Annotated in this window: 56 protein-coding genes and 1 pseudogene (2 of these 57 cut by a window edge); 27 read left to right on the top strand and 30 right to left on the bottom strand. The window is 68.5% G+C overall.

Annotated features, from left to right (window positions below; genetic code table 11):
* From AVT10_RS00580 to glmM, 7 genes are all read right to left on the bottom strand, one after another.
* Positions 1-2,311, bottom strand: the 5' portion of a protein-coding gene (locus AVT10_RS00580) for a hypothetical protein (RefSeq protein ID WP_066686927.1). The gene continues 29 nt to the left of window position 1, outside the view; the window shows 2,311 of its 2,340 coding nt (coding positions 1-2,311); the start codon lies at positions 2,309-2,311; its stop codon lies beyond the left edge, outside the window.
* Positions 2,312-2,380: 69 nt separating this feature from the next.
* On the bottom strand, positions 2,381-3,481 hold the full coding sequence (gene folP, locus AVT10_RS00575; RefSeq protein WP_232307817.1) for a dihydropteroate synthase: 1,101 nt from the start codon (positions 3,479-3,481) through the stop codon (positions 2,381-2,383).
* On the bottom strand, positions 3,457-4,584 hold the full coding sequence (locus AVT10_RS00570) for a site-specific DNA-methyltransferase (RefSeq protein ID WP_066686917.1): 1,128 nt from the start codon (positions 4,582-4,584) through the stop codon (positions 3,457-3,459). Before AVT10_RS00570 ends, folP begins: the two co-directional genes overlap by 25 nt.
* A 185-nt stretch (positions 4,585-4,769) precedes the next feature.
* On the bottom strand, positions 4,770-5,366 hold the full coding sequence (locus AVT10_RS00565) for a ribonuclease HII (protein ID WP_066686916.1): 597 nt from the start codon (positions 5,364-5,366) through the stop codon (positions 4,770-4,772).
* A complete protein-coding gene (gene thiD / locus AVT10_RS00560; protein ID WP_066686915.1) occupies positions 5,359-6,513 on the bottom strand; it encodes a bifunctional hydroxymethylpyrimidine kinase/phosphomethylpyrimidine kinase in 1,155 nt (384 codons plus the stop codon). The genes AVT10_RS00565 and thiD overlap by 8 nt, the downstream gene beginning before the upstream one ends.
* Before the next feature lie 170 nt (positions 6,514-6,683).
* On the bottom strand, positions 6,684-6,860 hold the full coding sequence (locus AVT10_RS17655) for a DUF1272 domain-containing protein (protein WP_084401176.1): 177 nt from the start codon (positions 6,858-6,860) through the stop codon (positions 6,684-6,686).
* A complete protein-coding gene (gene glmM / locus AVT10_RS00555) occupies positions 6,860-8,200 on the bottom strand; it encodes a phosphoglucosamine mutase (RefSeq protein WP_066686914.1) in 1,341 nt (446 codons plus the stop codon). The genes AVT10_RS17655 and glmM overlap by 1 nt, the downstream gene beginning before the upstream one ends.
* A gap of 71 nt (positions 8,201-8,271) precedes the next feature.
* Between glmM and AVT10_RS00550 the strand changes: the two genes are divergently transcribed.
* The gene (locus tag AVT10_RS00550) at positions 8,272-9,537 is read left to right on the top strand and encodes a dicarboxylate/amino acid:cation symporter (protein ID WP_066686913.1); all 1,266 of its coding nucleotides are present in this window, start codon (positions 8,272-8,274) and stop codon (positions 9,535-9,537) included.
* Between the two features lie 113 nt (positions 9,538-9,650).
* Here the strand turns inward: AVT10_RS00550 and gorA are convergent, their stop codons facing one another.
* Both gorA and pgi read right to left on the bottom strand, forming a co-directional pair.
* The gene (gorA, locus tag AVT10_RS00545) at positions 9,651-11,000 is read right to left on the bottom strand and encodes a glutathione-disulfide reductase (protein ID WP_066686911.1); all 1,350 of its coding nucleotides are present in this window, start codon (positions 10,998-11,000) and stop codon (positions 9,651-9,653) included.
* Positions 10,997-12,508, bottom strand: coding sequence for a glucose-6-phosphate isomerase (gene pgi / locus AVT10_RS00540; protein ID WP_420038482.1), 1,512 nt, complete (start codon positions 12,506-12,508; stop codon positions 10,997-10,999). The genes gorA and pgi overlap by 4 nt, the downstream gene beginning before the upstream one ends.
* Positions 12,509-12,623: 115 nt before the next feature.
* On the opposite strand from pgi, the gene AVT10_RS00535 reads away from it, so the two are divergent.
* The 4 genes from AVT10_RS00535 (at position 12,624) to AVT10_RS00520 (ending at position 15,453) form a co-directional block, all read left to right on the top strand.
* Positions 12,624-12,911: a GIY-YIG nuclease family protein gene (locus AVT10_RS00535; protein WP_066686898.1), complete on the top strand. Its 288-nt coding sequence runs from the start codon at positions 12,624-12,626 to the stop codon at positions 12,909-12,911.
* 163 nt (positions 12,912-13,074) lie between these two features.
* Positions 13,075-13,914: a signal peptidase I gene (lepB, locus tag AVT10_RS00530; protein ID WP_126012558.1), complete on the top strand. Its 840-nt coding sequence runs from the start codon at positions 13,075-13,077 to the stop codon at positions 13,912-13,914.
* On the top strand, positions 13,851-14,579 hold the full coding sequence (rnc, locus tag AVT10_RS00525) for a ribonuclease III (RefSeq protein ID WP_198158466.1): 729 nt from the start codon (positions 13,851-13,853) through the stop codon (positions 14,577-14,579). The genes lepB and rnc overlap by 64 nt, the downstream gene beginning before the upstream one ends.
* A 319-nt stretch (positions 14,580-14,898) precedes the next feature.
* Positions 14,899-15,453: a DUF922 domain-containing protein gene (locus AVT10_RS00520; RefSeq protein ID WP_066686885.1), complete on the top strand. Its 555-nt coding sequence runs from the start codon at positions 14,899-14,901 to the stop codon at positions 15,451-15,453.
* A 187-nt stretch (positions 15,454-15,640) separates the two neighbouring features.
* Here the strand turns inward: AVT10_RS00520 and AVT10_RS00515 are convergent, their stop codons facing one another.
* Both AVT10_RS00515 and AVT10_RS00510 read right to left on the bottom strand, forming a co-directional pair.
* On the bottom strand, positions 15,641-16,087 hold the full coding sequence (locus AVT10_RS00515; RefSeq protein ID WP_126012564.1) for a hypothetical protein: 447 nt from the start codon (positions 16,085-16,087) through the stop codon (positions 15,641-15,643).
* A gap of 71 nt (positions 16,088-16,158) precedes the next feature.
* Positions 16,159-16,842 (bottom strand): phosphatase PAP2 family protein, encoded by a 684-nt coding sequence (locus tag AVT10_RS00510; RefSeq protein WP_066686881.1) that lies wholly within the window; start codon positions 16,840-16,842, stop codon positions 16,159-16,161.
* 63 nt (positions 16,843-16,905) lie between these two features.
* Here AVT10_RS00510 and AVT10_RS00505 point away from each other — a divergent pair, with 63 nt between their 5' ends.
* On the top strand, positions 16,906-17,439 hold the full coding sequence (locus AVT10_RS00505; RefSeq protein WP_066686878.1) for a DUF3617 domain-containing protein: 534 nt from the start codon (positions 16,906-16,908) through the stop codon (positions 17,437-17,439).
* A 117-nt stretch (positions 17,440-17,556) separates the two neighbouring features.
* On the opposite strand, the gene AVT10_RS00500 is transcribed toward AVT10_RS00505, so the two are convergent.
* Genes AVT10_RS00500 through AVT10_RS00485 form a run of 4 tightly spaced genes read right to left on the bottom strand, consistent with a single transcriptional unit; the run spans position 17,557 to position 23,505 of the window.
* A complete protein-coding gene (locus AVT10_RS00500) occupies positions 17,557-19,485 on the bottom strand; it encodes a hypothetical protein (protein WP_066686875.1) in 1,929 nt (642 codons plus the stop codon).
* Complete coding sequence (locus tag AVT10_RS00495) at positions 19,482-20,483, bottom strand: TniB family NTP-binding protein (RefSeq protein ID WP_066686872.1); 1,002 nt, start codon at positions 20,481-20,483, stop codon at positions 19,482-19,484. The genes AVT10_RS00500 and AVT10_RS00495 overlap by 4 nt, the downstream gene beginning before the upstream one ends.
* The gene (locus AVT10_RS00490) at positions 20,480-22,708 is read right to left on the bottom strand and encodes a hypothetical protein (protein WP_066686869.1); all 2,229 of its coding nucleotides are present in this window, start codon (positions 22,706-22,708) and stop codon (positions 20,480-20,482) included. The genes AVT10_RS00495 and AVT10_RS00490 overlap by 4 nt, the downstream gene beginning before the upstream one ends.
* The gene (locus AVT10_RS00485; RefSeq protein ID WP_066686868.1) at positions 22,708-23,505 is read right to left on the bottom strand and encodes a hypothetical protein; all 798 of its coding nucleotides are present in this window, start codon (positions 23,503-23,505) and stop codon (positions 22,708-22,710) included. The genes AVT10_RS00490 and AVT10_RS00485 overlap by 1 nt, the downstream gene beginning before the upstream one ends.
* Positions 23,506-23,854: 349 nt before the next feature.
* On the opposite strand from AVT10_RS00485, the gene AVT10_RS00480 reads away from it, so the two are divergent.
* Complete coding sequence (locus AVT10_RS00480) at positions 23,855-24,952, top strand: hypothetical protein (protein WP_066686865.1); 1,098 nt, start codon at positions 23,855-23,857, stop codon at positions 24,950-24,952.
* On the opposite strand, the gene AVT10_RS00475 is transcribed toward AVT10_RS00480, so the two are convergent.
* Positions 24,949-25,893, bottom strand: coding sequence for a hypothetical protein (locus AVT10_RS00475; RefSeq protein ID WP_066686863.1), 945 nt, complete (start codon positions 25,891-25,893; stop codon positions 24,949-24,951). The two genes, AVT10_RS00480 and AVT10_RS00475, sit on opposite strands and share 4 nt — an antisense overlap.
* 318 nt (positions 25,894-26,211) lie before the next feature.
* Here AVT10_RS00475 and AVT10_RS00470 point away from each other — a divergent pair, with 318 nt between their 5' ends.
* The 6 genes from AVT10_RS00470 to dmeF all read left to right on the top strand — a co-directional run bounded on the left by AVT10_RS00470 (position 26,212) and on the right by dmeF (position 32,024).
* Positions 26,212-28,077 (top strand): copper resistance system multicopper oxidase, encoded by a 1,866-nt coding sequence (locus tag AVT10_RS00470; protein WP_066686861.1) that lies wholly within the window; start codon positions 26,212-26,214, stop codon positions 28,075-28,077.
* Positions 28,074-29,282 (top strand): copper resistance protein B, encoded by a 1,209-nt coding sequence (locus AVT10_RS17650; RefSeq protein WP_084401169.1) that lies wholly within the window; start codon positions 28,074-28,076, stop codon positions 29,280-29,282. The genes AVT10_RS00470 and AVT10_RS17650 overlap by 4 nt, the downstream gene beginning before the upstream one ends.
* A gap of 37 nt (positions 29,283-29,319) precedes the next feature.
* Entirely contained in the window at positions 29,320-29,763 is a 444-nt protein-coding gene (locus tag AVT10_RS00460) for a DUF305 domain-containing protein (protein WP_066686856.1), read from the top strand.
* 41 nt (positions 29,764-29,804) lie between these two features.
* A complete protein-coding gene (locus AVT10_RS00455) occupies positions 29,805-30,506 on the top strand; it encodes a PepSY domain-containing protein (RefSeq protein WP_126012676.1) in 702 nt (233 codons plus the stop codon).
* A 48-nt stretch (positions 30,507-30,554) separates the two neighbouring features.
* Positions 30,555-30,932, top strand: a complete 378-nt coding sequence (locus tag AVT10_RS00450) for a DUF305 domain-containing protein (RefSeq protein WP_232307816.1) — start codon at positions 30,555-30,557, stop codon at positions 30,930-30,932.
* A 120-nt stretch (positions 30,933-31,052) separates the two neighbouring features.
* The gene (dmeF, locus tag AVT10_RS00445) at positions 31,053-32,024 is read left to right on the top strand and encodes a CDF family Co(II)/Ni(II) efflux transporter DmeF (protein ID WP_066686850.1); all 972 of its coding nucleotides are present in this window, start codon (positions 31,053-31,055) and stop codon (positions 32,022-32,024) included.
* Between the two features lie 33 nt (positions 32,025-32,057).
* Here dmeF and AVT10_RS00440 read toward each other — a convergent pair whose 3' ends face one another.
* The 5 genes from AVT10_RS00440 to AVT10_RS00415 all read right to left on the bottom strand — a co-directional run bounded on the left by AVT10_RS00440 (position 32,058) and on the right by AVT10_RS00415 (position 35,272).
* On the bottom strand, positions 32,058-32,273 hold the full coding sequence (locus AVT10_RS00440) for a hypothetical protein (protein WP_066686847.1): 216 nt from the start codon (positions 32,271-32,273) through the stop codon (positions 32,058-32,060).
* 459 nt (positions 32,274-32,732) lie between these two features.
* Positions 32,733-33,914 carry an acyltransferase family protein gene (locus AVT10_RS00430; protein ID WP_084401167.1) on the bottom strand — a complete coding sequence of 394 codons (1,182 nt, stop codon included), beginning with the start codon at positions 33,912-33,914 and terminating at the stop codon, positions 32,733-32,735.
* A gap of 79 nt (positions 33,915-33,993) precedes the next feature.
* Positions 33,994-34,563: an RNA polymerase sigma factor gene (locus tag AVT10_RS00425; protein ID WP_066686839.1), complete on the bottom strand. Its 570-nt coding sequence runs from the start codon at positions 34,561-34,563 to the stop codon at positions 33,994-33,996.
* A complete protein-coding gene (locus AVT10_RS00420) occupies positions 34,560-35,000 on the bottom strand; it encodes a periplasmic heavy metal sensor (protein ID WP_066686836.1) in 441 nt (146 codons plus the stop codon). Before AVT10_RS00420 ends, AVT10_RS00425 begins: the two co-directional genes overlap by 4 nt.
* Positions 34,997-35,272: a hypothetical protein gene (locus AVT10_RS00415; RefSeq protein ID WP_066686833.1), complete on the bottom strand. Its 276-nt coding sequence runs from the start codon at positions 35,270-35,272 to the stop codon at positions 34,997-34,999. The genes AVT10_RS00420 and AVT10_RS00415 overlap by 4 nt, the downstream gene beginning before the upstream one ends.
* 115 nt (positions 35,273-35,387) lie before the next feature.
* Here AVT10_RS00415 and copC point away from each other — a divergent pair, with 115 nt between their 5' ends.
* Entirely contained in the window at positions 35,388-35,792 is a 405-nt protein-coding gene (gene copC / locus AVT10_RS00410; RefSeq protein ID WP_420038481.1) for a copper homeostasis periplasmic binding protein CopC, read from the top strand.
* Positions 35,793-35,794: 2 nt separating this feature from the next.
* Positions 35,795-36,721 carry a copper homeostasis membrane protein CopD gene (gene copD, locus AVT10_RS00405; protein WP_066686830.1) on the top strand — a complete coding sequence of 309 codons (927 nt, stop codon included), beginning with the start codon at positions 35,795-35,797 and terminating at the stop codon, positions 36,719-36,721.
* A gap of 37 nt (positions 36,722-36,758) precedes the next feature.
* On the opposite strand, the gene AVT10_RS00400 is transcribed toward copD, so the two are convergent.
* The gene (locus tag AVT10_RS00400) at positions 36,759-37,475 is read right to left on the bottom strand and encodes a glutaredoxin family protein (RefSeq protein ID WP_066686828.1); all 717 of its coding nucleotides are present in this window, start codon (positions 37,473-37,475) and stop codon (positions 36,759-36,761) included.
* A gap of 107 nt (positions 37,476-37,582) precedes the next feature.
* Here AVT10_RS00400 and AVT10_RS00395 point away from each other — a divergent pair, with 107 nt between their 5' ends.
* Positions 37,583-37,975: a MerR family transcriptional regulator gene (locus AVT10_RS00395; protein WP_066686826.1), complete on the top strand. Its 393-nt coding sequence runs from the start codon at positions 37,583-37,585 to the stop codon at positions 37,973-37,975.
* A 217-nt stretch (positions 37,976-38,192) separates the two neighbouring features.
* On the opposite strand, the gene AVT10_RS00390 is transcribed toward AVT10_RS00395, so the two are convergent.
* Genes AVT10_RS00390 through AVT10_RS00360 form a run of 7 tightly spaced genes read right to left on the bottom strand, consistent with a single transcriptional unit; the run spans position 38,193 to position 46,197 of the window.
* On the bottom strand, positions 38,193-39,110 hold the full coding sequence (locus tag AVT10_RS00390) for a cation diffusion facilitator family transporter (RefSeq protein ID WP_066686823.1): 918 nt from the start codon (positions 39,108-39,110) through the stop codon (positions 38,193-38,195).
* Positions 39,100-42,330, bottom strand: coding sequence for an efflux RND transporter permease subunit (locus tag AVT10_RS00385; protein WP_066686820.1), 3,231 nt, complete (start codon positions 42,328-42,330; stop codon positions 39,100-39,102). Before AVT10_RS00385 ends, AVT10_RS00390 begins: the two co-directional genes overlap by 11 nt.
* A gap of 3 nt (positions 42,331-42,333) precedes the next feature.
* On the bottom strand, positions 42,334-43,485 hold the full coding sequence (locus tag AVT10_RS00380) for an efflux RND transporter periplasmic adaptor subunit (RefSeq protein ID WP_066686818.1): 1,152 nt from the start codon (positions 43,483-43,485) through the stop codon (positions 42,334-42,336).
* Positions 43,482-44,747: a TolC family protein gene (locus AVT10_RS00375; protein WP_066686815.1), complete on the bottom strand. Its 1,266-nt coding sequence runs from the start codon at positions 44,745-44,747 to the stop codon at positions 43,482-43,484. The genes AVT10_RS00380 and AVT10_RS00375 overlap by 4 nt, the downstream gene beginning before the upstream one ends.
* Positions 44,748-44,801: 54 nt before the next feature.
* On the bottom strand, positions 44,802-45,128 hold the full coding sequence (locus AVT10_RS00370; RefSeq protein WP_066686811.1) for a hypothetical protein: 327 nt from the start codon (positions 45,126-45,128) through the stop codon (positions 44,802-44,804).
* Between the two features lie 56 nt (positions 45,129-45,184).
* The gene (locus tag AVT10_RS00365; RefSeq protein ID WP_084401239.1) at positions 45,185-45,550 is read right to left on the bottom strand and encodes a DUF3703 domain-containing protein; all 366 of its coding nucleotides are present in this window, start codon (positions 45,548-45,550) and stop codon (positions 45,185-45,187) included.
* On the bottom strand, positions 45,550-46,197 hold the full coding sequence (locus AVT10_RS00360) for a cation transporter (RefSeq protein WP_066686809.1): 648 nt from the start codon (positions 46,195-46,197) through the stop codon (positions 45,550-45,552). The genes AVT10_RS00365 and AVT10_RS00360 overlap by 1 nt, the downstream gene beginning before the upstream one ends.
* Before the next feature lie 69 nt (positions 46,198-46,266).
* Between AVT10_RS00360 and AVT10_RS00355 the strand changes: the two genes are divergently transcribed.
* The 4 genes from AVT10_RS00355 to AVT10_RS00340 all read left to right on the top strand — a co-directional run bounded on the left by AVT10_RS00355 (position 46,267) and on the right by AVT10_RS00340 (position 50,086).
* Entirely contained in the window at positions 46,267-46,686 is a 420-nt protein-coding gene (locus AVT10_RS00355; RefSeq protein ID WP_425475056.1) for a MerR family transcriptional regulator, read from the top strand.
* A 75-nt stretch (positions 46,687-46,761) separates the two neighbouring features.
* Positions 46,762-47,757: an ABC-three component system protein gene (locus AVT10_RS00350; RefSeq protein ID WP_126012584.1), complete on the top strand. Its 996-nt coding sequence runs from the start codon at positions 46,762-46,764 to the stop codon at positions 47,755-47,757.
* On the top strand, positions 47,745-48,251 hold the full coding sequence (locus tag AVT10_RS00345) for an ABC-three component system middle component 2 (protein WP_198158465.1): 507 nt from the start codon (positions 47,745-47,747) through the stop codon (positions 48,249-48,251). Before AVT10_RS00350 ends, AVT10_RS00345 begins: the two co-directional genes overlap by 13 nt.
* Positions 48,251-50,086, top strand: a complete 1,836-nt coding sequence (locus AVT10_RS00340; protein ID WP_066686802.1) for a hypothetical protein — start codon at positions 48,251-48,253, stop codon at positions 50,084-50,086. The genes AVT10_RS00345 and AVT10_RS00340 overlap by 1 nt, the downstream gene beginning before the upstream one ends.
* Before the next feature lie 265 nt (positions 50,087-50,351).
* Here AVT10_RS00340 and AVT10_RS00335 read toward each other — a convergent pair whose 3' ends face one another.
* Positions 50,352-50,672 carry an ArsR/SmtB family transcription factor gene (locus AVT10_RS00335; RefSeq protein ID WP_232307842.1) on the bottom strand — a complete coding sequence of 107 codons (321 nt, stop codon included), beginning with the start codon at positions 50,670-50,672 and terminating at the stop codon, positions 50,352-50,354.
* Between the two features lie 216 nt (positions 50,673-50,888).
* Here AVT10_RS00335 and AVT10_RS18450 point away from each other — a divergent pair, with 216 nt between their 5' ends.
* From AVT10_RS18450 to AVT10_RS18640, 7 genes and pseudogenes are all read left to right on the top strand, one after another.
* The gene (locus AVT10_RS18450; RefSeq protein ID WP_198158464.1) at positions 50,889-51,626 is read left to right on the top strand and encodes a hypothetical protein; all 738 of its coding nucleotides are present in this window, start codon (positions 50,889-50,891) and stop codon (positions 51,624-51,626) included.
* 66 nt (positions 51,627-51,692) lie between these two features.
* Positions 51,693-52,574, top strand: coding sequence for a 3'-5' exonuclease (locus AVT10_RS00325; protein WP_084401166.1), 882 nt, complete (start codon positions 51,693-51,695; stop codon positions 52,572-52,574).
* On the top strand, positions 52,571-53,263 hold the full coding sequence (locus AVT10_RS00320; protein ID WP_066686792.1) for a hypothetical protein: 693 nt from the start codon (positions 52,571-52,573) through the stop codon (positions 53,261-53,263). Before AVT10_RS00325 ends, AVT10_RS00320 begins: the two co-directional genes overlap by 4 nt.
* Positions 53,260-54,150 carry an ATP-binding protein gene (locus AVT10_RS00315; RefSeq protein ID WP_066686790.1) on the top strand — a complete coding sequence of 297 codons (891 nt, stop codon included), beginning with the start codon at positions 53,260-53,262 and terminating at the stop codon, positions 54,148-54,150. The genes AVT10_RS00320 and AVT10_RS00315 overlap by 4 nt, the downstream gene beginning before the upstream one ends.
* A gap of 14 nt (positions 54,151-54,164) precedes the next feature.
* Positions 54,165-54,833 carry a multiubiquitin domain-containing protein gene (locus tag AVT10_RS00310; protein ID WP_164523810.1) on the top strand — a complete coding sequence of 223 codons (669 nt, stop codon included), beginning with the start codon at positions 54,165-54,167 and terminating at the stop codon, positions 54,831-54,833.
* Positions 54,808-55,197: pseudogene (locus tag AVT10_RS18890) on the top strand (DUF6791 domain-containing protein); the annotation flags it as partial. The gene AVT10_RS00310 and the pseudogene AVT10_RS18890, both read left to right, overlap by 26 nt.
* Positions 55,116-55,299 carry the beginning of a ThiF family adenylyltransferase gene (locus tag AVT10_RS18640; RefSeq protein WP_443018140.1) on the top strand. The gene runs 695 nt beyond the window's last position, so 184 of the gene's 879 nt are visible here — the first part of the coding sequence; its start codon is at positions 55,116-55,118; its stop codon lies off the right edge, out of view. The pseudogene AVT10_RS18890 and the gene AVT10_RS18640, both read left to right, overlap by 82 nt.

Genomic DNA, 55,299 nt, shown 5'->3' with positions numbered 1-55,299 from the left:
CGTCGTGGAGTTTCAGATAGATAGCACCATCGCCGCCACGCGGTACGGTAACGCTCGTTCCGACGAACCCACCGGGCAGCGTCACCGCCCCGGCCATGTCGGGGGTCGTCCCGATCGCAGCGACCAGGAACAGGTCGCGCCCGCTCACCGTGCAGCTCTCGCGGCACTCGATACCGGTCACCACCGGCAGCCGGACCAGTGTCGCCACCGCCTGCCAATCGCCCGCCGTACCGCCGCGCCATACCCGGACCCGGATCGGACCCGACACCGCCGGGCCGAACGCCGCCTGCGGGGCGATGGTCGCGACCACCACGTCATCGCCGATCCGCTGCACGGCGCCCGACGCGATCGTCAGCCGCCGGCTCACGTCGCCCGCCGCGATCTCGATGCCGTCGTCCGGTCCGCCCAGACCTCCAGCGATCCTTGCCGAAAAGGTAAGAGTCGCGGTCGTCGGGACCAGCCCGGCCGGCAAGTCGATCGGCCGTGCGCCCGCGGGCGAATCGAACGCCACTCGCCGGTCGAGCAGTTGCACGGCGGGACGCGACGGCGCCACGGTCGCGGCGACCGTGGCGCTGCGCCCGTCGCGCAGCTGCACGCTGGCACTCGTATCGGTCGCATCGCCCAGCGGTTGTTCGGCCACCAGCACCAACCGGTCCCCCTCACCGACCCGGGTCAACGCGCCGGCCGTGAAGCACACGCCGCCCAGCGTCAGGCCTGCCACCTGATCCAGCCGCGCACCCTCCAACACCCCTTCCTTGTCGCCGCGATGGAGGGTGAACCGGTCCAGCCGGCTCGGCTCCGCCCGACCGGTCAGTGCAATCTGGTCCGGCGCGACCGCCCCGTGCCGCACGACAGTGAGCGTCAACGGCCCCGGCCGGGTCTTGCTGAGCGGCAACGTCGTCTCGATCGCATCCGGCGCCGCCGCCTTCCACGTCAGCGATCGGCTGAGCCCCCCGGCATCGCGCAGCGTCAGCCCGGACACGCAGGCCGAGGCACCGCCGCGCAACACCAGCGGATGATCGCGCCCGACGATCACATTGGCATCGGGTTGCGGCGTCCATGCGCCCGGCCCGTCGATCTGCGCCGGCACGCGGGGCCCGCTGAACCGGTCGAAGCCCCAGCTGCCCTGTACCACCGCATCGGTGATCGGCCCGGCGACCGACGCCCCGCCCGCCAGCACCAGCCCGCCGCGCTCGGCATCGGGCGTCAGCTTCAGCAGCGACACCTTGCCGTCCGCCGCCGTCACCTTCAGCGTCAGGTCGCGGGCGTAATCGGTCGCGAACAGCAGCGCGGCATCGTCCAGCGGCAGCACGAGGTCCGGCCGGGCAAGGCACAGCGCCCCTTGCGCTCCCGATCGCCACAAGGGCGGTGGCGCGTCGCCGATCGGGGGCAGCGGCGCGACCAGCACCGATCGCGGATTCTGGAACGACGGGGCGCTGTTCAGCTGCAGGTGGATCGCATCGCCCTGCCCCAGCGCCAATGCCGGCAGATATTGATATTGCGCGCTGCGAAACGCCCCGAACAGCCGGGCCAGATCGCGCGCTAGGCCGATATAGGGGCTGTAATAGCCCGCCCCGCCCTCGCGCGTCGCGGCCACGCGATAGGCCAGGTCGACCGGTGCTCCGGTCAGCGTCTCGGTCAGTGTCGCGCCGCGCTGCGCCTGCAACACCAGCGCGTCGCGCTGCTGAGTCAGGCACGCCGCCTGCAACGCCCGCTGTTTCAGCAGGCAATCGGCGTTCAGCTTGATGCGCAGCGCATCGGCCAGTACCGGGGCGGCGCTCGCCAGCCGTTCGGGCGCGGCATCGCCGATCCGTCCGATGGCACCGACGAATGCGTCCAGCCGCTGCCGGTCGAGCGATGCCTGATACAGGTCCTGCGCCGCGCGCACGAAGACGCCGGGCCGCCCCCGCACCGCGCCGCGCACCGCTGAAAACCCGCCGCCTGCTTCGGGTGCCAGGAACAGCATCGCCTGCTCCGCGCCCTCCGGCACGGTGACGGTCAGCACATCCTTTTTCGGTTTCCACGTCTCGACCGAAAAGAACCAGTCCTTGGGCGGCGGATTGGTCGCGCCGCGCAGGAACGCGACGACCAGCAGATAGCGTGCCGACTGGTCCGCCGGCAGCAGCGCCCGCGCGGTCAGCCTGTCCCCGCCCCTGAGCGCCGGCACCGCCGCGACCGGCAGTTCGACCGCCCCCCGCGTGACGCTGACCGCGACCTCCGGCCCGTCGAGGTCGAACCCGTTCTGCTGGGCACGGGCCGGATCGGCAAACAATGCCGACAGCGCGGCGAGCAACAGGAGTACGCGAACCATGGGGCCGGCTATAGCGGACGGAGGGACAGTTGATCCACCGGCTTGGCCGTTGTGCAACGACCGGGAAGGCTACCGCGCCACCAGCGCCGCATCGCGCAGGCCGCGCCACACCCGGATCGCCTGCACCGTCTCCGCGACGTCATGCACCCGCACGATCTGCGCCCCGCGATCGACGCCGGCCAGCGCCAGCGCGACCGACCCGCCCAGTCGCTGGTCCGCCGGCGCCTCGTTCGACAGCGCGCCGATGATCCGCTTGCGGCTGGCCCCCAGCGACACCGGGCAGCCTAAGCCGTGGAACAGCGCCAGCCCGTTCACTAGCGCCAGATTGTCCGACAGCGCCTTCCCAAACCCGATGCCAGGATCGACGACGATCTTCGCCCGGTCGACCCCGCCGGCAACCACTGTCTCGACCCGCGCCTCCAGCCAGTCGAACACATCGAGCAGCGGGTCGCCATAGCCGTCCCCGGCATGCGGCCCCTGCGCCGGGGCGGGCGAGTGCATCAGCACCACCGGACACCCGCTCGCGGCGACGACGCCCAGCGCGCGGGGATCATAGGCCAGCGCAGCCACATCGTTGACGACATGCGCCCCCGCCGCCAGCGCCGCCTCCATCACCGCCGCCTTGCGCGTGTCGACCGAGACCGCGACCCCCGCCGCCGCCAGCCGCTCGGCGACCGGCACGACGCGGGCGATCTCGTCGCCTTCCCACACGGTCGCGGCACCCGGCCTCGTGGATTCCCCGCCCAGATCGATCAGAGCCGCGCCCGCCGCCGCCATAGCGACCCCGGCCGCCGCCGCGCCTGCCGGATCGCCGACATGCGCCCCGCCGTCCGAAAAGCTGTCCGGCGTGACATTCAGGATCGCCATGACCTGCGGCTGGTCGAACCGCAGCACCCGCTCGCCGACCGTCAACGACGGACGCGGCGCGGTGATCCGGCGATGCAGCTGGCGCGCACGATCCGCCCGGTCCGGCGGCGACGTCGCGACCCAATCGTCAAACCGCTCGACCGGCACGGTCATCCGCAATCCCGCCCGGTCGGTCACCTCATAGGCCGCGAACCACAGCATCCCCCCGGCCAGCCGCAACGCGCCGCCATCGGGCAGCCCGACCGGCGTGTCGACGAAGCGGACCGGGCGCAGATACATCAGGGTTGCGTCGCGAGCAGCCATTGCTGGCGCAGTGCATCGACCGCGACCAGCCCCTTCGACCCTTCGGTGTGCCAGAAGGTCCAGCCATTGCACGACGGCGCGTTCTGCAACGTCGAGCCGAGCTTGTGGATCGATCCGGCCGCCCCGCAGTCGGACAGCAGCGACCCGTCGGCCAGCACGGTCGCGCGGAAGCGGCGCTTGCTGTCGACCACCACCGACCCTGGCGGCAACAGGCCGTTTTCGACCAACACGCCGAACGCCACGCGCGGCGGTTTGGAGGGCGCACGCATCGCGCGGATCGCCGATTCATCGAGCGGCAGCGCCGCCTCGATCCGCGCGGTCGCCGCCTCGACATAGGTCGCGTCGCGTTCGATCCCGATGAAGTGCCGCCCCAGCCGCTTGGCGACCGCGCCGGTGGTTCCGGTGCCGAAGAACGGGTCGAGTACCACATCGCCCGGCTTGGTCGACGCCAGCAGCACGCGGTACAGCAGCGCCTCGGGCTTCTGAGTCGGATGGACCTTGGTCCCGTCCTTGCGCAGCCGCTCCGGCCCGCCGCAGATCGGGAATTCCCAGTCCGAACGCATCTGCAATTCGTCGTTCAGCGTCTTCATCTGGCGATAGTTGAAGGTGTAGCGCGCCTTCTCGCCCATCGATGCCCAGATCATCGTCTCGTGCGCGTTGGTGAAGCGCGTGCCCTTGAAATTGGGCATCGGGTTCGACTTGCGCCACACGATGTCGTTCAGGATCCAGAAGCCCTGGTCCTGCACGATCGACCCGACCCGATAGATATTGTGGTAGCTGCCGATGACCCAGATCGTGCCGTCGGGTTTCAGGATGCGGCGTGCCTCGGCCAACCAGTCGCGAGTGAACTTGTCGTACGCGGCGAAGCTGTCGAACTTGTCCCAATCGTCATCGACCGCATCGACCTGACTGCCATCGGGGCGCAGGAGGTCGCCGCCCAGCTGCAGGTTGTAGGGCGGATCGGCGAAGATGCAGTCGATCGACTTGGCGGGCAGCGAGCGCATCGCCTCGATGCAATCGTCCATCAGGATCCGGTCGAGCGGCAGCGCGACCGTCGTCGCGACCTTCTTCTTCCGGGTTTTCACTGCCACCATCGTCGTCATTCCCCTTGCATTGCCGCCATCTCGCGGAATCCACGAGTCGCGGTCAAGAGGTAATGCTTGACTCTTGCGTTGATGGAGATTCGTTGCGGCGACGAATCGAGTCGCTGCGGGGCATATCTTGAGGCTGAGGACGCGGATCAGACTCCATATCTGGTATCACTCGGTTCGTCGCAAAACCGCGCAGGTCAAAGCGTCAGACACGCCTGCGCGACCGGTGCGAAACTTCTGCGGTGCAGCGGCGTCGGACCCAGCGTCCGAAGCGCCTCCAGATGCACCTTCGCGCCGTATCCCTTGTTCGATGCCCAGCCATAGCCGGGATGCCGGGCATCCGCTTCGACCATCATCGCGTCGCGGGTCTGTTTCGCGACGATCGAGGCGGCGGCGATCGACAGGCTGATCGCGTCGCCGCCGACCACCGCGATGCTCGGATGGCCCCAGTTCGGACAGCGATTGCCGTCGACCAGCACCATACCGCACGCCATCCCCAATGCGTCGACCGCGCGTTCCATCGCCAGCATCGTCGCCCACAGGATGTTGAGCCGGTCGATCTCCTCGACGCTGGCGATCCCGACGCCGACCGTCGCGCATTCCAGCAGCCGGGCGTGGAGGTCCGCCCGCCGCTTCGCGCTCAACTGTTTGGAATCGTTCAGCCCGTCCGGCACGCAATCGCGGTCGAGGATGACGGCGGCGGCGACCACCGGCCCGGCCAGCGGCCCGCGCCCCGCTTCGTCCACCCCCGCCACCGGCCCGACATGGCGCGCCTCGTGCGTCCAGTCAGGCATCGGCGATGCGCCATGGCGGAAACCGCCGCATCTCGCCCGCCTGGTACAGGCAAACCTCGTTGCCCGCCGGATCGAACAGCCGCGCCTCGCGCCAGCCCCAGGGCCGGTCGATCGGCTCCTGCGCGAACGACAACCCCTGCCCTTTCAGATAGTGGACCACGACGTTCAGGTCGCCGACTTCGAAATACACCGCCGGCACCTTGCGCTCCTCGGTCATCTCGATCGAGAAGGTCGCCCCGCCCTCGGTCTCGAACCGGGCATAGCGGCGGCTGGACCGCACGATCGCCTTGAGGCCGAGCAGGCGGTAGAAATGCTCGCTCGCCGGCACGTCGCTGGCCGGCACCGTCACCTGGTTCAGCATCGGCGACCAGCGCGACTGGTTGAGGTCGAGTCGCACCCCCTGCTGCGCCATCGGTCCCGCGCCGCGCCCCAGTTCGTCGGCACCCAGCATCGCGATCCGCACGAAACTGCGCGCGCGGCCGATCGCCTCGACCAGCGTCCATTCCTTCGCCAGCTCGCACGCGATCGCGGTCGACAGGGTACAGCCGGTGCCATGCGTCGCCATCCCGTCGATGCGCGGGGACGACCATTCGACCAACGGCGCGGCACCGCTGCCGCGTTGATGCAGCCGGTCGACCAGTACCTCGCCCTCGCCGTGCCCGCCCTTTTGCAGGACGGCACAGCCATGCGACAGCATGTCGTCCACGCCGCCCAGGGCTTCCAGTTCGGGCAGGTTCGGCGTCGCGACCGTCGCGACCGCCATCAGCCGCTCGAACGCGGCGACCGTCGCTTCGTCGGCGAGCCGCGCACCGCTGGTCGAGATCATCACCGGGTCGAACACCACCGGGACGCCGGGCAGGTCGCGCAGCCGGTCGGCCAGCGCGTGCGCCGTGCGCGCCGATCCGATCATGCCGATCTTCACCGCATCGACGCCGATATCGCGCACTACCGCATCGATCTGCGCCATCACCATGTCGGTCGGGATGGGATGCACTGCATCGACGCCCAGCGTGTTCTGCGCGGTGATCGCGGTGATCGCGGTCATGGCGTGCGCGCCCAGCATCGTCGCGGTCTTGATATCCGCCTGGATACCGGCGCCCCCGCCGGAATCGGAACCGGCGACGATCAGGATACGGGGTGTGGTCATGGGGTGGGGTTAGCCTTGCGATGCGGACGCGACAAGCTCCTCCCCGGTACGGGGAGGGGGACCAGCGAAGCTGGTGGAGGGGGATGTCGGCATACGGAACGGTTGCGTTGCGCGGCCAACCCCCTCCACCGTCCTTCGGACGCTCCCCCTCCCCGCGCAGCGGGGAGGATCTATTTGCGCCGCGTCGGCCGATCCACCAACTCGCCGCGACAGTTCGGACACACCTCATCGAGGTCATCCGCACAATCCGCGCAGAAGGTGCATTCGTGCGAGCAGATGAACGCGCCATGCGCTGCCGCCGGCAGCGGCGCGTCGCATCGCTCGCATGCCGGCTTCATTGCCAGCATCAGGCCGCCGCCTGCCGCACCGCGTCGCAGATGCGGTCGACCACCTGTTCGACATGGGCGGCGTCCTCGCCCTCCGCCATCACCCGGATCACCGGTTCGGTGCCCGACGCGCGCAGCACCAGCCGTCCGCGCCCGGCCAGTTCCGCCTCGACGCCGGCAACGACATCCTTCACCCGCGGATCGTCGAGCGGCTTGCCCCCGGCGAAGCGCACATTCTTGAGCAGCTGCGGCAGCGGGTCGAAGCGGTGCAGCACTTCGCTGGCCGGTGCGCCCGATCGCTGGATTTCCGCCAGCACCTGCAATGCCGCGACCAGCCCGTCGCCGGTCGTCGCATAGTCGGACAGGATGATATGCCCCGACTGTTCCCCCCCGACATTATAGCCCGACGTCCGCATCTTTTCGAGGACGTGGCGATCGCCGACGGCGGTGCGCACCAGTCCCAGCCCCTGCGCCGCCAGATGCCGCTCCAGCCCCAGGTTCGACATGACGGTGGCGACGAGGCCGCCGCCCTTCAACCTTCCGGCGCGCGCCCAGCTGGCGGCGATGGTCGCCATCAGCTGATCGCCGTCGATCACCTTGCCCGCTTCGTCGACCACGATCAGCCGGTCGGCGTCACCGTCCAGCGCGATGCCGACCTGCGCGCCCGATGCGACGACCGTTTCCGACAGCGTCTGCGGCGCGGTCGATCCGACGCGGTCGTTGATGTTCTTGCCATTGGGGGTCACGCCGATCGCGATGACCTCCGCGCCCAGTTCCCATAGCGCCGAGGGGGCGACATTGTACGCCGCGCCATTGGCGCAATCGACGACCAGCTTCATGCCGTCCAATCGCAGGTTTTCGGGAAAGGTCGACTTGGCGAAGTGGATATAGCGTCCGCGCGCGTCCTCGATCCGGTTGGCGCGTCCGATATCACCCGGCGCCGACAGCTCGATCTCGCTGTCGATCAGTTCCTCGATCGCCAGTTCGTCGGCATCGGACAGCTTGTAGCCGTCCGGGCCGAACAGCTTGATGCCATTGTCCTGATACGGGTTGTGGCTGGCGGAGATCATCACGCCCATATCGGCGCGCATCGAATGGGTCAGCATCGCCACCGCCGGGGTCGGCAGCGGGCCGACCAGCACCACGTCCATGCCGACCGAAGTGAACCCCGCGACCATCGCATTTTCGAGCATATAGCCCGACAGGCGCGTGTCCTTGCCGATCACCACGCGGTGCCGGTGATCGCCCCGGCGGAAGTGCGCGCCTGCCGCCATGCCGATGCGCATCGCCATCTCGGCGGTCATCGGCTTGGTGTTGGTCAGCCCGCGAATCCCGTCGGTGCCGAAATATTTCCTTGCCATCGTCACATACGCCTTCAGGTTGAGCGTTCGGTTGGGCGGGGTATTACCGCCACTTTTGCAAAAGGGCGAGCATGTCGCAGGCGACACGAATATTGGCGGGACTGGGTGCGGGGCTGGCGCTGGGCGTTTTCCTGGCGGGACAGTCGCCGGACACCGCCCTGTCGGGCATCGCCATCGCCGAACCGATCGGTACGGCGTGGCTGAACGCGCTGCGCATGACCATCGTGCCGCTGGTCGTCGCGCTGCTCATCACCGGCATCGCCCAGACGGCGGAGGCGGCGCGCGCCGGGCGGATCGCCACCCGGTCGCTGCTGCTGTTCATCGTCATCCTGTGGACGTCGTCGGCGCTGGGCGCGCTGTTCACGCTGACGCTGCTCGACCTGTTCCCGCTGGGGCAAACCGCCGCCGAAGCGTTGCGCTCGACCTTCGGCACGGCTGCGCCGGCCGCGAAGGTGCCGCCGTTCACCGACTTCCTCGTCGCGATCGTGCCGACCAATCCGGTATCGGCGGCGGCGAACGACCAGTTCCTGCCGCTGATCCTGTTCACGCTCGTCTTCGGCTTTGCGCTGACGCGCCTGCCGCAGGACAATCGCTCGGTGCTGGTGCGGCTGTTCCAGGCGATTGCCGACACGATGCTGATCGTCATCAACTGGGTGCTGTGGCTGGGGCCGATCGGCGTGTTCGCCCTAGGCTATGTCGTCGGCGCGCGGGCGGGCACGGCGGCGTTCGGCGCGCTGGTCCATTATGTGCTGGTACTGATGAGCGTCGGGATGGGCGTCTGGCTGCTCGCCTACCCGCTGGCGCGGATCGGCGGACGCGTGCCGATCGGCCGTTTCCTGAAGGCGACGGCACCGGCACAGGCGGTCGCGATCTCGACGCAAAGCTCGCTCGCCTCGCTGCCGGCGATGCTGAAGGGGGCGGGCGATGTCGGCGTGCCGGTGGCGACGTCGGGCGTGGTGCTGCCGATGGCGGTGGCGCTGTTCCGTGCGACGGGACCGGCGATGAACCTCGGCGTCGCGCTCTATGTCGCGCATGTGTTCGGCGTGCCGCTGGGGGCGGGGCAGATCGCGGCGGGGATCGCGGCGGGCGCGATCACGACGATGGGCGCGGCCAGCCTGCCGGGGCAGATCAGCTTCGTGTCCTCGATCGCGCCGATCGCGGTGGCGATGGGGGTGCCGGTCGAACCGCTGGCGCTGCTGGTCGCGGTGGAGACGATGCCGGATATCGTGCGGACGCTGGGCAATGTGACGATGAACGTCGCGGTGACCGCGACCATCGGCGAGCGCGTTGGGGGTTCGGCGACCAGCGAGGCGGATGTGATTCTCGCGGAAGGCTAAGAGGCCAGAAGGGAAACGTCATCCCAGCGAAGGCTGGGATCTCCCGGTAAGGGAGCGCGCGTATCGTCGCGGGAGACCCAGCCTGCGCCGGGGTGACGTTTGCGGCCAGCACCCTACTTCATCAGCACCAGCTCTTCCGCCATGGTCGGATGCAGCGCGACCGTCTGGTCGAACTGATCCTTGGTCAGCCCGGCCTTCACCGCGATCGCTGCCGCCTGCAAAATCTCCGGCGCGTCCGGCCCGATCATGTGCAGGCCCACGATCCGCCCGGTCGTCTCCTCGCAGATCATCTTGTACAGCGCGCGTTCGTTGCGGCCGGCCAGCACGTTCTTCATCGGGCGGAAGTCGGACAGGTACACCTTGACCGAGCCCAGCGTGGTCTTCGCCTCGCCCTCGGTCATGCCGACGCCCGCCATCGGCGGATGGCTGAACACCGCGCTCGGGATACAGTCGTAATCGACCGTCACGTCCTTGCCGCCATAGGTGCGGTCGGCGAACGCCTGGCCTTCGCGGATCGCGACCGGGGTCAGCTGCACCCGGTTGGTGACGTCGCCGACCGCATAGATGGACGGGCAGGTCGATTGCGCCTTGTCATCGACCTTCACCGCGCCCTTGTCGTCCAGCTCGACGCCCGCGCTCTCCAGCCCCAGCCCCTCGGTGTTCGGCACGCGCCCAGTCGCGAACATCACCATGTCGACCGTCACCGGCTCATGCCCCGACATCTTGACGGTCAGGCAGCCATCGTCGCCCTTCTCGATCCCCTCGAACTCGGCGTGGAAGCGGAACTCGATGCCCTTGGTCATCGAAATCTGCAGCAGCCGGTCGCGGATCGATTCGTCATAGCCGCGCAGGATGACGTCGGTGCGGTTGATCAGGATGACATGCGCGCCGAACTGGTGGAACACGCCCGCGAACTCGTTGGCGATATAGCCCGCGCCGGCGATCAGCACCCGCTTCGGGATCGCATCCAGATGGAACGCCTCGTTCGAAGTGATGCCATGCTCCGCCCCCGGACAGGACGGCACCGCCGGCTTGGCCCCGACCGCGATCAGGATGCGCTCGGCCGTCACCTCGCGCCCGCCCGCCAGCTTGACCGAATGCGGACCGGTCACGGTCGCGCGTTCGTGAATGATGTCGACGCCGTGATTCTCCAGCGTGCTGGTGTACGCGCCGTTGATCCGGTCGACCTCGCTCAGCACATTGTCGCGCAGCCGCGGCCAGGAAAAGTCGCATTGCGGCGGCACGTCCCAGCCGAACGCCTTCGCATCGCGCAGATCCTCGGCGAAATGAGCGCCGTACACCAGCAGCTTCTTCGGCACGCAGCCGCGGATGACGCAGGTGCCGCCGACGCGATACTCCTCCGCCACCGCCACCTTCGCGCCATGCGCCGCCGACACGCGGGCGGCGCGGGTGCCGCCCGATCCCGCGCCGATGACGAAGAGGTCGTAGTCGTAATCGCTCATGCAAGTCCTGCCCGTGCCAGAAGGTCGTTGGTCGACGCATCGAACGTCTGACCACCCTGATCGGCTGCCTTCGCCATTTCCTTGCCCAGCTCGACACCGAACTGGTCGAACGGGTTGATGCCCAGCAACGCGGCATTCACGAACGTCCGCGCCTCATAGAACGCGATCAGCGCCCCCAGCGTGCGCGGGTCCAAATCCTTCAGCAGGATCGTCGACGACGGCCGGTCGCCGGCATAGGCGCGCGCCGGATCGGCATTGGCCTTCCCCGCCATCAGCGCCGCCCCCTGCGCAAAGGCGTTAAGCAGCAGCTGCCGGTGATGCGCCGGGTCGAGGGTGTCGCCCGCCTCGACCACCGCGACGAATTCCAGCGGCACGATGCGCGTACCCTGATGCAGCAGCTGGAACACCGCATGCTGGGCATCGGTGCCGACCCCGCCCCAGGTGATCGCCGCCGAATTGCGCCCCAGCGGCTCGCCGGCCGCCGTCACCGACTTGCCGTTCGATTCCATCTCAAGCTGCTGGAGATAGGACGGCAGCAACCGCAACCGCTCGTCATAGGCAAACGTCGCCCGCGTCTCGCAACCCTTCACCTGCGAATAATAAAGGTCGGCAAAGGCCGCCAGCACCGGCGCATTCTTCGCCGGTTCGCTCAAGCGGAAATGCCGATCCATCTCGGCCGCGCCTTCCAGAAGTTCCTCATAGGCCTGGAACCCCAGCGCCAGCGCGAACGGGAACCCCAGCGTCGACCACAGCGAATAGCGCCCGCCGACCGACTCGGCGAACGGCAGCACGCGGGTTTCGTCGACGCCCCATTCCACCGCGCGGTCGGGCGAGGCGGTCAGCGCGATCACGCGGCCATAAGGGTCCTCGACCCCGCCCTCGCGCATCCACGCCATCGCCGATTCCGCGTTCAGCATCGTCTCGGTCGTGGTGAAGGTCTTGGACGCGACGACCAGCAGCGTGGCGGCGGGGTCGAAGCCCTTGACCGCCTCTTCCATCGCCACGCCGTCGACGTTCGACACGATCGCCACGTCATACTTGTCCTCGTCACGCCCCAGCGCGTCGAAGATCAGGTCGGGGCCGAGCGCCGACCCGCCGATGCCGACATGCAGGATGTGGCGTACCGGCCCGAACGCATCCGCCTCGATCGCGTCGATCACCTGCCGCATCCGCGACTGGAACGCGCGCGCCTGTGCGACATCGTCCGGGTTACCCTCGCCGCGCTCGGCGGTATGGGTCGCAGCGCGCCCTTCGGTGACATTCACCACCTGCCCGGCGAACAGCGCGTCGCGCTTCGCCGCCAGCTCCATCGTCGCGGCCAGCCCGGTGAACGCGTCGATCGCCGCATCGTCCAGATGGGTCTTGGCGAAATCGAAATGCAGCCCGCCGACATCGACGGTCAGCTTGGCCAGCCGGTCGGGATCCTTTGCGAACAATTCGGTGAGCTTCGTGCTGCCAAGCCCCTCGATCGCGGACCAGTCCTGCATCGCCATATCGTCCCTCGTCATGTCGTCGGTTAGGATGCCGTCGCCCTAGAGCGGACCAAGGGGGCAGGTCCACTCCCTTCTATCGTCATGCCGGCGCAGGCTGGCATCTCCCTGAGCATCTCGATACGCCTGCCCGATGCGCGGGGGCTGGACCTACATCATGGCGAACCGCCGGTTCGGCATGACCTATGTCGGGGTGACGGCCGACCTTGCCGCGCGGGTGTGGCAGCACAGGCGGGATAGTGGGTCTGCCTATTGCCGGAAGTACGGTATCAGGACGCTGGTTCTCGCGGAAAAGCATGATGATATCGAAAGCGCTATCCGGCGGGAGAAGGCGCTCAAGGCGTGGCGGGCCGAATGGAAGCACCAGTTGATCGCAGACGCCAACCCGGAATGGCGGGATTTGTTCGACGACATCGTTTGAGCCGAGAAAGACCCCAGCCTGCGCTGGGGTGACGTAAATGGGAAACGGCCCTGCCCCAAACCTCACCCCAGCGAAAGCTGGGGTCTCCCTCGGCTCCTGCCCGATCACCCGACAAACCCCCACCCACTTGACGCCCCGCCCCGCCCCACGCATGGCACGGTCCATGGCTCTCGACCCCGCCCCGGCTACCCCCACGCCGACTCCGCCCGCGCCCGCCACCAAGCCGAAGCGTTCGGAAGGGGCGGACCTGATGGTCTTCCTGCTGAAGCTCGCCATCGTGGTGTTCATCATCCGCTCGTTCCTGTTCTCGCCCTTCTCGATCCCGTCGGGATCGATGCAGCCGCGATTGATGATCGGCGACTATCTGTTCATCACCAAATGGAACTACGGCTATTCGCGCTATTCGCTGCCTTGGGGCATCCCGCTGATCCCCGGCCGCATCCTGCCGCGCACGCCCGCGCGCGGCGACGTGGTGGTGTTCAAGGCGCCGCCGAGCGCGAAGCAGGACTATATCAAGCGCGTGATCGGCATCCCCGGCGACACGGTACAGATGCGCGGCGGACAGCTGTTCCTGAACGGCAAGGCGATCCCGAAGCAGCGCGTCGCCGACTGGGTCGCGCCGGTATCGCCCAACACCAATTGCGACTATGCCTTCCAGCGGATCGTCGCCGAACAGCCGGTCTGCGCCTATCCGCAGTTCCGCGAGACGTTGCCGAACGGCAAGAGCTACAACGTCCTCGACCTCGGCACGACCGAGGCGGACGATACCGGCGTGTTCACCGTGCCGGCCGGCCATGCGTTCCTGATGGGCGACAATCGCGACGACAGCGCCGACAGCCGCTTCCCGGCACGCGAAGGCGGCGGCATCGGCATCGTCCCGCTGGAGAATATCGAGGGCAAGGCCGTCGTGAACTTCTTCTCGACCGATGGCTCGGCCGAATGGCTGCTGCCGTGGACGTGGTTCTCGGCCGCGCGGTGGCACCGGATCGGGGAAGGCTTCTGAGCGACGCCCTGCACGACTGGGTCGGCCAGGCGCTGGGCCGTGCGCCGACCCGCATCGACGATTACGCCCGCGCGCTGACCCATGGCAGCACGGCACGCGCGACCTATGAGCGGCTCGAATTTCTCGGCGACCGCGTGCTGGGGCTCGCCGTCGCCGAATGGCTCTACGAACGCTTTCCCTCGGAGAGCGAAGGCGCGCTGTCGAAGCGGTTCAACGCGTTGGTGACCGGTGCCGTCTGTGCGGAAATCGCGCGCGGCATCGGCGTGGTCCCGCATCTGAAGCTCGGCAAGCAGGCGCGCGACGACGGCGCCGGCGACAGCGACAATGTGCTGGGCGATGTGATGGAGGCGCTGATCGGCGCCTATTATCTCGACCATGGCCATGACGCCGCGCGCGCGTTGGTCCGCACGCTATGGGGATCGCGGATCGACGCGCAACTGCGCGTGCCGCGCCACCCGAAATCGGCGCTGCAGGAATGGGCCGCCGCGAACAATCGCCGTCCGCCCGAATATGCGATCGTCGACAAGAGCGGCCCCGGCCACGCGCCGCGCTTCACCGTGCGCGTAACCATCGGCAAGCTGGCGGCGGCCGAAGCCACCGGCACGTCGAAGCAGGAGGCCGAGACGCTGGCGGCGAAGACGTTGCTCGCGCAACTGGGCGACTGAGCCCACTCCAATGGTTTTGCCTTCGCCGCCCGCCCCGTAGCGCGGTGGACTGCAACGGCTGCCCCGAACTGTTGAACCGCGACGTGCCGAATGGGCTACCCGATGGGACCACGCTCTCTGCCGCGGCATGACCAAGCTCACTTGGCTCAGATAAGACCTCTGCCCAAATGCCTGTTCCGTACCCGGGCGAAGGCCGGGGTACGAAGCGGTGGCAGTTGGGCGAGCGACGTTCGCAGAGGCCATGCCCAGGACCGACTGCGCATTGCCCACCCTTAACTCCGCCATTGCCTTCCGCCGCGCCCCGGCTACGCTCCGCCCCATGCCGACCGCCCCCGCCGCCACCGCCCTGTTCGCCGCGCTGCTGACGCTGCAAGGCTCCGCCACCCCGTTCGACGGCATCGCCAATGTCCGGGTCGAGGAATATGCCGTCACCGGCCGCAGCGTGGCCGCGATCCGTCGATCGATCGACGCTGCCCGCCCGACCGATCCGAACGACGGCAAGCGCGTCGACGGGCTCAGCCGCTGGAACATCAACTGGCGCTGGCGGCGCGATGCGGCGGGCACGTGCAGCACGACGCTCGACAATATCGGGTTCGAAGCGGTCGTCACCGTTCCCCGCCTCGCCGACTCCGACGTCCCGGCCAGGGTCCGCGCGCAGTTCGACCGCTACCTCGCCACGCTGCTGAAGCATGAGGAAGGCCATGTCCGCTATGCGTGGGACCATCGCGGCGAGGTGGCCGACGCGATCAACGCCGCCGGCTGCGACGGGATCAAGGACGCCGGCATGGCGGCGGTGCGCACGATCGCCGAGCACGACGTCGCCTATGACAAGGCGACCCGCCACGGCGCGGACATCATCACTCCGTTTCACTGAGGCTCGCAGCAGATCCGCGTTCAGCCGCTCAAGCAAGGTTCGCGGTTCACAGGATAACGTCTCATCGTCACCCCGGGCTTGACCCGGGGTCCCGCTTCTTAGTCGCCCGACGCAAAAGCAGGACGCCGGATCAAGTCCGGGGTGACGAGATGATCGGTCGCTTGTCGATCGCCTCCTGCCGCTGCGATTACCGTGCCCCGGTCTGCTGCGCGAACTCGGCCTTGGTCACGTTCAGCACCAGCTGCCCCCGGATCGTGCCGAACACATCCGCCGGGACCATCGCCCGCGAGCTGCCCGACAACAGCTGCACGCCCTCCGGCTTCACCGCCTCGATCGTGCCCAGCGGCACGCCGGTCTTGTCGAACACCGATGCGCCGATGACCAGGTCGGACGGTTTGGCCGCGACGATCCGCTTGGCGCTGCGCCGCGACGCGCGTGCGTCGACGGTCGTGCCTGCCTCGTCGCGGATACGGTCGAGCGCGAATTGCTGGTCGCGGTCGCTGGTGACGCTGCGCGTCGTGTCCTCGGAATTGGGCGAGCTGCTCGGCGCCCCGCCGACCGGCGCGATCTGCGCCTGCGCCGCCCCCGCCACCAGCAGCAACGTTGCCGCCACGCCCCGGAATTTCGCGCTCATCCATCCCTCCATCGCTGATTGTTTGCGCTAACGTTACGCCGCCGCTCGCGCCGCCGCAAAGGTTTCCGTCGTTACCGTCCGCCCAGCACGCGCAGTTCGATCCGCCACCATCCGATCGCCCACAGCGCCCCGAACAGCCATCCGGCCAGCACGTCGCTCGGCCAGTGCACGCCCAGATAAACCCGGCTGACCCCGATCGCGACGACCAGCGATGCCGCGGCCGCCATCGCGAACGCCCGTGCGGCGCGCTGGCGCAACAGCGGCCAGGCGAGCGTCGCCAGTGTCAGGTACACGATCGCCGAATTGGCGGCATGGCCGCTGGGGAAACTGTTCGACGTCTCCGCCATCAGGTGCGGGACCAGATCGGGACGCGCGCGGGACACCGCCTGCTTGAACAGCATATTGGCCCAGCTGCCACTGGCGCACGCCGCCGCGATCAGCAGCCCGGTCCGCCACCGTCCGGTACTGGCCAGCAGCAGCGCGACGAAGGCGACGACGATGGTCAGCACCGTCGTACTGCCGAGCGCGGTGACGTCGCGGACCATCGACGTGAATTTCTCCGACGCGACCGGCGCGCCATCGGTCCCCCGCAGCGCCAGCAGCAGCTGCCGGTCGAACGCGAAGCTGCTTCCCCGCACTACCTGATCGGCGAGGAAGAACAGTAGCAGCAGGACGAAGCCGGCGGCGGCGATGCCGATGATGCTCCACGGCGTACGGCGGGACGGGCGGGGTTCGGGACGAAGGGTTTCGTTCATGCAGGGCGCAACGCAGAAGGGGGCTAAAGTGTTACCCCCGAAACGAAAACAGGAGAGCGTTGCATGAAAAAGCTGATCCCCCTGGCAGCGCTGGGTGCGCTGGCCCTGACGGCCTGCGGCGACCAGAAGACCGGATCGACCACGCTGACCAGCAATTCGGCGACCGGTCAAGTGGTGTCGTCCGAAACCGGGGCGGGCGCGGAAACGCCCAAGCTGCAACCGGGCAAGTGGGAGATCCGCACGCAGGTCAGCGACCTGAAGATGGCGAACATGCCCGCCGGCATGCCCGCCAACCCGCCGGCGCAGACCAACACCATCTGCATCACGCCGGAGCAGGCGGCGAAGGGACCGGAGGAAATGCTGAAGCAGTCGGGCGCGGACTGCACCGTTGCCAGCAACAGCTTTGCCGGCGGCAGGATGGAAAGCGACGTCAGCTGCAAATTGCCCGGCGACACGCAGATGACCGGCAAGACGACGGGCACGTTCACCCCGACAAGCTTCACGACCGATCAGCAGATGGAAATGACCGGCCGGACGGCGATGTCGCAGAAGGTCCGCATCGAGGGCAAGCGCATCGGCGAATGCGAAACTAAGTAACGGCGAACGCTAACAAATCCCGGCGCTGCGGCGCTTTAACTTTGTCACAGGTTTCTTGACCTGAACCGCCGAGCACCTTGCAGATAATGCCGGCGCTAGCGCGTCGAGGCAAGCTCGTCATTTGGTTCGCAACGACTGTCCGCAGCCCGCTCGAGCATGGCTGACCAGCCCGCGCTCAACGAGTTCACGGCGAGACCATCCGCCATGCAGGCGGGCGACGCCGGCTCGCTTCAGCTCGTGGTAGAGGCCGACCGCATTGCGGTTGGAGAAGACGGCGGCCTCGCCGGTGAAGGCGATGATGCGGGCCAGCGCGTCAACTGCCTCGCGCGAGACCCCGTTCCCCTTGCCGTAGCGTGAGATTTCGATGCCGCGCGATGCGATCGCCTCGGCGGTTTCCTCGAAGCCGGCGCCGAGGATCTCGCCGGCGTCGCGCATGGACACGTGCGTGAACCTCAGGAAACTCTCGTCCCGCTCGCGCTGGCAGAGCGGGAGCTTGGGCAGTCTGGCTGGATCGACATGAATGCTGCGTGCGGTCGCCGGCTGGGTCCCGGCCACGTAGTATGGGATTCGCCTCCCAAGCAATGCCGCCAGCACGCGACCCCAGGGCTTTTCACCCGGATACCTGATCATCGCGCTCCGCAGCGTGATGATCCCCGGGGGCGGTTGGTGACGGATGGCGATGGAATCGAGTTCGCGAGCGAAATTCTCGACGGACGTGGCGTCCAGCTTCTGACCCTGGAGGATCACGACGCCCGGATGATTCAAGGCCGTGAGCAGAGCAGTGTCCGAGCTGTCGGGGCCGTCGCTCGCGGTCGGGACCGGCTGGGGGAATGCGATCTGGCTGATGGCGTAGACGGGGATCTCGAACCGGGCGGCGACGGATTCCGCGGTCGTGGAAGTGCGAAGCAGGTTCCGCAGCGCATCCACGTCGTCTGCGTCATACCGCACGCGCTTGCGTTGTCCGCCCGGCAACTCCTCGAAGCGGACTGCCTTGGCGTCGCGAAGCTGTTTCAGCTGCTGCGACGAGGTCCAGAGTTGGATGTTCGTCTCCGTCGCCGTGTAGTAGCGCGTGTCCTTCGCGAAGGTCTGGACCTTGCGACCATCGATGTCGGGGAACGCGAGGGCGACGAGGCGCCCTTCCTCCATGTGCTGACGTTGCGCGATCCATCGGATATCGCGACGCATGGTCTCATAGGCGGCCACGTCGCCGGCGATCGCGTCAAGCCGCCTGTCGGCGAACGCCTGCATGGAGGCGGGCCACCGCCGCAGCAGCGCCGCCCCCGTCGCAACCACCTTCACCACCACGTCCGGCCCTGCCTCCGCCAACTTCTCGACGCCCCCTCCTCGTCGACCGGACGTCGCGACGATCCCCGCGCGCAGTGCCACACCCACCAGCGCCGTGCGCGAGAAGGACTGGATGACCGAGGGCAATTGTTCGACCGCTTTCGCGCCGGCGTCCGGATCCCGCGACATCAGATCGGCGAAGAGGCGGTAGTCGTCGGCCGCATAGAGCGGCAGCGGCGGGGCCTTCGACGGTGCGATCTGCTTGCCGCAGCCTTCGCAGGCGTCGAGCCCCCGGGTCCAGCGCCACCCCAGGGGTCCGCAATCCGGGCAGGCGTCGACGAGCAGTTCGAGGGATTCCGGGCAGTAGGGCAGCAGCAGGTTGAGCCAGTCGCTGCGATGGTATGGCCCCTTGCGCAATGACACCGGGCTTATGCGGCGTCTCTCCAGGTCGAACGCGGACCTGGGCGCAACGAGATCGCCCAGAACGATGCGATCTCGTCGGTCGGACCATGTGAAGGCGATCGTGTGAAGGTTCGCCGGCTCGGTGCGGATGACGCGCGCGATGCGATCGAGCATGTCGGTTGGGACGCACTGTATCAAGCCGATCCTGGCGACATGGACGCCGCCGCCTTCGAGCGCGGTGGCGATCCTGGGGAGTCGGTGCTCCCGGCAGGCGGCGGCGAGTGCACCGATCACGCTTTCGCGGGGCCCGGGATCGTATTCGAACCGCAGGCGCTTGAACGGGGCCTCGGCGACCTTCACGAGCCGCCGCGATTCGAGAACGGATCGTGGAGCACCCACTTCAGCTTCATGGCGAAGCCCCGGGTCGCGACGCTCATGTCGTGCCGTTCGATCGCGGGCGATCCGCGACGCAGCGCGTGCTGCGCCGCCTCGCACACCACACGGCACACGCGACCGACGTGCCCGCTGCTGACCGTCACGAGTTGGGTCCGGAAGCCAATCTTGTTCAGGCCGCTCAGCTCGTCGATGATCCCGCCCTCGACCATCGACTGGTCGAGGCGTTCGCAGAAGGTGAGGAAGAGTTCCTTGTCGTGAGCGTCGCCACGGGGATTGAGCGGCCTCAGCTCGAGCGGCGTGCCGAGGCGGGAGGCGAACTTGCCGTTCTTCTCGAAGAACTTCTCCGCGTCCTCGTCACCGACTAGGATGAGCGGCAGGATGCCGCGGTTCAGGAACGTCTTGAAGCGGTCGGTGACCTGTCGGGCGTCGGTCGTCTTGCGATCGAGGTGCTGGACCTCGTCACCGACGATCCCCTCCACGCCGAGCCTGCGAGACATGGTGAGGATGCGATCCTCGAGGTCCTCGATCTTCGCGTTGCGGTCGTTCCAGTGGTCGTCGCCCATCTCGTATAGGATGCGGCGGAGCCAGGTGGCGACCGATGTCGTCTTGTCCAGCTCGATGCACAGGATCTGGTGTGGATTGGGTGGCAGCCCCGCCTCGGCCCGCCTCAATGCCGCCATGCGAACGAGATGTTCGATCATGCGCGACTTTCCGGCGTTGCTGTGCTCGGACAGGCAGCGGCCGTCGATCGGCCCACCAAGAAGCGACTGCATGGATTTGAGGTAGCTGAGCAGCTGCTCTACCACGATGGTCTGGGGCTCGTGCTCGATGTAGTTCGTCTTGAAGAACGGCACGACCGCCTCGACCCGCGCGTTGCGGGCCGGGTCGGTGAACACCGGCTTGGGATCGCCGCGGACGGGCGGCGGCTGGACGCCGAGCGGATCCTTTTTCGCGTTGGTCACGCATCATCTCCCGAAGAGGAATTCTCGGAGCGGCGGTCATCGTCCGCGTCCCAGTCGATGCCGCCGTCCAGGTCCTCCTGCTCCTGGTCGGCGGCGAGCATGTCGAGGTTGGATCGGGGTGCGGGATCGAGTCCGCCCCAGTCGCCTGCCGGGCCACGGTTGGTGTCCGCGCGCGCGTCCGTGCCGTCGTCCGGTGCGTCTGCGGAGCGCGACTGCGTGGGACCGAGCGGAACGTCCGCTCGCTTCGAGCCGCCTATGTCCGTCGGGATCATGAAGGCGGAGAAGTCGGTGAGATCGGGATCGTCGGCGACGTTGCGCGCCTTCGCGCGCACCTCAGCACGCTCGAGGACCGCCCCTGCCTTCTTGGCGATGGCATAGGGCAGATTGTGCAGATCCTCCCACTGCTGCTGAAGGGATTCCGCCCGGCGCAGGGCTTTCTGCTCGGCCGTCTGCGCGCCGGTGCTGCCCGCGATCACGCAGGACTGGTGGAACTTGTGCTCGAACCGGGTGAGGAACTGGGTGTAGTCGGGATCGTCGGACCAGAGCTCGACGAAGTCGTTGCCGGCCTCGTCCACGATCTCGATGATGTCGAGGTTCCAGTCGAAGACGCGCAGCCACACGTCGCACCGCGCGGTGCCTTCCAGCCGTTTGGAGAACGCCTGGGCGGCGAGGTTGCTCGACAGCGTCTGCGTCACGCCCTCGCGGTTCCACCTGTAGGTGATGTTGTCGTGGACGACGCCATCGGTGGTGAGAACCCCGGGGACCGTTCGCGCGAGGTTGCGCCGGACGTCCTTGGGGTCGCTGAAGCGGGTCCGCTGGGCCGAGATGAACTCGAGCATGACGTCGTTGGGCTTCCGCCAGCCGATGGCCTCGTGCGCTGTGTCGTTCCACTCGAGCCGTAGCGCCTCCAGCTTCTGCGCGAAGCTGGCGCGGGTCATTGCCGCCTCCTTCATCGGATCGCGGCGGATCGAGCGCCGGCGGCTACGGGCGGACAGAACAGTGCCGGGTTCGCCTTCCAACCTGTGCTTCAGCCATCCGAAATAGTTCTCGACGTTGGACTTCTCGTCCGACCCGTATCTCTTCGCCAGTTCGACGCGTCCGATGACGCTCGCCAGGTTTCCGATCGCGGACGGCGGTATGATGGCCTTGTCGTTGTCGCCGCGCAGCAGGCCCTGACGGCCGAAGAACAGCACGCGCATGGGATCGGCCGCCATCTGCTCCTTGGTAAGCACGGGGGGCGTGAGCGCACCCATGAGCGCGTACATCCCCATTTCGGACCGATAGGGTCCGCTGAAGGGCGTGGTTGGATATGCGAAGAGCGCGCAGGCATCGATGACCTGCACGATCTTCATCTTGTTGCTGGGGATCTCGGCGTCGGCCGAGAACAGACACACCTGCTCGAACTCGGTGCCGTCGATGTAGGCGAGCTGGAACGGACGGGTGATGGGCATGCTCTCGCCCGAGGCGAGGAAATAACGATTGGCTTCATGCGGCCCGTGCTTGGACGTCCAGGCCTCCATGTCCTCGCACTTGTTGATGCGGTTCACGACCGTGCTCTTGTGCGGCGGAGCGTCGCCGATGCCGGTGGCACCCGCGTCCTTCAGCCGGTGCCAAGCGGCGACGGTCAGCGAATAGGCGTCCATCTTCTTGATGGCGTCGACGGACCAGTGCAGCGCCATGGCCTGATGGACGAGCCGGTCGACGATCCGCGGCAGCGGCGAGCGGCCCTTCTCACGGCCGCTGCGGTTCATCATGACGCCGACCTTCTCGCCGAAGGCTTCGAGATTGTTCATCCAGCGGATGATCGAGCGGCCCGATGCGACCTCGTCGTCCGGATACATCTCCTTGGCGAAGTCCTCGAGCGCCGTCGCGGATTTGGGCTTGCCCTGGACGAGCGCCGCCAGCGCGAGCTCGTATTTGCGGACGGCCTTGGGCTGCTTGGCGAGGCAGGCCGTCCGGTCCCAGCCGAGATAGCGTCCGCGCCATTCGGTGAGCGTCGCCTCGCTTGCGGTGAACTCGCGCAGACGCCCCGCCGCGAACTCGTCCAGCAGCCACTGGACGGTCGGTCGCACCATCACGCCCGGGGCCGCCTCGACGAAGAACTCGTCGTCGGTCCCTTCGATGACGAAGCGCAGGACGAAGTCGTCCACCTCCTCGACGAAGGAGATCCGCGTGCCGTCGTGCGCGAAGACGGTGCCGGCGGGGATGCGCAGCGGACTCGGCATCAGGCGACCTTCCGCTGGAAGCGCGCGAGCAGCTCGCGGAGCGCGAACGCGCTCGCGGGTCGCGGCGCCGTGACGAGCGTGTCGGCGGTCGGCTCGGACGAAAGGTCGAAGTCGACCACGCGCCGCATGAGCATCGCGTAGAGCTTGTCGACCGCGTGCGCGCGGTGGCCGCCGAGGGCGGCGACGACGTCGGCGTAGCGGGCCCGGCCGCCGGCGGCCATGACGGCCGCGCGGGCCCGGCCGCCGTCGGTCGACGGATCGAAGGTCGTCAGGCGGGCCTCCATCGCGATGCCGTGCGCCTTCTGCACCTCGTCCCTGCGAAAGACTGTCCCCTTAATTCTGAGCAGCGTGTCCATGCCCGAGGCCGACATCGCCATGTCGATCCGCTCGAGCGGACGTCGGATGCCTGCCGCTTGGAACCACGCGTCGTCCGACTTGATCTCGCCGAACCGGACGCTGTGGTCGTCGTATTCGATCCCGACGTCGGGATACTTGTGGATCACGCGGCCGTCCGCGCGGCGGAACGTCAGCCGGAGCGGCTGGAACTGGAAGTCCAGGTAGCGCGGCGACATTTCCAGATGGTCGGCGACCGCCGGCTCGTTCGGCCCCTCAAAGAATTGGAGGCGCTGCGGCTTCTCGAAAAAGCCGGCGCTCGTCCCATAGTCCTTGTCGTAGGTCATGCCCGTGCGCACCATGCCGAGATCATCCGCGGCCTCGATGCCGATCAGCACCCAGCGAGCCGGGTCCTTCACCCCGTTGAGATGGTCGGCGACGACGTGCCGGTGCGGCACGCGCATCACCCGATGCCGAGGGGGACGCCGCGACGGGCTCCAGCCCGCGAGCGGATGCGCGTGGGTGAAGACGGGGAGCCGCGAGGTCGGGACACTCGGTGCACCCGCGGCTGGCGAGCCACCCGCGGCAGCCATCGACTGTTCGGTTTCTACATCCCCGTTCCGCTGTTCGTCTCGCAACATCCGCGACGCCTTTCACAACCTGCGTGGCGGAGCGGCAGCGTCGCCGACGCCGCAACGACTCAACCAGTCGCATTCTTATTCGGAAGTTGCATATATATGACTTGAACGATGCGGCAATGAAAAACTCGCGTTTTTATTCGACAATGGCGCCTTCGATGGTTAATGAGCGCGGATGGAAACGGACCGCGATCGCGAGGTTTCGCTGCCGTCGGAGCTGGTCGCGGCCTTTCAGGATCGTGCGGCCGGCGAGGCGGATGTCTGGCGGCGCCTTACGCCGGCGCAGAGGGCGCGGGCTTTGGCGCGCTTCGCGGCGCTGCGGCAATGGGATGGCGGCCGCGGCGAGTTGGACGTCGTGTCCGCCGCCGCTCTCGCGGGCGACATGAGCGTCAGTCGCTTCTACCGCATCGCCGCCGAATGGCGCGACACTCCGTCGCTCGCGTCGCTCGGCGTCTTCGCGCGCGCGGGCGCGCGCAAGTCCAAGGTCGACAGCGACGTTCTGGAAGCGTTGAGCGATGCCGCTCGCCAGGTGGTCCTGCTGTTCGGCGACATGTCGACCAGCGCCTTGGTCGACAGGATGGTTCGCTTCGCGCGCCTGCCGGAGGGCGCGAAGGTCCCCGGCATGACGAAGCTGCGCGAAATCGTGCAGGCGGAGCAGCGGCGGATCGCTTCCTCGATGCCGCTCGGTCAGGTGCTTCTGTCCGATTGCGTCGCGACATCGCTGCCTCGTGTCGATGGGCGGCCCCACATCGCCTTCCTCTGCATGGATGCGGGAACCGGCGCGGTGCTGGGCGTCGGCGTCGGCGCGATCGAGGCGGTGATTCGCGGCCACAACGGCGCCGCCAACGACGCGCTGCGGACGATCGAACGCGAGGGCGGGCGGTGGCGCTGGTCGAACGTGTTCTCGGTGATGCGCATCACGGCCGGCGAGGACATCGACCGGATCTCGAGCGTCATGCACGAGCTGAATTCCCGGTTCAGGGATACCCACTTCATCCTTGAGCGCGGCGAGCGACGCTATGGTCGGATGATCGCCAGGACGCTCGGTCCTCGCCTCGGCAAGGTGACCTTCACGCCCACGCGCACCCTGGCGGGCGATGCGCTCGCCGCGAATAGCGACATGACCGCCTGGACCGAGGCTGACGCATACGACGCGCTACGCCGCGCCGCCGACGCGCACAACGACGCGCTGGACCTGTCTCGCGCGGGAGCGCCTGAACCGCCGCCGCACCTTTACAAGGCGTTGGCGACGCTGGGCGGCAAGCACGACTAGGTCGGTTCGGCGGCTACCGTATCGCCGCTGATCACCTCGTTGTGGCGGCGGATGGCGCGTTCCACCTCGGTCGCCGCGGCGTCACCGTCCAGCGGTTTGACGGATCGGGCAGCCAGCAGGCGATCCGGGTTGGCGGTGTGCGGCCGGTGCAGGATACGCAGCCCGCCGACCATGCGGCCCAGGTTGCTGGCGATCGTCGTCCCTGTGGACCTTCCGCCAAGGAGCGGTTCGCGGCCGAGACGCGCGAGGTGCACCGGCAGCACTTCTTCGCGGTCGGCGGCGGAGACCTCGACCTGCAGGTCGGCGGGGACGTCGCCCATGGTCGCGAACGCTCGGGCGAGCGCCAGTGCCGCACTGCCGCGCTTGCCGGGGTCCAGTGAGACGTCGCTGCCGATGATCGTCCGTTCGGGCAGGAGCATCGCGATCGCGACTTCGGGAAACATGTTGCCGTCGCCGTGCAACGTGGGCAGTTCGGCCCATACGCGTCCAACCACGATGCGGCGCGGCTCGTTGGTCCGGATGGGGCTGGTGGCGCGCGCGTCCATGACATAGGTCCACAGGGCGCCGCGCGAGGGCGTGACGGTGCCCGCTGCCTCGCATCGTCGTGCCACCTCGCGGAGCAGGTCGGCCAGCTTCGCATCCGCGCCGAGTTCGCCGATGACCTCGACCACGATTGACCGCGATTTCTCGGGCACGCCGTCGCGCCGCGTCCTGGGCCGCCCGCGCTCTCCCGCCCCGACCATCTGCGGCTTGCGGTGGAGGCGCCAGGCCTTGGCCAGCCGGTAGAACTGGGCGACGCCGATGCCGATCTCGCCGGCATGCCGTTCCGCATCGGCGCGCGTCGGGCGCTCGATGGCGAGATAGCGGTCCAGCACGCCGATCCGGCGCCTGACCTCGCCGCGACGCAGCGGGTCGATACCCGACAGGTCGAGTTCGCTCATGCTCTTTTCCTTCTCGTAAGGCTCTTCCCCGCCCCTCCCCCCGGACTGGCAGTCAGGTGCCGTCAGCTTGACGGCGCGATCGCGCTCGGGACGGCGCTCCCGATCCGCCTCGCATCGACGCGGCGGCGCTGGCCGAAGCGCGGCCACTCGTCGCGGACCGATCTGAAGCGCGCCGCGCCAGCCGTCGCCAGCCGGGCGTGCGACGAGCGCCCCCGCTTCGGCGAGGCATGCCCGAACGGGCGCTGGAACGATCGAGGGCTAAGGGCGTCCGGCGCGTATCAGAAGGCAGATCCACCTATGGCAGACACCGGAACATCCATGACGCGCACCATCGATCGCCGCCAGCTTCTGCGCGGTGCCACGCTGACCGGCGGCGGCCTCGCTCTCGCGGCCTACATGCCCGCCTGGGCGCAGTCGGTATCCGCAGGGATCGTCAAGCCGCTGCCGACGGTGTCGGGCGAGGACATCACCCTGCGCATCGCGCACCAGATGATGATGATCGACGGTCGCGAGAGCCACGCCATCGGCATCAACGGCACGGTGCCGGCCCCGCTCATCCGCCTGCGCGAAGGCCAGAACGTGCGGCTGCACGTCGAGAACGCGCTCGACGAGGACAGCTCGATCCACTGGCACGGGCTCATCCTGCCGTTCCACATGGACGGCGTGCCCGGCGTCAGCTTCCCCGGCATCAAGCCGCGCTCGACCTTCACCTACGAATTCCCGATCGTGCAGTCGGGCACCTACTGGTATCACAGCCATTCGGGCCTGCAGGAGCAGCTCGGCCACTACGGCCCGATCGTCATCGACCCCAAGGGCGTCGACCCGATCCAGTCGGACCGCGAGCACGTGATCGTGCTGTCCGACCACAGCCAGATGCACCCGCACATCATCTTCAAGAAGCTCAAGCAGCAGGGCGGCTACTTCAACTTCCAGAAGCAGACGCTGGCCGGCCTGCTCGCGGGCAAGGACCAGTCGGCCAAGGAACGGCTGGAATGGGGCGCCATGCGCATGGACCCCACCGACGTCGCCGACGTGACCGGCAGCACCTACACCTATCTCGTCAACGGCCACGGCCCGCGCGACAACTGGACCGGCCTCTTCCGCCCCGGCGAGCAGGTGCGGCTGCGGATCATCAACGCTTCGGCTATGACCACCTTCAACTTCCGCATCCCCGGCCTCAAGATGACGGTCGTCCAGGCCGACGGCCTGCCGGTCCGCCCCGTCGCCGTCGACGAGATGCAGATCGCGGTCGCCGAGACATACGACGTCATCGTCCAGCCCGCCGATGAGCGCGCCTACACGATCGTCGGCGAAAGCGTCGACCGGTCCGGCATGGCGCGCGCCACCCTCGCGCCGCGTGAGGGCATGGCCGCTGCCGTCCCGCCGCTGCGCCGCCGACCGCTCGCCGACATGAAGGACATGGGCATGGGCGGCATGGACCACGGCTCCGGCGGATCGATGGCGGGCATGGACCATTCCGCCATGGGCCACGCCAAGCCGGCAGGCGCGGCGGCACCGGCATGTCCGCCGGAACACGCCGCCATGGGCCATTGCAAGCCGACCGGCGACGCTGCGACCGGCGGTGGTCAGCAGGGCGCGATGGACCACGCGTCGGGCGGCATGGATCACTCGATGCGCGACTTCTCGGTCGCGCCGGAGGTCAAGAAGACGCCGACCGTGCAGACCATTTCGCCGATGCCGGTCGACCGGATGGGCGAGCCGGGTCAGGGCCTCGAGGACGTCGGCCACAAGGTTCTGGTCTACACCGACCTGATGGCGGTCGACCGCAACCCGGACGTGCGCGCGCCCGACCGGTCGATGCGCATCCACCTCACCGGCAACATGGAACGCTACATGTGGGCGTTCGACGGCGAGAAGCTCAGCGAGGTCAGGAAGCCGATACCGTTCCTGAAGGACGAGCGGGTGCGCGTCACGCTGGTCAACGACACGATGATGGGTCACCCGATCCATCTGCACGGGCACTTCTTCGAGCTCGTCACGGGTCATGGCGAGTTCGCGCCGCGCAAGCACACGATCCAGGTCCAGCCGGGCGGCACCGCCACGTTCGACGTCACCACCGATGCCGTCGGCGACTGGGCGTTCCACTGCCACATGCTCTACCACATGCACGCCGGGATGATGCAGGTCGTCTCCGTCCGGCCGCGCGACGGAGATACGAAATGAGCCTCGTCCTCAGCGCCATGCTGCTGGCTTCGGCCGCCCAGTGCACGCCCGAACACGCGGCGATGGGCCATTGCAAGATGCCCGTGCCCGCCAAGCCGAAGGCTGCGGCGGCCAAGCCCGCGCCGAAGGCGAGGCCGAAGCCGAAGGCTAAGCCGAAGCCGGCGGTCAAGGCGCCTGCGCGTCCGGCACCGCGTGCCTCAACGTCGCCATCATCCGCCGCGGCGGCCCCAGGTGCGGCACCGATCGATCCCTCGTGCCCGCCCGAGCATGCGGCGATGGGCCACTGCACGCCCAAGACGTCGGCGGCGCAACAGTCGGCACCCGCTGCGGCTGCTGCACCTGCACCTGCGGCCGCGACCGATCCCGATTGTCCGCCCGAGCATGCCGCGAAGGGTCACTGCACCCCCAAGGCGACCGCGCCTGCCGTCTCTTCGGCCCCCATGGGCAAGGGCGGCACCGCGCTGCCGGCCGGGAACGCACCCGCGCCCGCTGCGCCGGAGGCGAACTACGCCGATCGCGTGTGGGGCCGCGACGCGATGGCACCCGCGCGGACGGCACTGCGCCGCGAGCATGGCGGCATGTCGTATTCGCAGCTGATGCTGAACCTTGCCGAGGTGCAGTTCCGCGACGGCCGTGACGGCTACAGGTGGGACGGCGAGTTCTGGTATGGCGGCGACATCAACCGCCTGACGATCAAGAGCGAGGGCGAAGGGACGTTCCGCGAGAATACCGAGGGCGAGGTGCAGGCGCTCTACAGCCGGGCCGTCGGGCCCTATTTCAACCTGCAGGCCGGCGTCCGCCAGGACTTCGGGCCCGGCCCGGACCGCACCTACGCCACGGTCGGCTTCGAAGGGCTCGCACCTTACTGGTTCGACGTCGAAGGCGCGCTGTTCCTGTCCGACAAGGGCGACGTGTTCGGGCGCCTGGAAGGCTATTACGACCAGCGCATCACCCAGCGGCTCGTGCTGCAGCCTCGCGTCGAGTTGAACCTGTCGGCGCAGGACGTGCCGTCCAGCGGCCTGGGGTCCGGACTGACGGACGCGGAAGCCGGGCTGCGGCTGCGCTACGAGATCAAACGCGAGTTCGCGCCCTATGTCGGCGTGTCGTGGGAGCGCAGGCTCGGCGACACGGCGCGCTATGCCCGCGCCGCGGGCGAGGGCACCGGCGGCTTCAGCGTGGTGGCGGGCGTTCGCGCCTGGTTCTGATTGGCCGGGGGGCGAGCGGGCAGCAGGGAGTAGCCGGATGAAGAACCCCTATGTGAACCTCGCGGTGCAGTCGCTGGTCGGCGGCATCATCATGTATTTCGTCATGTTCGTGATGATCGACCGCCTGTCGAGCTTCTACAACAACCTCAACATGTTCTACATGGCGCTGATGATGGTCACGCCGATGATCGTGCTGATGATCGTCGCCATGCCGCACATGTTCCCGTCGAAGCGCGCCAACGGCTTGCTGCTGGTCGGATCGATCGTCGTGTTCGTCGCGAGCTTTGCGCTCATCCGCACGCAGACGACGATCGGCGACACGGCGTTCCTGCGGTCGATGATCCCCCACCACTCGGGCGCGATCCTGATGTGCCGCGAGGCGTCGCTGCGTGACCCCGAGCTGAAGACGCTGTGCCAGGACATCATCCGCTCGCAGCAGCAGGAAATCGATCAGATGAAGGGCATGCTTGCGCGCCAGTGAGGCGCGCCTGACGTCAAGGGGGGCGAATGCGAAGCACGAGGATGCAGCTGCACATAGGCGCGAGCCGGCTTCACCGCTGGCTGGCGCTCGTCGTGGGGGTTCAGCTCCTGCTCTGGTTCACCAGTGGTCTGGTGATGAGCCTGCTGCCGATCGAGCGCGTGCGTGGCGAGCATCTCGTGCAGCGCGAACCCGCCGGGGTGCTTCCGACGCGGTCCTATGCCCCGCTGGAGCGGATCGCGGCGGGATCGCAAATACGCAGCGCGCGCTATCGCCTGCTTCTCGATCGGCCGATCGTCGAGATCGAGACCGCGCCGGGCACGTTTCGGATTCACGATGCCTTGACCGGGGCGCTGCTTCCCGCGGTCGGTGCCCCGGCCGCGGGCGAGATCGCATCGGCCGCCTACACGGGCCGACCGAAACCCCTGTTCGAGGTGACCCGAGTCACTGCCAACACCGCCGAGTATAAGGGACGGCTGCCCGCCTGGCAGGTCGCGTTCGCCGATCCGGATGCGACGCGCGTCTATGTCGACGAGGCCGGGCGGATCGCCGCCGTGCGCACCGAAACTTGGCGCTTCTACGACTTCTTCTGGGCGCTCCACATCATGGACTGGAGCGAGCACGAGAACTTCAACACGCCATGGCTCAAGGCCTTCGCCGCCGGGGGGCTTCTGCTCGCGATCGCCGGGACGATCCTGCTCTATCTGCGCTGGCCGAGAAAAAGGCGCCGCAGGGCGGAGGGGTAGCCGGCGCTCCCCCGTATGGTGGATGAGCGGGGCAACTGGAGAGTTCGTGTGAAAAAAGCAGTCCTGAGCGCCATCGCCCTCGCCGCCATCGCGGGCGGCACCGCCGTTGCGCAGCAGAGCGGCCATGCCGGTCACCGCCAACCGGGCGGAATGACGATGCAGGCGACGCCTGCCAATCCATATCCGCCGGCCGAGATGCGGATGCACGAGAAGATGATGGCCGCCGTCGGCGCCGACGCGACGGAGACCTGGGTCCGCAAGATGATCGAGCACCATCGCGGCGGCATCGAGATGTCGCGCATCGTGCTGCGCGAGACCCGCGACGCCCGGGTCCGCCAGATGGCGACGAAGACCATCGCGGACCAGACGCGGGAAGTCGGGCAGCTCAACGCGTGGCTGCGCGCGCGCGGCAAGCGCACCCAGTGACCCCCCGGCCCCCGCTGCGGCGGGGGCCACCGGCCGCTTCCCAATCGAGGCGCCCGACTGTTCGGGATCGGACTGAGCCTGTATAGGCGCCGGTCAATTTACCTTCACCCGGGGCAGCCCATGCACCACGCTCAGACCAGCGCGCATGTGCACGAACACGTGTTCCTGGGCGACGCACATGACCATCACGCCCGGCGCACGCGCTACGTCGTCGTCCTCACCGCCGCCATGATGGTCGTCGAGATCGTCGCCGGCTGGCTCACCGGCTCGATGGCGCTGCTTGCCGACGGGTTCCACATGGCGACCCATGCAGGGGCGCTCGGCGTCGCGGCGCTCGCCTACGGCTATGCCCGCCGCCACGCTTCCGATGCGCGCTTCACCTTCGGGACCGGCAAGGTCGGCGAGCTCGCCGGGTTTGCAAGCGCGCTCGTGCTGGCCCTCATAGCGCTTGGGATCGGGGCGGAGTCGATCATGCGCCTCTTCGCGGTGTCGACCATCGCCTATGGCGAAGCGCTCTGGATCGCGGTTCTCGGCCTCGCCGTGAACCTCGTCAGCGCCTGGCTGCTCGGTGCCGATCACCACCACGGGCATTCGCACGGACATGACCACCATGGTCACGATCACCATGCCCACGGGCACGGCCATCACGACAACAACCTGCGTTCCGCCTACTTCCACGTCCTGGCCGACGCGCTGACGTCGGTCCTGGCCATCGTCGCGCTGCTCGCGGGGCGCTATCTCGGGTGGGCCTGGGCCGACGCCGCGATGGGCGTCGTCGGCGCCATCGTCATCGCCCGCTGGTCATGGGGCCTGCTGCGCGACACCGGCCGGGTGCTGGTCGACGCAAGCGCGAATCCAGGGCTCGAGCAGGAGATCCGCGAAGGCATAGAGGACGGCGATGCGGTCATCACCGACCTGCATGTCTGGCAGGTCGGCCCCGGCAAGTTCGCAGCGATCGTCTCGCTCGTCGCCGACCAGCCACTGTCACCGGCCGAATACGCCGCGCGGGTGACGATCCACGAGGAACTGGTCCACGTCACGGTGGAGCCGCACCGCTGCACCGGCGGACACCCGCAATTCCGGGCGGCTTGATTTGCGGGGGCGGCATGGCCGCCCCCGCCCCGATCACTTCTTCGGAGTGCCCGACATGTCATGGCCGGCGTGATCGCCGCCCTTCTTCATGTCATGGCAGCAGTCCGACTTCTTGCCGCCCTTCTCCTTGCAGCAGTCCGCGCCTTCCTTGCAGCAGGCCATGTCCTTGCAGCAGTCGGCGGTGGCTGCAGCCGCAGCGCCGGAGATGGTCAGCGCCAACGCTGCGCCCATGATCTTCAACGTGTTCATGTGATATTCCTCAAACTCGATGTTCGTGTGCGAAGTCGGCGGGTCACGCTCGAGGAGGGGGCGGGATCAGCGCTAGGCTCATGCCGGCCATCACCAGCCCACCGGTTTCCAACGCTGCCGGAGGCTTAGGCGCCGAGGCCTGAGGTGAAGGTGACATCGGGGGCACGGCCACGCAGGCGGCGCCACAGGTCGCCTGGACGTTCTTGCGATCGCCGTCCTTGCTGCGTTCATGGGACCCAGCCATGCCATGGCAATCCATGTTAGCATCGGCGCGTGCTTGCGCGACTAGCGGGACTGGCTGGAGCATCCCCGCACACGCGGGGCCCGCGCGCACAACGAGCATGACGCCGATGAGCGCCAAGGCAAGCATGCGGAACGGGTGTGATCCGGACATGGCGACCGTTTTAATGCAGCGGCGTGGCAGCCACAACACTCGATCCAGCAAAGGCGGGCGCTTGCTCATTCGCTAGCGGATCTGGGATGGGCTGGCTGCCGGGGCATGCGCGACAGCGCATCGCGGAGACGGCCGGTGTGGCGCTCGGTGCACCAGGCGAACGCCCAGCAGAACGCGACGGTGATCGAGACGGCGGCAGCCACCATGGCCATACCGACGGTCGTTGGTGGCAGGCGCTGCTCGTTTATGACGATGCCGGCCATCAGCGCGAGCAGCGGGAAGTGGACCGCGTAGAGCGAGAAGCTCGCCTTCGAACCGTAGGACGCCAACGGCCGGGCCCATGCAGGCAGGGCCGGATCGACGCGCATCAGCGTGTGGAGAAGGACCGCGAACGCCGCGGCGAGCGGCAGCTCCAGGCCGTCCAGCCCGCGTAGCCGCACGACGACGAGCATCACGGCGAACATCAGCGCGGAAAGGACCAGCCAGCCGCGCGGCGGGGGCGCCTTCGCATCGCGCTCACCGTTCGCCCAATGGAGCAGCGTGCCGCAGAGCCAGCAGCCGAAGCTGATCGCCAGATGTGGGTTGAACGCGATCAGGCCGGCGGTGATCAGCAGTGGCGAGGGCCGGCGCGAGCGCAGGCTGACCGCCAGCGCGGGAAACCAGATGTAGAACCAGAACTCGAACGCCAGGCTCCAGAGCGGCCCGTTGCTGCCGAACGGCGCCACCAGGATGGTCTGCAGGAAGAGGAGGTTGCCGAGCAGCGTCCGCCAGCTCAGCGTGTCGGCGAGGTCCGGCCGCATGACGTATGTGTCGGTTAGGCCGCGGTGGGTGGTCGAGCCGAGAAGGTCGAGCCCTATCCAGTCGAGCATACCGCCGAGCGCCAGCGCGGGCACCAGCACGATGCCGAGGCGCGAGAGGCGGTCGATCAGATAGGGTTGCCAGCGCCAGCCGCCATCCAGCCGCCGGCTCACGCTGCGCGTGATCCAGAAGCCGCTCAGGACGAAGAAGAGGATGACGCATGCGTGCGCATAGCCGGCGAGGAAATACCCGGCCCTCGCAGGCAGGGACGCGGGCTGCCGATAGTCCTCGATGAGCAGATACCACGCGTGGGCGAACGCGACCGCGGTGGCGAGCACGCATCGCATCGCGTCCATCCAACCGAAGGCACCGGCACCGGCTTCACCGTGAAGGCAGCCGTCCCGCCGGCCTTCCCGTCCTTCGTCTTTCGGTCGCTGCGCATCCCCCATGGGAGCGCATACGGCTCGTGCGGTGTCAGCCCTCGCCGCCGGAATTGGCGACCATCCGGTTCGGGTGGACGTGCAGGCGTCAGTTCCGGCCGAGCAGCTGCGCCAGGGTCAGCCGGGCCCGCCGGATGCGCGTCTCGACGGCCTTCTCGCTGATCGCGAGCACCTCGCTCGCCTCGGCCTGGCTGAGCCCATCGACCGCGCAGAGCACGAGCGGCTCTCGCTGTGACGACGGCAGCTGCGCCACGGCTCGGGCCAGCCGGTTGAGCTCGGCTCGGTCGGACGCCTGCACGTCCTGCAGGGGCTGGTCGTCGGCATGCAGCTCGGCGATCTCCTCGACGGGCGTGGCCAGGCCGAGCATACGCCTGACCGCGCGCCGGCGGGCCCAGTCGCGCGACTTGTTGAGCGCGATGCGCGCGAGCCACGCCGACATGGGCCGGTTCGGATCGAACCGGCGGAGCGCGCCGTGGGCCGATACGAACGTCTCCTGCACGAGGTCCAGCGCCTCGTCCGCGTCGGCGACGTTGGCGAGGATAAGGCGGTAGACCCGCTGGCGGTGCCTTCGCATGATCTCGGCGAACGCCTCGTCGTCCCCGGCAGCCGAACGGCTTGCGAGGTCGCCATCGGCGAGTGCCGCCAGATCGGCCCTCACCGGTCGCCGGTGGTCAGCGACTTGGTGACCGCGCGGTCGAATGCCGCCCTCTGCTCGGGGCGCAGCACTTCGCGCATGGCGAACACGTGCGTGAGCGTCGCCTTCTGCAGCTCGCCCATGGCGCGGTGCGACGCGTCCACGGCCGCGGCTACCTTGGGGCCATTCCCGTGCTCGGCCTCGATGGCGGCGGCGAGCCGCGCGTTGTCGGCGCGCAGCTCCGCCTCCAGCGACTTGCGCTTGCCCGCGAACTCGCGCTCGAGCTGCTCGATGCTGGCTTCCTGACTGGCATCGAGCTTGAGGTCATGGTGCAGCAGGGCGTGCAGTTCCGACGTCTGCGCATGCCGCGCCGGGATGAGCACGCGGCCGACGAACACGCCGCCGATCGCGGCGAGGAAGGCGACGACCGCGACCAGCGCGGTCCAGCGTCCGCGCGTCATCGCTCGGTGAGCAGCAGCGTCGACGGTGCGAGTGGACCCGCCACGCCGAAGGGATCGATGGGGGCGGCGCTCGCGGGCGAAGCCGCGGGGCCGGCAGTCATCGTGCCCAGCACGATCGCACCGACGGCGGCGAAGGCGACGGCGCCGATGCCGGTCCGCGCGCTCGTCCGGTTGGCCCGCACGCGATTGAACACGGCCGCGTCGATCGTGCTCAGCCCGGGATGCTCGTCGTCGGCGACCCGACGGAGTGCGGCATCGAGATCGAAGTCCATGTGGTTCTCCATTCCCCCTAATACGGGTTAGTTGCTAGCAGCCCTCGCCGGTGCGCGCAGTCGAGAAGTGCACCGACGTCCGCGAGGGTCCGAGCGGCGCGGCGCGTATTCCTCGATGATCCCTGATCTCACGATGGAGTCGAAGATGCGTTTCCAAGCTGTCGTCGCCGCTGCCGCCCTCGCGGTGATCGCGGCACCTGCCATGGCCCACCCCAAGCTGGTCTCGGCCAATCCGGCGCCGAACGCCACGGTCGCACCGACGGCGCGGGTCCAGGTGACCTTCACCGAGGCGCTGCTGCCCAAGCTCTCGGGCGCGGACATCGTGATGACGGGCATGCCCGGGATGGACTCGCACCCGCCGATGAAGATGCCTGCCAAGATGGCCGTCAGCCCTGATCGCAAGACGATGATCCTCACGCTGGCGAAGCCGCTGCCCAAGGGCACCTACCGCCTCGACTGGCACGGCGTATCGGCCGATACCCACCGGGTGAAGGGCAGCTACGCCTTCAAGGTCGCCTGACGATGGACTGGGCGGGAATCGCCATCCGGTTCGCGCTCTACCTCGACCTGATGCTAGCCTGCGGCCTGGCAGCTTTCGCGCTGACCGCGCCGGCTGGCACCGCCAGGGTCATGCCGCTGCGCGCGGTGCTTGTCGCGTGCGGGTGCCTTGGTCTCGTGCTTTCCGCAGGCGGCCTGCTCGTCATGACGGCGGCGATGGCGGGCACGACCCTGGCGCAGGTCGACCGCGAGACTCTGACGATGATCGTCGACGAGACGCCCTATGGCGCCGCCTGGACGATTCGGATGGTCGCGCTCGTCCTGGCGGTCGGATCGGCATCGACCATCCGCGGCGCGGAGCCCCCACCGACGCGCATCGCGGCGTCGGCGATCGCCTTCGGGCTGGCGGTCGCCACGCTTGCCTGGGGCGGACACGGCGCGATGAGCGAGGGCGCGCTCGGCCTTCTTCACCTGGGCGCGGACATACTCCACCTGCTCGGGGCGGCCATCTGGATGGGATCCCTTCTCGGCCTCGTCCTGCTCGTCGCCAGACCGGCGGCAAGGATCGACGCCGGGCATCTCGATCTGTCCTGGCGCGCGCTTCACGGCTTCTCGCGCGCGGGCACGGCGGCGGTGGCGATCATCGTCGTCACGGGGGTCGTGAACGGCTGGCTGATCATAGGGCCCGACGGTATGCCCAGCCTGCCCTTCACGCTTTACGGCCAGCTGCTGCTTGCCAAGCTGGGCGCGTTCGCCGCGATGGTGGGGCTGGCATCCTTGAACAGGTTTCGGCTGACCCCGGCCCTTGGATCCGTCGCGTCATCGGGGGCGGCGCGACGTGAGATCGGCGCGTTGCGGCTGAGCCTGGCGTTCGAGGCCGCGCTGGGTATCGCGGTGCTGGCGCTCGTCGCGTGGCTGGGCACGCTGGAGCCGGTCTCGGCGGCCGGATGACGGTGCGGGCAGCTGCGCGACGGCTGCCCGCACGGCCTCACATTCCGCCCATGCCGGTCAGCATCCAGACCGCCATCGCGATCATGCCGAGATTCTCGGTCAGGCTGACGAAGCCGAGCGGCACGTTCGAGCTGCCGCCGACGCACGCGCACTTGAGCTCGCGTTTGTCGATGTAGACCGCCTTGAAGACCGAGACGGCGCCGACCGTGCCGATGAACAGCGCGATCGGGATGGAGAGCCAGTTCAGCGCGCCGGCCACCATGAGGACGCCGGCCAAGCCCTCGGCGAAGGGGTAGACGTAGCCGTAGCGGACCCAGCGCTTGGCGAGCAGGTCATAGTTGAGGAACATGGTCGAGAACTTCTCGACGTCCTGCAGCTTGAGCAGCGCCAGGACGGCCATGCTGAACCCGCCGAACCACTGCAGCGCGTGGAGCGTGAACGGGGATCCGAACGCCGCATGGCTTGCCGCCAGCGCGAGCAGCGCGGTCATGGCGAAGAGCGCGATCACCGGGCGGTAGCTGGTGGCGCCGGGCTCGGCGACCTGCATGCCGAAGTGCCGCCGCAGGTCGTCGTATCCACCGATGCGCCGACCATCGATGAACACCTGCGGCGTCGTCTTCACGCCGTGCTTATCCTTGAACGCGTCCGTCTCGGCGCGCGTCGTGAGATGATGGTCCTCGACCTCGAAGCCCCTGCGCCGAAGCAGGTCCAGGGCCTTGAGGCCATAGGGGCAGGTATGGGTCGGCATCACCATGCGGTGAAGGACGGCGGTGGGACGTTGGGACACGGGGCGCTCCGGTTTGCTGTTCAACTGCACCCGGCCCATATAGGGTCCGTAGTATGGTCCGGAGTCAATAGCCCATGTCGAGGATGACGATCGCACGATTGGCGGAGGCTGGCGGGGTGGGCGTCGAGACGGTGCGTTACTATCAGCGCCGGGGTTTGCTCAGCGAACCCAAGCGGCCGGGCGGCAGCGGGTTCCGCAGCTACGGCGAGCCCGACGTCCGTCGTCTGCGCTTCATCCGGTCGGCGCAGGGTGCTGGGTTCACGCTGGACGAGATCGGCGAACTGCTCGAGCTGGACGCCGTCGATGACCGCGTGCGGGCGCGCGAGCTGGCGAGGTCGCGCGTGGCGGCGCTGGATGCGAGGATCGCAGAGCTGCAGGACGCGCGGTCGGCGCTCGTTCGGCTGGCCGACGCGTGTGGCAGCGGGTCGGCAGGGGCCTGCCCCATCATCACCGCCTTCGAGCCCTGATCACCCGCGCCGCGGAAACGACCGCCACGGCCGCTGCGACGGCGTGAGGGTCAGTCCCAGCACCTGCGCCCGGCCACGAAGCCCGTCGATCGTCCTTCCCATCTCCCGGGCGATCTGCGCCGTCTGCTGGCGCGCCTCGAGTCGGACGCGGAGTTCGGCGTCGTCCTCGTCCGTCCATCGGCGCGGCGCCCGCCGCGCCGCCGGCGGCTTCTCGTCATCAGTCGTGGAGATGCTCGCTCTCCTCGCACGCCTCGCCCGGTCCCTCGGTCTGGATCGTCGCGTGCTCGATGCCGAACCGCTCGTCGATCAGCTCGGTGACGGCCTTGCGGACGGTGTCGGCATCGGCGCCCGGCGCCAAGGTGACATGCATGGTGCAGCTGACGTCGTCGTTCGACATCGACCAGACGTGGAGGTCGTGGAGGCCGGCGACGCCGGGGACGGCAGAGACCGCCGCCCGCACCTCGACCAGCCGCAGGCCCGAAGGCACGCCCTCGAGCAGGACGTTCGTCGTGTCGCGCAGCAGGACCCAGGTCCGTGGCAGCACCCACAGGCCGATCGCCACGGCGACGATCGGGTCGATCCAGGTCCAGCCGGTGAACTTGATGGCGAGCGCGCCGATGATGACGCTGACCGACCCGATCATGTCCGCCCACACCTCGAGATAGGCGCCCTTGACGTTGAAGCTGCCTTCCTTGCCCGCGGTGAGCAGGCGCATCGAGACCAGGTTCACGACGAGGCCGATCGCCGCGACGATCAGCATGCCCCAAGATTGCACCGGCTCGGGATCGGTGAACCGCTGGATTGCCTCGACGAAGACGTAGATCGCGATGCCGAACAGCAGGATCGCGTTGAACGCGGCGGCCAGGATCTCGAAGCGCCGGTAGCCGAAGGTGCGGCGGTCGTCCGGCGGGCGCTGCCCGATCCGGATGGCCATCAGCGCGATCACCAGCGCGGCGACGTCGGTGAGCATGTGGGCGGCGTCCGACAGCAGTGCGAGGCTGTTGAACACGAAGCCGCCGACGACCTCGGCCACTAGGTAGGTGGACGTGAGCGCGAGCGCCCAGCCGAGCATCTTCGCGTTCGCGCCCGCGGTGTGGTCGTGGGAATGACCGCCTGATCCGTGATCATGCGCCATGCGTCTGCACTCCTTCGATGTCGGTGGTTGCGTCCGTCGCGCTCGCCTCGATCCGCCGCTGGCCGAAGCGGGCGTAGAGCGTCGGCAGGACGAACAGCGTCAGCAGCGTGGCCGAGATCAGTCCGCCGATGACCACCGTCGCCAGCGGCTTCTGCACCTCGGCACCGGCCCCGTGCCCGAGCGCCATCGGCACGAAGCCGAGCGAGGCGACGAGCGCCGTCATCGCGACCGGCCGCAGCCTTGCCAGCGCGCCCTCGCGGGCGGCTGCCGCGCGGTCGAGGCCTCGCGCCAGCAGGTCCTGGATCGCGGACAGCATCACCAGTCCGTTGAGCACCGCGACCCCGGACAGCGCGATGAACCCGACGGCGGCCGAGATCGAGAATGGCATGCCCCTTAGCAGCAGCGCGAGGATGCCCCCGACCAGGGCCAGCGGCACGCCGGTGAAGACGATCAGCGCGTCGCGGACCGAGCCAAGCGCCCCGTAGAGCAGCAGCATAATGACCGCGAAGCAGATCGGCACCACGACCATCAGCCGGTCACGCGCCGAGGCCAGGTTCTCGAACTGGCCGCCCCATTCGAGGTAGGTGCCTGGCGGCATCTTCACCCGGGCGCCGATCGCCGCCTGCGCGTCCGCCACGACGCCCGCGACATCGCGGCCGCGCACGTTCGCCTGCACGACGACGCGGCGCTTGCCGTTCTCGCGGCTGATCTGGTTCGGGCCGTCGATGATCTCGATGTTCGCGACGGTCGAGAGCGGGACGAACCCGCCCTCGGCCGTTGGCACGGGTACCTGCGCGATGGCGGTGAGATCGGAGCGTGCCGACTCCGGCAGGCGGATCACGACCGGGAACCGCCGGTCGCCCTCGAAGATCATGCCGGCCTCGCGCCCGCCGATCGCGGCGGCGACCGTGTCCTGCACGTCGCCCGCGGTCACCCCGACCCGCGACATCGCGGTGCGGTTCGGCCGGATGTCCAGCATCGGCAGCCCCTCGGTCTGCTCGACCCGCACGTCGGTCGCGCCCTGCGTCCGGCGCAGCACGCCGGCGATCGCCTCCGCCGTCGCGTTCATCTGGGCGAAGTCGTCGCCGAACACCTTCACCGCGACGTCCCCGCGCACGCCCGCGATCAGCTCGTTGAAGCGCATCTGGATGGGCTGGGTGATCTCGTAGTTGTTGCCCGGGAGGGTCGAGAGTCGCCTTTCCAGCCGCTCGACGAACTCGGCCTTGCCGAGGTTCGGGTCGGGCCATTGTTCCCTCGGCTTCAGGATCACGAAGGTGTCGGTGATGTTCGCAGGCATCGGGTCGGAGGCGATCTCCGACGTGCCGGTCCGCGAAAACGCGAACTGGACCTCGGGCTCCTTGGCGATCGCCTTCTCGACCTGCGCCTGCATCGCCTGGCTCTGGTCGACCGACGTGCCGGGGATCCGGATCGCCTGGACCAGCACGTTGCCCTCGTCGAGCTGCGGCAGGAACTCCTGTCCGAGCGTCGTGAAGGCGACGGCCGACAGCGCGAGCGCGCCGAGGGCGATGCCGAGCGTGGCGTTCGGGCGGCGCAGCGCGGTGTCGAGGCCCGGCTCGTAGCGCCGGCGGAGCGCGGATATGATCCGCCCCTCCTTTTCCTCCACCCGCTTGCTCAGCCAAATCGCGATCGCCGCGGGCACGAAGGTCAGCGACAGGACGAACGCGAAGACCAGCGCGATGATCACTGTCAGCGCCATGGGTTCGAACATCTTGCCCTCGACGCCCGTGAAGGTGAGCAGCGGCGCGTAGACGAGGATGATGATCGCCTGGCCGTAGACGGACGGGCGGATCATCTCGCGCGCCGACGCCGCGACGATGGCGAGCCGTTCCTTCAGCGGCAACGCGTCGCCGCGTCCATGCTGCGCCTCGCCCAGCCGCCGCAGCGAGTTCTCCACGATGATCACCGCCCCGTCGACGATCAGGCCGAAGTCGAGCGCGCCGAGGCTCATCAGGTTGGCGGACACGCCCGCCTGCAGCATGCCGATGCTGGTCAGCAGCATGGTGATGGGGATCACCATCGCGGCGATGAGCGCCGCGCGGAAGTTGCCCAGCAGCGCGAACAGCACGACGATGACGAGCAGCGCGCCCTCGGCGAGGTTGCGCGCCACGGTCGATATGGTCGAGTTGACGAGGTCGGTGCGGTTGAGCACCGGCTTGACCACCACGTCGACGGGCAGCGACGGCCCGATCTCCTCCAGGCGCTCCGACACGCCCGTCGAGACGGTGCGGCTGTTCTCGCCGATCCGCATGACGGCGGTGCCGACGACCACCTCGCGGCCGTTCTCGGACGCGGAGCCCATGCGCAGGCCCTGACCGGTCCTGACCTCCGCCACCTGGCTCAGCACGATGGCCACGCCTTCGCGCGTGGCGATCACCGTCCGAGCCAGTTCGTCGGCCGTGCGGACGCGGCCGTCGGCGCGCACCGACAGGCCCTCGCCGTTGCGGTTGACGACGCCCGCGCCGGCGCTGGTGTTGTTGCGCTCGAGTGCGGTGGCGAGGTCCTGCAGCGTGATCTTCATCGCCGCCATGCGCTGCACGTCGGGGACGACCAGATATTCCTTGGTGTAGCCGCCCAGTGAGTCGATGCCGGCCAGGCCGGCGGTGCCCTTCAGCTGCGGCGCGACGATCCAGTCCTGCACGGTGCGGAGGTAGGTCGCCTTGTCAGCCTCGCTGACGAGATGGTCGCCCTCGGGGCTGATGTAGCTGCCGTCGGGCTGCAGCCCGGGCTCGCCGCTCTTGTGGTTGACCTTGTCGAGCTCGCGGTATTCGACGGTCCACATGAAGATGTCGCCGAGGCCGGTGGCGATCGGGCCCATCTCGGGGTTCACGCCCTCTGGCAGGTCCTCCTCGGCCGTGCGCAGGCGCTCGGACACCTGCTGGCGCGCGAAGTAGATGTCGGTGCCCTCGTCGAACACCGCCGTGATCTGGGCGAACCCGTTGCGGCTGAGCGAGCGGGTGTATTCGAGGCCGGGGATGCCCGCGAGCGCGGTCTCTACCGTGAAGGCGACCTGCTTCTCGACCTGGTCGGGTGAGAGCGCTGGTGCGACGACGTTGATCTGGACCTGGTTGTTGGTGATGTCGGGGACGGCATCGATCGGCAGCCGCTGGAGCGCGAGCATGCCGGCGATGGCGGCGACGGCGGTGAGCAGCAGGACGAACCAGCGCAGCTCCACCGAGAAGGTGACGATGCGGGCGATCATGGCTCAGTCCTCATGGCTCGCCTCGCCCTTTCCGAGCTCGGCCTTGAGGGTGAAGGAGTTGGTGGACGCGATGCGTTCGTCACCGTTGAGACCGGCCGTGACTATGACCTGGCCGCCGTTGCGACGGCCGAGCGTCACCGGCACCGCCTTGAAGCCGGTCGCGGTGCGCACGAAGACGTGCGGCTTGTCCTCGATCATCTGGACGGCGGCCGACGGCACGGCGACGGTCCGGTCGCCGCCTGCCGGCACGATGACGGACGCGTTGACGGTCTCGCCCACGCGCCAGGTGTTGCCGCCGTTGTCGAGCGTGGCGATGACCGGCACCAGCCGGGTGGTCTCGTCGAGGACCGGCGACACGAACGTGACCCGTGCGGCCTGCCGACGCCCGGGACCTGTGACCTCGACCTGCGCGCCGGGCTGCACGCGCCCGGCATCCGCCGGCAGCAGCGACATCGCGACCGATACCTTCGACAGGTTGGCGATGCGGAACAGCTCCGCGTCCGCCGCCACGGTCTGGCCGAGGGTGGCCGACCGGGCGATGACCTGCCCGGAGATGGGCGAGCGCACGGTGACGCGGTTGAGCGCCCCTCCGCCGCCGCCGGTTGCGGCGAGCTGCTGCTGCGCGAGGCGGAGCGCGATGTTGGCCTCGGTCGCCGCCGTGCGGGCGGCAATCAGGTCCTGCTCGGGCGAGACGCGCTCGGCGAACAGACGCTGCTCGCGCCGGAGGTTGGACTGTGCCAGTGCCGCCCGGGCGCGCGCCGCCTCGATCTCGCCCTTCAGCGATGCCGCCTCGCGGCTCTCGATCACGGCGAGCACGTCGCCGCGTCCGACGGATTGCCCAAGGTTCCTGGTCAGCGATACGAGCCGCCCGCCGATCGCGGCGGACGCGACCTGCACGCCCTGCGGATCGCCCTCGATCGTGGCGCTCACCTCGATGGCGCCGGCGACGCCGCCGACCGTCGGCCGGACGACCTCGATGCCCGCGTCGGTGATCTGCTGCTGGGTGAGCGTGACCACGCCCTCCTCGGCGTGGCCTTCCTCGGCCGCGTGCTCGCCGGCGGCGTTCTCCGCCGGCGCTTCGGTGCCGCCGCCGCAGCCGGCGAGCGTCAGTGCTAGGGTCGCGGGGACGAGCGCCCGCAGGATGGTCTTCTTCATGGCTGGACTTCCGTGTTGGCTGGCGCGCGGGCGGTGAGCCGCTCCAGGCGCGCCTCGGCGTCGTGATAGGCGGCGAGCGCGTCGATGGCGGCCGAGCGGGTCTGGGCGAGCGTGCGCTCCGCCTCGAGCAGGTCGAGCTGGCCGAACTTGCCCTCGCGGTAACCGATGCGGGCGATGCGGGCGGCCTCCTGAGCCGCCGCGAGCGCCGGGCCGTTTGCCGCTCGCGCGTTCGCCTCCGCGTTGGCGAGGTCGGTCTCCGCCGTGGCGATCGCCCGCTGCGCGTCGAACAGCGCGACCCGCCGCAGCGCCTCGGCCTGGTCCCGTTCTGCGCGGGCGGCGTCGACGCCGGCGCGGCCGTTGTTGAACAACGGGATCGGCACGCTGACGCCGAATACCGCCGCCACGTCGTTGGTGGCCTCCAGCCGGCGGGCACCTGCGCTCAGCGTGAGGTCCGGGACCCGCTGGCTGCGCGCCAACCGCACCTGCGCATTGGCGGTCGCGACCTCCGCCTCCGCCGCGGCCAGGGCAAGCGTCCCTTCCGGACTGATGGGAAGCCGCGGGCCGAGGCCGGCGGCGACCCTGTCGAACCAGCCGAGATCGAGGGCGCCGGGGTCGCGCACGATCAGCCGTGCCAGGTTGGCGCGCGCGAGTGTCACCGCCCGCTCGGCCTGGGCGAGCGCGGTGTCCGCGTTGATGCGAGCGACGTCGGCGCGCTGCTCCTCCAGTGGGGAGGCCCGGCCGGCGCGGACGCGCACGTTCGCCGCCCTCAGTCCCTCGGTGGCGATGCGCCGCTGGTCGCGCGCGATCAGCAGCCGGCGTTCGGACGCCACCGCCTCGTTGTAGGCCTGGGTGACGCGGAGCCTGAGATCGGCACGGGCCGTCACCACCGCCAGTCGGGCACGGGCGGTCTGCGTGTCCGCCACTGCGATCCGCGCGGAGCGCTTGCCGCCGAGCTCCAGCGGCAGCGACATGCCGACGGTCGTCTCGGCGCCGCGGATGCCGCTGTATGCGCCCGTGCCGACGACGTTCTCGACCTCCACGTTGACCGAGGGGTTGGGCCGCTGCCCGGCGACGCGGCGCTGGGCCTCGGCGGCCCTGACCCCGGCGTCCGCTGCCCCGATCCCCGGCGCATTGGCGCCTGCGAGGTCGAGCGCCTGTTCAAGCGTGAGCCCATCCTGCGCGGCTGCCGGTGGACTGGTCTGCGCCTGCGCGGACGATGCGCAGACGGATGCGGCCAGCGCGGCCGCGATGATGCGATGCATGTGTTGCTCCTGACGTGGGATGACGGCCGCCGGGTTCCGGCGGCGCGGCGCACGTCAGGCGATCGGCGGTCTCAGCGTGGAGTCGGCCTGGACCATCGCGAGTTCGGCGCTGTCGCCGGCCATGTGCTCGCCCGCGCTCGCTCGCGGGGCGGCGTGCGCCACCCGGTCGAGCGGGGCGGCGACGTGGTGGCCGTGGCAGCCACCGTGGTGATGCGGGTAGCCCTTCTCGGAATCGGCGGGCACCTGGTCGGCATCGCCATCGACGTGACCGGCGACCGCGGCCGCTTCGACACCCGGGATGCACATCTGCTCGTTCGCGTGCGCGGCCACGCCCAGCCCCATGAAGGCTAGGAGCGCGAGGCCGATCAGGAAGCGCAGCATGCGTGACACGAGGGACCGCATAGCATCGTCTGACCGGCGTGTCAGCGACGGAGCGGTCACGGTTTCGGCTCCGCTTCGATCGTGGCACGCAGGTCTGCGGGGATCGGCATGGGCTGGAACGCGCTGACGTTGGAGCGGCCCGTGTTGCCGACCGGTATCCGACCCGTCAGCGAGCCGATCGGCGCCAGGGCCAGCCGCAGCGTCTGGCCCGCGACTTCGCGCAGGTCGCGCTGGCGAACGGCATAGCCGAGCAAGGTCCAGTGCACCCGCAGGTGCAGCGGAAGATCGGGTTGCGAAAGGATGTGGGCACGTTCCAGCGCCCACCAGGCGGCGCCGATGTCGCCGATGGCGGCCGAGGCGTCGTGTCGCTCGAGTTCAAGCCCGACGAGTTCGCGCAGTCTCGACTTGACGAGGTCCGTCATCATGCTGCTCCCCTCTGTAGGATCTGGGCGCGACGCTCGCGGCTCAGCTCGGCGCGCGCCTGCCGGATGATCTGGACGCCGCCCGAGATGCCGAGCGTGGCCATGGTCCCGGCGACGAGCAGGTCCGGCCAGGCAGTGCCGGTGCCGAACACGCCGGCGGCGGCGAGGACGACGGCGACGTTGCCGATGGCGTCGTTGCGCGAGCAGATCCAGACGGAGCGCATGTTCGCGTCGCCCGTCCGGTAGCGGTAGAGCATCATCGCGACGGCGGCGTTGGCGACTAGGGCGGCCACGCCGACCACGCCCATCACCTCGGCCTCGGGCGTGCCGCCGTGCCCGACCGCCCAGGCCGTCGTGGCGAACACGTACATGCCGAGCAGCGCCAGTGTGCCGCCCTTCAGCAGGGCCGCGCGGGCTCGCCAGGCGAGCGCCATGCCCGCGACCCCGAGGCTGATCGCATAGTTCGCGGCGTCGCCCAGGAAGTCGAGCGCGTCCGCCTGCAGCGCCTTCGAGCCGCCCGCGACGCCCGCCGCCATCTCGGCGACGAACATGGTCGCGTTCACGGCGAGCGCGATCCAGAGCGCGCGGCGCCACGACGGGCTGTTGTTGGGGTCGGGCTTCCCCGACGCGCAGCTGCTGCAGGCCATTTCCACCTCGTGCGACTCGACGTGGATGGGTATATGGACCCTGTAGCAACTATAGACTCAAGGGGTTTCGTGGCCGACCTGACGATCGGACGACTGGCCGCCGCGACCGGTGTGAAGGTGGAGACGATTCGCTACTACGAGCGGGCGGGCCTGATCGCGCCGCCGGCCAGGACGGGCGGCAACTACCGCTCGTACTCAACGGGCGATCTCGACAGGCTGCGCTTCATCCGGAAGACGCGGGACCTAGGCTTCACGCTCGAGGAGATCAGGGCGATGCTGGACCTGGCGCGCCAACGGGACCGTTCGTGCGACACAATCGATGCCATCGCGTCGAAGCACCTGGCCGACGTGGATCGCAAGATCGCCGACCTGCGCGGCCTGCGACGCGAGCTCTCCGCCATCATCTCGAACTGCGCGGGTGGCACGGTGGGCGACTGCCGCATCCTGGAGGCGTTCGGCGACGAGAGACTTCGCGACAACGCAAGCTAGCTCATCGTTCGTCGGATCAGATGCACCGGCACGACATCCTTGCCGGGTGCGCGACGCCGCCGCTATGCCATGTCGATGGGATTCCACCGCGAGATTCTGGCGCTCGAAGACGAGGACTTGGAACGGTTCGTCCGCGACTGGATCGCGCGGAAGACGTCGGACTATGTCGAGGTCCAGCGATTCTCCGGCGCGGGCGACCTGGGTCGCGACATCGTCGGCTTCCTGACCGATCGACGTCACGAGGGGCCATGGCACAACTATCAGTGCAAGCAGTATGGGCGGACCTTGGCGACGTCGTCAGCGCTGCTCGAGCTGGGCAAGATCCTGTATCATAGCGATAGCGGCGAATTCACGCCGCCGACCGCCTACTTCTTCGTCGCCCCACGCGGGATGGGCCGGGATCTGGAGAAACTGGTCTTCAATCCATCCGAGTTGCGCACGGCGCTGATCGACCGCTGGAACGCGGTTTGCGCCAAGAAGATCGTGACCGGGCAGACCATCGCGCTGGAGGGGTCGCTGCTGGCGCTCGTCAACGCGTTCGACTTCGGCCAGGTCAAGCGGCTGACGGTCGACGACATCCTGGGCGACGAGACTGCGGCGCCCGTGCTGGCGAAGTGGTTCGGCGCAGACCCCGGCCCCGCGCCCCGCGGTATCGTGCCGTTGGACGTGGACGTCCGCGAACAGCTGTATCTCGGCCAGCTCATCGACGCGTATGGCGAGCGCGCCGGATCGCCGTTCGACGATCACGTCGCCGTGGGGGATCATCCCGAATTCGGCGAGCACTTGCAGGATCAGCGCAAGCGGTTCTTCGAAGCCGACGCCTTCAACCGGTTCTACAGGGACAACACGCTGGAGGAGGATCTCGAGGCCCTTCACGACGATGTCTATCACGGCGTCAGCGGCCATTATCGCGGCAATCATGGCGACACGCTCGGGCGGATCGACGCCGTGATGTCGCAGGCGGCCGCCGTGACGCCCGGCGGACTGCTCGCGCGGCACGCGCGGGTCCCGGTGAAGCAGGGCTTCTGCCATCACTTCGCCAACGACGGGAAGTTCGTGTGGAAGAGGTGATCGACCGGTCCGAGGTGATCGGGCTTTTCAACAGCAAGCTCGAGACGGGCACCCGTGCGGTCATCGTGCTGGATGCGGCCTATCCACGGACGCTCGACCTCGCCCGGCTGACCTGGTTCGACCACCTGGTCGTTCACACGGGAGACGCGGGCGGGCCGCCGAGCCTGCACCCTCCGTTGCCTGAGCGGACCGGGGAGCTGCTCGTCCGCCGAAGGCTTGTCGAGGACAGTCTCACGCTCATGCGGCGCGTCCACCTCGTCGACGCTGTCGCAGACGAACATGGCGTCTCGTTCCGCGCGAGCGACGAGGCGGCGCCGTTCGTCAGCCTGATGCGCACCGAATACGCCCAAGCCTTGAAGACTTGCGCGAAGTGGCTCGTCGACCACTTCGCCGATCTGTCCGCCGAGGAATTGGCGCGGCAGGTGGAGCATCGGCTGGACAGGTGGTCGGTCGAGTTCAGCTCGGACGGCGCCCAACCTAGCGGTGGATCCTGATGACGATCGTGATCCGCAAGATCGCCTTCTCGGGTCCGGGCATCGTCTCCGAACTCGACTTCGCCGATGGGCTCAACCTCGTCTACGGCGCTTCGAACACGGGCAAGTCCTTCGCCACCAAGGCGATTGACTACATGCTGGGCGGCTCGCGGCTGCTGCCGGACATCAGCGAGCGACGCCCGTATGAGCGGGTCTGGCTAGGCCTGTCGACACCAGACGGCGACGAGATGCTGTCGCGCGCACTGGCTGGCGGGAACTTCGCCGTCCGCCCAGGCCTGGCCGTTCCGCAGGATGGTGCGGACGATGTCCGCGTCCTCGGCGCCAAGCACGATCACACTGACGACGCGAACCTATCGCAGTTCCTGTTGGGTCAGGTCGGTCTGCGCGGGAAGCGGATCGCGGTCGACGCGAACGGGAAGAAGCGGTCGCTCAGCTTCCGCGATATCTCGCGCTTTTGCATCGTCGACGAGACGACGATCCAGAGCGAGGGTTCGCCCATTCAGACCGGAAGCCCGGTCACCCAGACGGCGGAGCGCAGCGCCTTCAAGCTGCTGCTGACCGGGATCGACGACAGCGCGATCGTCGAAGTGGTGGACAGCCGCACGTTCAAGTCATCGACCTCGGCACAGATCGAGATGCTGGACGACATGCTCGCGGCCGTCGACGCGGAGATCGAGAACGGGTTCGCCGATGCGGACGAGCTGAAGGAGCAGAACGACCGCCTCGAGGCGACGTTCGTCGCTGCTCAGGCCGATCTCGATGCGGCTCAGGGTTCCATCCGGGACCTGCTCGAACGCAAGCGGCGACTGGGGTTGGAGGTCTCGATGGCCACGGCCCGCCTCGACGACATCGACCTGAGCCTTGAGCGGTTTGCGCAGCTCGATTCGGTTTATGTGTCCGACATCCAGCGCCTTGAGGCGCTGGACGAGGCGGGGTTCCTGCTGACGCTTGGCGGCGGGCGGGACTGTCCCCTCTGCGGGGCTGCGCCCGACAGCCAGCATCATCATGAGGAGGTCGGTGACGTCGAGCGGGTGCGCGCCGCGGCAGCTGCCGAAGCCGCGAAGATCGTCAGGCAGCGCGCTGATCTGGCGAGCACGATGGCTCAGCTGGTTACGGATCGGCTGAGGCTGGTCGACCATCTGCCTACCGTTCGAGAAAGCCTTCAGGATACTGAGGCACAGCTGGAGCGCCTGACGCCGGGCGCCACCGAGGCTCGTCGCGCCATGTCCGAGATCATGGAGGTGCGTGACCAGGTCAGGCGTGGCCTGGCGCTGCTCGATCAGCGGAAGTCGCTTCTGGAACGCCGCGCCGAGATTGCGGCGCGCAAGCCTGCAGGCAAGGCGGATCGCCCCCGGATAGGGGTCGATGGTCCGACGGTGCACGAGTTCGCCCAAGTCGTCAGCCAGGTCCTGAGCGCCTGGAATTTTCCCGGCGACCGCCACGTGTCGTTCGACGAGGCGAGCTACGATCTGCGTATCGACGGGAAGTTGCGAGGTCATAACGGAAAGGGCGTGCGTGCCATCACGCACGCCGCGTTCAAGGTGGCGCTGCTGGTATTCTGCAAGGAGCGCGGGCTGCCGCATCCTGGCTTCCTGGTGCTCGATACGCCGCTGCTCACCTACCGCGATCCGATCGGTGACGATGCGTTGACGGAGGACGAGCGTGCTCTGGTCGCCTCATCGCTCAAGCAGCACTTCTTCAGCCATCTCGCATCGTTGAAGGAAATGGGTCAGTTCATCGTCGTCGAGAACGTGGACCCGCCCGCTGGCCTAGAAGCAGGCGCTAAGGTCATCGTGTTTCGAGGGGGGTCGAGCGGACGCGCGGGCCTGCTCTAGCAGAGCGTGATTAGGTCATTATGCAGGCCTAGAAGCTGCGCGCAGCACAAGGGCTACGCCTATCTATCCGATGCCGAGTTCGACGCGCTCGCACGAACGCCACTGGCTGAGTCGCGCCGGATTTACGATCGGGTCGAGACGAGCGCCAACTGGGTCGCAGGCTTGGTGGCTGCCGGCCTTGTCACGTTCGCCGCTTGGGAATCGGGTGCCATCGATGCGCTGTGCCGCGCGCTTCTACTGATCGCATGTAGGTGAAGTCGCCGGCTCAGGCCTTGGGCTTGCCGCCGTCGTAGGTGATCGATGGCGCACCACGCTGAACGCAGCAGTCGCTCACGAGGAACGTCGCAAGGTCGCGCACAGGTCCTGGCTCCGCTTTGTAGATTACGTTGCGGCCGGCCTTGGTCGATGAGACTAGCCCTGCGCGCGAGAGAATGGTCAGATGGACGGACATGGTGCTGGCGGGCGTCCCAATCCGCTCCGCAAGCCCGCCGGCGGAGAGACCGTCCGGCATCGCGCGCGACAGGTGGGTGAAGACCTCCAGACGGGTCGGCTGCGCCAGCGCGCTCATCACCTCGATCGCTTTCATCTTTTCCACTCCACTAGAATAGTCGAAGCGTCAGCCGCTGCAAGCGCTCATGATCCGGCCGGCGGTGATTTCCACGCCGTTAACCACCAAAATACATTTCGGCATTCCTAGAAGGATTGAAATGATTGGGATTGGTTCTACATTGATCCGGTCCGATCATTGGTCGCCGTGATCGGGCGGGTCTGCGTCAGGTCCATCGGCGACGGGAGCAAGGCCATGAACGCCATGACTCTGAATGCGAAATACCAGACCGTCCCCGCATCGACCGCAGGCACCTCGGTCGAGTATCTGGACCCCCTGGATGCGGACGAAAGCTCCGACGCCGTGGTGACGACCTCCCGCCGGGCCCTGACCCGCGTGGCGCTGGTCGCCGCCGAGGCGGGCGCGCGGTTCCAGCGCGAAGGTATCGGCCACGATCCGATGGCGTGGATGTTGGCGCCCCGCCGCCTCTTCCGCGGATCGGCAGCGCTGGAGGCTTGCCTCGACCGGGACAACTGCCTGCGCGCCGTTCTGCTGCACGGCCTGTCGATCGGCCTCGATGCGGCGCCGGCGCGTATCGACGCCATCCTCGCCGACGGCCTCGGCGAGGATGACTTCGGCGGCCCTTGGTCCGGCGGCGCCCGCGGCGACGTTTCGGGCGGCGCGCCGGGCGCTCCGCGGCTGCGTCTCTATAGCGCGGTCGTCGTGATCGCTCGCGGTGGGGAGCTGCTCCACGCCTTCCACGCTTCGCTGGCGCCGTCGGCCGCCGTGGTTCGCGAGCGCATCCGCGCGCGGTTCGGGTCCGCGGCTGCTGCGCAGGCCGAGATCCGCGTCGGGTTCGATCCGGAATGCCCGGCGACGATCGGAATGGTGCCGCCTGCGGTGGTCGACACCCTGATCGCGGTGGGCCGGCGGCGGCGGCGCGCGAGCTTCGAGGGCCTGGACATCACGGTCGAGCAGCGCCTCCCCTCCTGATCCTCGCCACGGCGCCCCCAGCGCCGACCGCTCAGCAACCTATCCCAACCGAAATGGAGACAGACCATGACGTTCTCGAACGTCGGGCGCGAACTCGCGCCCGCGGAAGACGGCGATTCGTCCGTTCGCCTCCTGCACAGGCTCGACGTGCAGGAGGGGCCGACCGGCGACGGCATCGCCAAGGGTCCGCATGTCGGACTGGTGCTCGACGTGGAGACCACGGGCCTCGACGTCGAACGCGACGCCATCATCGAACTTGCGATGCGCCGGTTCAGGTATGACGATCAGGGCGTCATCACCCACATCGACCGCGCCTACGAATGGACCGAGGACCCGGGAAAGCCGATCCCGCCGGAGATCGCGATGCTGACCGGCCTTCGCGACGAGGACGTCGCCGGTCAGATCATCGACGACGAGGCTGCGGTTCGCCTGCTGCGATCGGCCACCATCGTGATCGCCCACCACAGTAGGTTCGACCGTCGCTGGGTCGAGCGTCGGCTCGAGGGGGCACAGGGTCTCGCCTGGGCCTGCACCATGGAGCAGGTCGACTGGCGCAGCCGTGGCTTCGATGGTCGGAGCCTCGGCTTCCTGCTCTGTCAGGCAGGATGGTTCCACGACGGCCACCGGGCGGGCGCCGACGTGGATGCGGTGATCCAGCTCCTTCGTCACCCGTTCGAGGACGGCCGGACCGCGCTCGCCGATCTGCTCGAGCGTTCCGCAAGCCCGAGCTGGGTGGTGCGCGCCGTGGGTGCGGACTTCTCGGTCAAGGATCTGCTCCGGTCGCGCGGATACCGTTGGGACCCCGCCCGCAAGACCTGGTGGACCGAGGTCACCGACGACGAGCGCGGGCGCGAGGAGTTCTGGCTGGCGGCCAACGTCTATTCGACTTCGGCGAGGGCGCTCGGGCCGACGTTCGAGGAGATCTCGGCCACGACGAGGTTCCTGTGACCGCCGCCGGCCACCGCCGCGACCGCCGCGCCGCGGACCGCACGGCGCTGCTCGTCGAAGCGCCCGACGTCGGCGCGGGCTGCTGGCCCGCCGTCGACGCGGAAGCGGGATCGGTGCTGCTCGTCCGACGCGTTGCGCCGGATGCCGGGCGGCGCGACGCCATCTGGGACGCCCATCTCGATCCCCGGTCGGCCCGCGAGGTCTTCGACTGGATGACGAGGCGACCCGATCAGTGGTCGTTGTGGGCGCGCCTGGCGTTCCTGTTCGGCGACCAGGCCGTCTCCGCCATCGTGGTCGAGGGCGCTCGCCGCGATGCGGATGAGGCCGCGGTGCAGGAGGAGACCGCGCGGCTCGAGGCCGAGGAGCGCCGCCGGCTGCACGAGCGCATCGAGCTCTTCATCCTCGATCCCAAGAACCAGCGCCCCGGCCTGTCGCTGGAAAGCGGGGACGAGGACAAGCCGTTCTTTGTCATGCGCTTTTCCGAGAAGTGGGAGCGCGAGCGCGTGCTGGACTGGATGCGCTGGCAGAGGCCGCGCTTCGCCGAGTTTCGCACCCTGGTCGCGGCCGAGGGGGCGGTCGCGCTCGAACGCGTGGTCATCGCCGGCATGCGACAGACGGAGGCGGACGTGAAGCGCCGCGGCCTGGGCTCAGGCGGCCGCCGCCCGCTCAGGTTCTGGAGGGGCGAATGAACGCGGCCGCTCCCGACGGCGGCCCGTTGGCCGTCGGCCTGCCTGCGCAACGCCCCTTCGAAGGGCCGGCGTCGGTCCTCGTGGCGCAGGGCTTCACGCCCGACGCGATGCTGCTGGGCCTGGACGCGGCGCTTCCGCTGTGTGGCGGCGGGGACAGAATCCGCAGGCGGCTGACCGCGGACCTGGGCTTCGGCTGGCAGTCGTCTCTGCGCGGCGTGATCGACCGCGCGGTATTGCGGCAGGAGGCGACCGGGGCCGACTGGCTGACGCTTCCCCCGCTGATGCTGAGCGGTCCTGCGGGGGTCGGACGCACGCACGTCGCGCGCCGGATCGCGAGCCAGGCCGAGTTGCCGCATGTCGGCGTGACGGTCGGCGGAGCGTTCGGTATCGAGCAGCTGCGGCCGACCGCATGCGGGCCGGACCTGATACTGCCGTCGGCGCCTGTTCTCGCCATGGCCGTGTCGCGCTGCGCCAACCCCATCGTCAGCGTCTGCGGTATCGACGATCTCGATGCGGCCGGGCAGACCGATCTGGCGCGTATGATCGATCCCGCGACGGCGGAACGGTGGGTGGATTATGCCTGCGGTGCGACCGTCGACCTGCGTCACGTGAACTGGATGATCCAGGTGCAGGAACCGGCGGCGCTAACGCCGACGCTGCTGCGCCTGCTTGAGCCGGTTCCCCTCCGCTTCCCGGAAGATCAGGACGTCCCGCTTCACCTCGTCGAGATCTTGGCCGAAGCGGCCGTCGATCATGGCGTTGTCGATCGCGTCGGCGGGCTCGCCGAGGACGGACTGGCTTACCTCGCGCGCCTTCGCGGCGAGCGGTCCGTCGCGAGGATCTACGCCGACGCATGCCAGTGGCTCGATGCCCAATTCCAACAATGAGGAAGGAGATCGACATGGACGACAATGATGGTTTCGAGATCGATGTGGACGGCAGGGCGCAGTCGGTGAGCTCGGCGGAAGTGACCGCCGCGCAGCTGCTGGCCCTGTCTGGCGTGGGGGACGGGATCGTGATCAGGGTTGACGGTGGGCGCGCCGCCCATGTCGCACCCGATCAGCCGGTGCTGATCCAGGCGGACGTGCGTCCCGCCTTCCGCACCTTCCGCGATGGAACGCTCCGTCACCTGCGCGTCGCCGGGTTGGGGTGGGACTGGGGCGATCCGGCGATCACCGAGACGGACGTTCGGCGGATCGGGGGCATCGGCGAGGACGTCGAACTCTACCTCGACGGCGGCGAAACCTCGCTGCGTCGGGGCTCGGTCATCGACCTGACGACACCGTGGCCGCCGCAGGTCGAGGCTCGCGACGCGCTGCCGGACCGCGCTTCCGTGCCCGTGGTTATCAACGGCAGGACCGTATTGCTCGATCGTCCCGACGTCACGTTCGAGGACCTCGTCGGGTTGGCCTTTCCGGGCACCGACCTGACGACGGCGTCGAGCAGGGCGTTGACCGTCACCTATCGCCGCGGCCCGCCCGACAGGCCGGAGGGCTCGCTGCTCTCGCAGGAGGCGATCACCGCGCGTCGGGGTGAGGTCTTCAATGTCAGCGCCACGAACAAGTCGTAGCCCCGATCTGCAGCGCCTAGTCGACGATGGCTACGAACTGGCCATCGTCGCCGGGTATCTGGTCGTGCGCGACGTGCCTTACGTGGATCGGTATCGGCGGGTTCGGCGGGGCCAGCTCGTGTCGACGCTGGATCTCGCCGGCGATCGGACTATTGCGCCCCGCGACCATCAGGCCTGGTTCACCGGGGCGCTGCCCTGCGACCGCGAAGGAAGGCCGCTCGTCAACATGGTCCATGCCCGCGAGCAGCGGCGCGATCTGGGCGGCGGGCTCCTGGTCGATCACTGGCTCTGCAGCAAGCCGATCGGGCGCGAGTTCGTCGACTATTACGAGAAGATGGTGACCTTCGTCCATCAGATCTCGAGCCATGCGGTCGCGCTCGATCCGTCCGCCACCGCCCGCACCGGCCGCATCGTCGCCGCGGATGGATCGGAATCCCCTTCCACTACGTCGACACGGCAACTTCTC

The sequence above is a fragment of the Sphingomonas hankookensis genome (assembly GCF_001619955.1).
Lineage (GTDB): Bacteria > Pseudomonadota > Alphaproteobacteria > Sphingomonadales > Sphingomonadaceae > Sphingomonas > Sphingomonas hankookensis_A.
This window is presented reverse-complemented; position numbering and strand designations above follow the sequence as displayed.

Bases quoted from the DNA above. Each gene is read 5' to 3' on its own strand.
- AVT10_RS00565 (WP_066686916.1), bottom strand. From the start codon at position 5,366: ATGCCTGACTGGACGCACGAGGCGCGCCATGTCGGGCCGGTGGCGGGG.
- AVT10_RS00390 (WP_066686823.1), bottom strand. From the start codon at position 39,110: ATGGCGCATGATCACGGATCAGGCGGTCATTCCCACGACCACACCGCG.
- AVT10_RS00515 (WP_126012564.1), bottom strand. From the start codon at position 16,087: ATGAGCGCGAAATTCCGGGGCGTGGCGGCAACGTTGCTGCTGGTGGCG.
- AVT10_RS00520 (WP_066686885.1), top strand. From the start codon at position 14,899: ATGCCGACCGCCCCCGCCGCCACCGCCCTGTTCGCCGCGCTGCTGACG.
- AVT10_RS00420 (WP_066686836.1), bottom strand. From the start codon at position 35,000: ATGACGCGCGGACGCTGGACCGCGCTGGTCGCGGTCGTCGCCTTCCTC.
- AVT10_RS17650 (WP_084401169.1), top strand. From the start codon at position 28,074: ATGAGCCTCGTCCTCAGCGCCATGCTGCTGGCTTCGGCCGCCCAGTGC.
- pgi (WP_420038482.1), bottom strand. From the start codon at position 12,508: ATGACGAGGGACGATATGGCGATGCAGGACTGGTCCGCGATCGAGGGG.
- AVT10_RS00400 (WP_066686828.1), bottom strand. From the start codon at position 37,475: ATGGTGATGCCGACCCATACCTGCCCCTATGGCCTCAAGGCCCTGGAC.
- AVT10_RS00415 (WP_066686833.1), bottom strand. From the start codon at position 35,272: ATGGACTTCGATCTCGATGCCGCACTCCGTCGGGTCGCCGACGACGAG.
- AVT10_RS17655 (WP_084401176.1), bottom strand. From the start codon at position 6,860: ATGCTGGCAATGAAGCCGGCATGCGAGCGATGCGACGCGCCGCTGCCG.
- AVT10_RS00310 (WP_164523810.1), top strand. From the start codon at position 54,165: ATGGACGACAATGATGGTTTCGAGATCGATGTGGACGGCAGGGCGCAG.
- lepB (WP_126012558.1), top strand. From the start codon at position 13,075: ATGGCTCTCGACCCCGCCCCGGCTACCCCCACGCCGACTCCGCCCGCG.
- AVT10_RS00380 (WP_066686818.1), bottom strand. From the start codon at position 43,485: ATGAAGAAGACCATCCTGCGGGCGCTCGTCCCCGCGACCCTAGCACTG.
- glmM (WP_066686914.1), bottom strand. From the start codon at position 8,200: ATGGCAAGGAAATATTTCGGCACCGACGGGATTCGCGGGCTGACCAAC.
- AVT10_RS00440 (WP_066686847.1), bottom strand. From the start codon at position 32,273: ATGAACACGTTGAAGATCATGGGCGCAGCGTTGGCGCTGACCATCTCC.
- AVT10_RS00550 (WP_066686913.1), top strand. From the start codon at position 8,272: ATGTCGCAGGCGACACGAATATTGGCGGGACTGGGTGCGGGGCTGGCG.
- AVT10_RS00350 (WP_126012584.1), top strand. From the start codon at position 46,762: ATGGGATTCCACCGCGAGATTCTGGCGCTCGAAGACGAGGACTTGGAA.
- AVT10_RS00385 (WP_066686820.1), bottom strand. From the start codon at position 42,330: ATGATCGCCCGCATCGTCACCTTCTCGGTGGAGCTGCGCTGGTTCGTC.
- AVT10_RS00360 (WP_066686809.1), bottom strand. From the start codon at position 46,197: ATGGCCTGCAGCAGCTGCGCGTCGGGGAAGCCCGACCCCAACAACAGC.
- AVT10_RS00475 (WP_066686863.1), bottom strand. From the start codon at position 25,893: ATGAGCGAACTCGACCTGTCGGGTATCGACCCGCTGCGTCGCGGCGAG.
- AVT10_RS18450 (WP_198158464.1), top strand. From the start codon at position 50,889: ATGAACGCCATGACTCTGAATGCGAAATACCAGACCGTCCCCGCATCG.
- dmeF (WP_066686850.1), top strand. From the start codon at position 31,053: ATGCACCACGCTCAGACCAGCGCGCATGTGCACGAACACGTGTTCCTG.
- AVT10_RS00505 (WP_066686878.1), top strand. From the start codon at position 16,906: ATGAAAAAGCTGATCCCCCTGGCAGCGCTGGGTGCGCTGGCCCTGACG.
- AVT10_RS00535 (WP_066686898.1), top strand. From the start codon at position 12,624: ATGCGCGGGGGCTGGACCTACATCATGGCGAACCGCCGGTTCGGCATG.
- AVT10_RS00370 (WP_066686811.1), bottom strand. From the start codon at position 45,128: ATGCTGCGCTTCCTGATCGGCCTCGCGCTCCTAGCCTTCATGGGGCTG.
- AVT10_RS00430 (WP_084401167.1), bottom strand. From the start codon at position 33,914: ATGGGGGATGCGCAGCGACCGAAAGACGAAGGACGGGAAGGCCGGCGG.
- gorA (WP_066686911.1), bottom strand. From the start codon at position 11,000: ATGAGCGATTACGACTACGACCTCTTCGTCATCGGCGCGGGATCGGGC.
- rnc (WP_198158466.1), top strand. From the start codon at position 13,851: ATGGCTGCTGCCGTGGACGTGGTTCTCGGCCGCGCGGTGGCACCGGAT.
- AVT10_RS00325 (WP_084401166.1), top strand. From the start codon at position 51,693: ATGACGTTCTCGAACGTCGGGCGCGAACTCGCGCCCGCGGAAGACGGC.
- AVT10_RS00315 (WP_066686790.1), top strand. From the start codon at position 53,260: ATGAACGCGGCCGCTCCCGACGGCGGCCCGTTGGCCGTCGGCCTGCCT.
- folP (WP_232307817.1), bottom strand. From the start codon at position 3,481: ATGGCTGCTCGCGACGCAACCCTGATGTATCTGCGCCCGGTCCGCTTC.
- AVT10_RS00395 (WP_066686826.1), top strand. From the start codon at position 37,583: ATGTCGAGGATGACGATCGCACGATTGGCGGAGGCTGGCGGGGTGGGC.
- AVT10_RS00335 (WP_232307842.1), bottom strand. From the start codon at position 50,672: ATGAAAGCGATCGAGGTGATGAGCGCGCTGGCGCAGCCGACCCGTCTG.
- AVT10_RS00340 (WP_066686802.1), top strand. From the start codon at position 48,251: ATGACGATCGTGATCCGCAAGATCGCCTTCTCGGGTCCGGGCATCGTC.
- copD (WP_066686830.1), top strand. From the start codon at position 35,795: ATGGACTGGGCGGGAATCGCCATCCGGTTCGCGCTCTACCTCGACCTG.
- AVT10_RS00455 (WP_126012676.1), top strand. From the start codon at position 29,805: ATGCAGCTGCACATAGGCGCGAGCCGGCTTCACCGCTGGCTGGCGCTC.
- copC (WP_420038481.1), top strand. From the start codon at position 35,388: ATGATCCCTGATCTCACGATGGAGTCGAAGATGCGTTTCCAAGCTGTC.
- AVT10_RS00485 (WP_066686868.1), bottom strand. From the start codon at position 23,505: ATGCGCGTGCCGCACCGGCACGTCGTCGCCGACCATCTCAACGGGGTG.
- AVT10_RS00510 (WP_066686881.1), bottom strand. From the start codon at position 16,842: ATGAACGAAACCCTTCGTCCCGAACCCCGCCCGTCCCGCCGTACGCCG.
- AVT10_RS00490 (WP_066686869.1), bottom strand. From the start codon at position 22,708: ATGCCGAGTCCGCTGCGCATCCCCGCCGGCACCGTCTTCGCGCACGAC.
- AVT10_RS00570 (WP_066686917.1), bottom strand. From the start codon at position 4,584: ATGACGACGATGGTGGCAGTGAAAACCCGGAAGAAGAAGGTCGCGACG.
- thiD (WP_066686915.1), bottom strand. From the start codon at position 6,513: ATGACCACACCCCGTATCCTGATCGTCGCCGGTTCCGATTCCGGCGGG.
- AVT10_RS00365 (WP_084401239.1), bottom strand. From the start codon at position 45,550: ATGACGGACCTCGTCAAGTCGAGACTGCGCGAACTCGTCGGGCTTGAA.
- AVT10_RS00470 (WP_066686861.1), top strand. From the start codon at position 26,212: ATGACGCGCACCATCGATCGCCGCCAGCTTCTGCGCGGTGCCACGCTG.
- AVT10_RS00460 (WP_066686856.1), top strand. From the start codon at position 29,320: ATGAAGAACCCCTATGTGAACCTCGCGGTGCAGTCGCTGGTCGGCGGC.
- AVT10_RS00375 (WP_066686815.1), bottom strand. From the start codon at position 44,747: ATGCATCGCATCATCGCGGCCGCGCTGGCCGCATCCGTCTGCGCATCG.
- AVT10_RS00480 (WP_066686865.1), top strand. From the start codon at position 23,855: ATGGAAACGGACCGCGATCGCGAGGTTTCGCTGCCGTCGGAGCTGGTC.